Genomic DNA, 57,671 nt, shown 5'->3' on the forward strand with positions numbered 1-57,671 from the left:
CCTTTCCAGCCTCGCAAGAGACAAACACCCATCAGCTACACCCCACCGCTCTGGGCATCCAGGGCACCAACCCCAGACACCTACAAACTTAGGGATCACCCATGACCAGAACGTGGTTCATCACCGGCGCCGGCCGCGGCCTCGGCCGCGCCTTCACCACGGCCGCGCTCGCCGAGGGCGATCGTGTCGTCGCGACCGCGCGCAATCCGCAATCGCTCGCGGATATCGCCGACGACCGCCTGACCGTGCTGCCTTTGGACGTGCGCGACCACGCGAGCGTGAACGCCACCGTGGACAAGGCGTTCGCGCTGATGGGCACGATCGATGTGATCGTGAACAACGCGGGCTACGGCTTGGTCGGCGCCGTGGAAGAACTGACCGAGACGCAGATCCGCGACCAGATGGACACCAATTTCTTCGGGGCCCTATGGGTTTCCCGAGCCGCGCTGCCCCATCTGCGCGAGCAGGGCTGGGGACACATCGTGCAGATCTCCACGGTCGGGGCCGTGGGCAGCCTCCCCCTGTTCGGCCTGTACAACGCGAGCAAATGGGCCCTGGAGGGATTCAGCGCCTCGCTCGCGGACGAAGTGCGCCCCTTCGGCATCCGGGTCACGCTCGCGCAGATGGGCGGCTTCGACACCGACTGGGCCAAGTCGAGCATGCGATTCGCCACCGGCATCCCCGCCTACGCGGAGTTGCGCGACGCCGTCCTCGGTATGCCGGACTACCCCGCCGAGGCGACTTCCACGACCGGAACGGAGTCGACCGAAGCGGAGCCGGGGAACACACCGAACGAGCCCCCCGCCGAGTCCGAGTGGGTCGAAGCACCGCCCGAGGTCGGCGCCGCGGGCCTGATCGAGTTGGTGAACATGCCCGACCCGCCGCTGCGCAAGATCATCGGGCCCGGCGCGCACCAGATGGTCGCCCTCGCGTTGGATCAACGCCGCGGCGACTACGCCAGGGACCCCGAATTCACCTGGCCCGCCTGATCACTCGCACAGCCGCTCGGCCCCGCGCAGGCGGGAAGCCGAGCGGCTCGGCGAGGAAGCGCCGTCAGGTGATGGGACCGCGGGCGGCCTCGTAGGCCGCGCCCACCCGGTAGAGGCGATCGTCGGCGAGGGCGGGAGCCATGATCTGCAGGCCGACGGGCATGCCGTCGTCCTCGCTCAGACCGGACGGGACCGACATGGCGGGGTGACCGGCCAGGTTGGTCGGCAGGGTGCACAGGTCCGACAGGTACATGGCCAGCGGATCGTCGACCTTCTCGCCCAGCTTCCACGGCGTGAACGGGCTCGTCGGCGAGACGAGCACGTCGACCTGCTCGTAGGCGTTGTCGAAGTCGCGGGCGATCAGCGTGCGCACCTTCAGCGCCTGGCCGTAGTAGGCGTCGTAGTAGCCGGCCGACAGCGCGTAGGTGCCGATCATGATGCGCCGCTTGACCTCGGGGCCGAACCCGGCCGCGCGGGTGGCCGCCATGACCTGCTCGGCGCTGTGCTGCCCGTCGTCGGCGACGCGCAGGCCGTAGCGCATGGCGTCGAACCGCGCGAGGTTCGAGGACACCTCCGACGGCATCACCAGGTAGTAGGACGACAGCGCGTATTCGAAGTGCGGGCAGGACACCTCCACCACTTCCGCGCCGAGATCCTTCAGCACCGCCACGGCGGCGTCGAAGGAGGCCAGCACGCCCGGCTGATAGCTGTCGGAGTGCAGTTCCTTCACCACGCCGATCTTGACCCCGCGCAGATCGCCCTGCGCCCCGGCGCGCGCGGCGGCCACCACCGGCGGCACCGGCACGTCGCGGGAGGTGGAGTCGCGCGGGTCGTATCCGGCGATCACCTCGTGCAGCAGCGCGGTGTCCAGCACGGTTCGACCGCATGGACCGCCCTGGTCCAGCGACGACGCGCACGCGACCAGGCCGTAGCGCGACACCGTGCCGTAGGTGGGCTTGGTGCCGACGGTGGCGGTGACGGCCGCCGGCTGGCGGATCGACCCGCCGGTGTCGGTGCCGATGGCCAGCGGGGCCTGATGCGAGGCCAGCGCCGCCGCCGAGCCGCCGCCCGAGCCGCCCGGGATGCGGGTGGTGTCCCACGGGTTGCGGGTGGGGCCGTAGGCGGAGTTCTCGGTGGAGGAGCCCATGGCGAACTCGTCCATGTTGGTCTTGCCGAGGATCGGGATGCCCGCCGCGCGCAACCGCGTGGTGAGCGTCGCGTCGTAGGGCGAGACCCAGCCCTCGAGGATCTTCGACGCACAGGTGGTCGGCATGTCCGTGGTGGTGAAGACGTCCTTGAGCGCCAACGGAACTCCGGCCAGCGGCGAGGCGGGCTCGGCGCCGGAGGCGAGCGCGGCGTCCACCGCTGCCGCGGCGTCCAGCGCCCGCTCGCCCGCGACGTGCAGGAAGGCGTGGTACTCCCCGTCGACCGCGGCGATCCGGTCCAGGTGCGCCTGGGTGACCTCGACCGAGGACAGTTCGCGGCCGTGGATCTTCGCGGCCAGCTCGGCCGCCGACAGCGCGGTCGGATCCGACCCACCCGTCGCCCGGCCGTCGCCATGCGATGCTGCGTTCATTCGCCCTCTCCCAGGATCTGCGGCACCATGAACCGCTGCTCGTCCACCGCGGGCGCGCCCGACAGCGCCTCCCGCGGGGTCAGGCCCGGCACCACCTCGTCGGGACGGGTCACATTGGTCGCCGGGTTCGGCGACGCCGTAGCCGGGACGTCGGCGGCGGCTACCTCGGAAATGGTCCGCACGTGGCTCAGGATCGAATCCAGCTGTCCGGCGAACTGATCCAGTTCCGCGTCGGACAGCGCGAGCCGGGACAGCCGGGCGAGGTGTGCGACCTCGTCGCGGGAGATGGCGGGCACCGCGGGACCCCTTTCGGCTTCGTTATCAACAGTGCTCAACCCACACAGCCTAGCCACCGGCGACCGGGTCACCGCCCGGCACCCGGGCTTCGTCGGCGCGGCGGGGGAACCGTCGCCCAGCAGGCCCCCGGCAACCGCCTCCGGCCCGCGACACGTCCGTGCGAACCAGCCCGACACGCCGGTTTTACGTGAATTCACCGAGTGGCGCGCGTCACTCGCCGGTCTTCGACTCGATAACCGGCCCTGAGGGGTGTAAGTATTGCGTCACCCGGGTATCCGTTCAGAGCCTCGGCCGCCCTAAGAAAGGAAACGCACGTGTCGTATCTGCTCCGCGTGCAACTTCCGGATCGACCGGGAAGCCTCGGTGCGCTCGCCCTCGCACTCGGCTCCGTCGGCGCCGACATCCTCTCGCTGGACGTGGTGGAGCGCGGCGCGGGCTACGCCGTCGACGACCTGGTCGTCGAGGTGCCCTCCGGCGCACTCCCCGACACCCTCATCACCGCCGCCGAATCGATCGGCGACGTGCACGTGGACTCGATCCGCCCGTACTCCGGCGTGCTCGACACCCACCGCGAACTCGAACTCATCGATCAGGTGGCCAGCGCCCGCGACGACCGGATGCAAGTGCTGGTTGACGGCGTGCCCCGGGTGCTGCGGGTCGGCTGGAGCACGATCATCGACATCGGGCCGCACGGGGCCTACCGCGTGGTGGGCAGCCCGAGTGCCCCACAGACACAAGCGGGTTCGGCGCCGTGGATGCCGCTGGAGAAGCCGACGGTGCTCGATCCGGAAGCCGATTGGGTGCCGGAGATCTGGCGCGACATGGACACCAAACTCGCCGCCGCTCCGCTCGGCAACACCGGCAAGGTGCTGCTGCTCGGCAGGCCGGGCGGTCCCGACTTCCGGCCCTCCGAGGTGGCCCGTCTCGGCTACCTCGCCGGAATCGTCGCCACCGTACTCGGCTGATCCCAACGGGCGCTGCGGCTTTTCGCGGCGCGAACGAGGACATCCAGGCGAGATTTCGGCGCGTCGCCGATCGAGCGCCCGGCAGGGTGGTGCCACCGCACCGGGAGCCCCATGGAAACAGGTGCTCGACGCCCTGCCCGGGAGCTTCCGTCTGTGACGGCCGGACGAACCTAGGCGGAATCGCCGGAAGAGCCGAGCGGTAGCCGGAGTACGTGCAGCAACTCCCCCGCGGAGGTACGCCAGTCCCGGCTCGGCACGGGACGGAAGCCGAAGCGGTCGTATATCCGCCGGGCGTCGGCCATGGCGGCCATGGTGGTGAGGGCGACCGCCGCGCAACCTTCCGCGCGGGCGAGGTCGATCACGGTGCGCACCAACGCCGTTCCCGCGCCGAGCCCGCGCGCGGCCTTCGCGACCGCGAGCATCCGGAACTCCAGCTCACCCGGCAGCGCGATCTCCGCGTAGGGACTGCCCGCCGGTGCGACCGTGAGCGAGCCGACGATCCGGTCCCCGTGCGTGGCGACCAGGATCCGGGCCGACGCGGCGCGGCGCGCGGTGTCGGCCAGCTCCCCCGCGTACCAACTGCCCGCCTCCACATAGCCCTCGCCGACGTAGACCTCCACCGTGAGCTCGCCGATCGCCGCGTACTCCTCCGGCCGCGCCGCCCGGACGACGACATTCGCGTCCCGCACATCCATACCCGGCATGATGCCATCCGCCATAACGTGAGCTACGGCACATTGTCCTCGGTGCGGGACGCACTGCCCGGGCACCGCTTCGGCATGTCACCTGCCGACTCGGCGTCTCCCGCGGGCCGCGGCGACCGCTCAGCCGGGACGAGAGATCTGCCAGTGGTCGGGCTTGCCCGCCGGATAGACGACGGTGAGCAGATCGCCGATCGACGGCCAGGAGCGCGTGTCCCAGACGAAACGGCCGTACACGATCTTGCCGGGGACCGAAGGACCGGTCAGTTTCCCGGTGATCGTCACGTACTGCTCGCCGGAGGCGTCCGGACAGGGGCTCACGCCGGTGATGTACAGCGTGCCCTCCTCCGGGTTCGCCGGGCGGTAGCCGCGCTTGCCTCGGATGGCGAACACGATCAGCGACACCAGCGCGGCGGTCAGGGTCACGAGCGCGACGAACTCCAGCATGTCCCCATGCTAGGTGCGCGTCACACCGGGGTGAGTTCGCTGGCGCCCTGCGCGGTGCGGCGGACCTGCCAGACCGACGTGCGGGTGCGCTGCGAGCGCCCGTTGCCCCGGTCGATCAGCGTCCGATTGTTCGTGGTGAAGATCAACTGCGCCCCGCGCGCGTTCGTCTCGGGGTTCTGGAACAGCTGGATCAACCGATCGGTCTCCTCGGCGGGCAGGCACGCGCCGATGTCGTCGACGGCGAGCACCCGGCCCGCGTCCAGCGCGTCGAGCATGGCGGGCAGCACCCGCAGCAACGACAGCGTGGCGGAGGATTCGTCGCCGAGGCCGAACGGGGCGTCGATGCCGTCGTGCACCAGGCTCAGGCCGACGCCGCGCCGGGCCACCATGCGCGTGTACAGCGCGTCGCGCGCGGCCTTCAGATTGGTCAGCTCGCGCTCGAGCAGCACGGCGGTCAGGCCGTTGTCGCGCAGCAACTGGTCGGCATAGGCGGGCGATGAGGCGCACAGGTCGATCTGCTTGCCCAAGCCGGCGATGTCGGCGTCCAGGTCGCGCAGGTAGTCGGCGTACATCGGATCGTGTTCGGCGACGAGCAGGTCGGTAATGCCCAGCTCGGCCGTGCGCAGCAGCGTCAGCAGCCGCGCCGCGTTGTCCGGCGAGCGGGAGATGTGGCTGCCGAGCCGGTGGGCGACGGCGTCGGGTTCCACGGGGCCGCGCTGCACCTCGAGCATGGATTCGAACCAGCGGTAGGCGGGCACCAGCGCGTCGGAGTACATCTGCCCGGCCAGGCTGAGCAGCAGGGAGTTCGGGCGCACCAGCGGAGCCAGCGCGGTGATGCCGTAGCGCGCCGCCTCGAACATCGGACCGATCTTGATCTGTTCGCCGTTGCGCTCGAACACGATTCGCTTGCGCGACCGCGGTTGGGTGTGCAGCCATTCCGCTGTCACGTCGGCGTTGTCCAAGCGGAACCCGTAGGTGTACGGCACGCCCTCGGCGACGAACGCCGCCACGAATTGCGAAGGCCGGTCCGGGAATCCGAGGTGCGGCGCCCTGACAGGACCTGCGTACGGGTCCCACCCGGTCACCGAGTGCAGCACCGCGTCGCGCATCTGCCAGAGCGCATCGATCAGGTTCGTCTTGCCCGCAGCGGCGCCGCCGTGCACCGCGGTCACCGGCACCGCCACCGGCCCGCTCCCCTTGGTGAGCCGCAACTCCTGCTCGTCGGCCAGCGATCTGTGATTGGTCACCTGAAAACAGCGCAGCATGCCGCCATACTTCCGTCTGCGCGACGGCCGGGCGACATCAGGCCGGTGACCTCCGCGATCCGCGCCGGGTCCGGTCCCCGTTCGGGATACCCACCCGGCAGGCTCGCAGATCTGCTCGCCGCGGCGTCGAACATCTTCGTCTTCGGTGCCTGATCAGGACCGCTACCTGGTCGAACAGGTCTGTGACCGATGGATCGGAGGTCGGCGGCACGATACCCTGAGCGCATGACCGAGGCTTCGATCGCCTACCGCTGGACGCGCAGCGAGTTCCTGCACGCGTGGGAGGCGGGCGCGTTCGACCATCGCGTAGAACTGGTCGAGGGGGAGTTATGGCCGGTGGTTATCGGGTCGTAGCACGGCCGAGCGGTGTTTCGCATCGCGCGGGAACTTCCGACCAAGGGCGTCGAGGTGACCAGCGAGACGCTACCCACCGCCCAGTCGCTACCCGATCCCGACTGCTGGGTACTGCGGGCAGACGCGGACCAGGTCGACTCGATCGGCACCGAGATCGCCGTGTGGGACCCCGCCGATGTACTCCTCGTCATCGAAATCTCTGACGAAACGGTGATGCAAGATCTCGGCGTCAAAGCGAAACTGTATGGTCAGGCGGGATATTCGACCTACTGGGTAGTCACGAGAACCGTGATCTATGAGCACACCGAACCGATACCCACGGGTTACCGGACTCGCAAAGAGTACCGGCCTGGCGACCGCATCCCGGTCCACCATGCGGACACCACCATCGCCGTCGACGACTTACTGTTCCCGGAGTAGTCGCAGGTCCGTCGCCAGGACAGCAGCGGTGATAGCGGGTTAGCATGCCTGCACGCCGCGGTCGTGCCGCGGCGTACTGCCGGAGTTGTGCGATGGGATGAGGGTAACGATGGGATCGACGGTTCGTCGTGTGGTGGGCGGAGGCTCCGTCGTCGCGGCGCTCGCGCTGGGCTCGCTGGTCGTGGCGCCGGAAGCGGTGGCGGACGCGCCGTGTCCGGAGGGCACAGCGCGCGTGTTCCTGGCCAACAGCACGAACACCTGCCAGGGCGGTGGAACGGTGAGCTACGACCCGCCCGGCGTGGTGTCGAAGGTCTGCTCGACGGCGAGCGCGGACGTGTCCGCCGAGGCGACGTTCAAGAATCGCCGCGGCAAGATCATCACGCAGAAGCTGGATCTCAGCGACGGCCGCTGCGGGCGGTTCGATATCGCGGGCCAGCTGGGCGCCACGGTCACGGTCAGCTGAGCGGCCCGCTCCCGAACAGCAGCGCGCTGTCGCCGAACTCGTGCCACAGGTAGCCGGTGTCCACGGCCGCGGCATAGGCGGCGGCGACGGTTTCCTCGCCCGCCACCGCTACCAGCAGATCCAGGTGTGACGCGCCGGGCGCGTGCCAACCGGTGATCAGACCGTCCACCACGCGAGCCGGTCGCCGCGCGCCGAGCACCAGGTCTGTCCACCCGTGCGACGCGTGGACCAGCCCGGATGGGTCGGCGGCGGTCTCCAGCGCCCGCGTCACCGTCGTGCCCACCGCCACGACCCGCCCACCGGCGGCTTTCGTGTCGTTCACCAGCCGCGCCGTCGCGGCGGGGACGGCGAACCGCTCCGGGCTCGGCGGCTCTCCGGCCTCCGGCGAGGACACCCCGGTGTGCAGGGTGATCGGCGCGAGAGCGACGCCCGCCGCGATCAGGTCCAGCACCAGACGCTCGGTGAACGGGCGCGCGGCACTCGGCATTTCCGCGCTGCCCGGCACGCGGCCGAAGACCGTCGTGTAGTAGGCGGCCGACCACCGTTGCGGCACATAGGAGTATGTGATCGGCCGTCCGTGGGCGGCGAGCAACAGGGATACGTCGCCGGTGATGTCCGCACTCCAGAGCCTGCGTCCACCGGCGAGCCAGGGCGCGCGCAGTGTCGCCGCCGCACCCGGCGACCGCAGCACGTTCCGGCCGAGAGCCGCTCGGCCGGATAGGGAGTGCGCTCGGTGGTCCGCACCTCCACCACCCAGCGGCCGTCGTCCAGCCAGGTGGCGAAGTGCAGGACGACCGGCTCGCCCGCCGCCGTGGCGTCGACCGCCGCCGGCATGGTCGCCGAGTTGTTCACCACCAGCAGATCACCCGCGCGCAGGCGGTCGGGCAGCTCCCGGAATCGGGAGTGCGTCAGTCCGTCGTCGGCGACGAGCAAACGCACCTCGTCACGCGCCATCCCCCTCGCCTCGGGCGGGACCGTGGCATGGCGTTCCAGGGACAGGTCGAAAGTCGGCAGTTCGGTCGGCACCGTCATGACGCACGCCCGGCCACGAAATCCGCGGCGGCATAACGCCCGTTCTTCGGCTTCTCGGCCAGCAGCCGCAGCAGCGCGGGCACCACCGTCGCAGGCTCCGGCCGGTCGGAGATGTCGACGCCCGGAAACGCCGCCTGATGCATCTCGGTGCGCATGTCGCCGGGATCGAAGGCATAGATGGAAAGGTCCGGATGTTCCGCGCCGAGGATCGCGGTGAGCTGATCGAGCGCGGCCTTGGACGCGCCGTATCCACCCCACGTGGGATACGGCTCCACCGCCGCGTCGGAGCTGATGTTCACCACGGCACCGTCCGGCCGCAGCAGCGGCAGCGCGATCCGGGTAATCGCCAGTGGCGCAACCACATTCGTGCACAGAACGCGCTCGAACTCGTCGAGCGGATAGTCCGCGAGGCCGGGCAGCGGACTGGGCCCGAGACGGCTGGCGTTGTTCACCACCAGGGCCAGCTCCCCCGCACCGCGTGCGGCGTCCGCCAACCGGGCGCGATCCGCCGGATCGGTGACGTCGCCGGGCACCGCCACGAACGACGGCCCCAGTTCAGTGGCCACCCGCGCCAACCGGTCTGCGCGACGCCCCGTCCCCAGCACCCGCCACCCTTGTTCGATCAGTGCTCGCGCGAGCGCCGCGCCGAATCCGGCCGACGCACCGGTGATCAATGCGGTAGGACGAGACATGATGACCTCCTGGTAGTCGCCTACCAGTCGATCCTCATACCTCAACGTATCTTCAGGTCAAGCGCCGATCACTCCTCGGCTTCGGCGTCCTCCGCGGCCGTCTCGGGTGTGACCGCCTCCGGACCGCCGGCCAGCAGCCGCTGAAAGCCTTCCTCGTCGAGAATCGGCACTCCGAGTTCCTCCGCTTTGGCGGCCTTGGATCCGGGCGCGTCACCGACCACCACGAACGCGGTCTTCTTCGAGACCGAACTGGCCGCCTTGCCGCCACGCACCAGGATGGCCTCCTTGGCACCGTCGCGGGTGAAACCCTGCAGCGAACCGGTCACCACGATGGACAGGCCCTCCAGGTTGCGTTCGATGGATTCGTCGCGTTCGTCCTCCATTCGCACACCCGCGGCCCGCCACTTCGCCACAACGGCTCGGTGCCAGTCCACGGTGAACCACTCCTTCACCGCGGCCGCGATGGTGGGGCCGACGCCGTCGGCTGCGGCCAATTCCTCGACCGACGCCGCCTCGATGCGATCCAGACTGCCGAACTCGGCGGCCAGCGCCCGCGCCGCGGTGGGGCCGACGTGCCGGATGGACAGTCCGACCAGCACCCGCCACAGCGGCCGGTTCTTGACCGCGGCCAGGTTCTCCAGCAGCCGCTTGCCGTTGGCGGAGAGACTGCCGTTCTTGTTGGCGTACAGCGATGTGGTCAGCAGCGCCGCCTCGTCCAGGTCGAACAGGTCACCCTCGTCGGTGATGGCGCCGGACTTCAGCAGATCGATCGCGCCTTCGTAACCGAGGGCTTCGATGTCGAACGCGCCGCGGCCTGCCACGTGGTAAACGCGCTCGCGCAACTGGGCCGGGCAGAACTGCTGGTTCGGACAGCGGATGTCGGCGTCGCCCTCCTTCTCCGGCCGCAGTTCGGTGCCGCACTCCGGACAGTGCGTCGGCATGACGAATTCCCGCGCGTCTTCGGGGCGCGCGTCCACCACCGGGCCCAGCACCTCCGGGATCACGTCGCCCGCCTTGCGAATGGTGACCGTGTCGCCGATCAGCACGCCTTTGCGCTTGACCTCGGCCGCGTTGTGCAAGGTGGCCATCGCGACCGTCGACCCGGCGACGGACACCGGCTCCATCACCGCGAACGGCGTCACCCGGCCGGTGCGGCCGACGTTCACCTGGATGTTCAGCAGCTTGGTCGTCGCCTCCTCGGGCGGGTACTTGTAGGCGATCGCCCAGCGCGGCGCGCGCGAGGTGGAGCCGAGACGGCGTTGCAGCGCGGTCTCGTCGACCTTGATCACCTGGCCGTCGATCTCGTGCTCGATGTCGTGCCGGTGCTCGCCCCAATACGCGACCCGCTCGATCACCGCGTCGATGCCCTGCACCCGCCTGGTGTGCTCGGACACCGGCAGGCCCCACGCGGCGAGCGCGCGGTACGCCTCGTACTGCGAGGTCGGCGTGTAGCCCTCGATCCGGCCGAAGCCGTGACAAATCATCCGCAGCCTGCGCCGCGCGGTGACCGACGGGTCCTTCTGCCGCAGCGAACCGGCCGCGGTGTTGCGCGGGTTGGCGTAGGGCGGCTTGCCCTCGGCCACGATGGCGGCGTTGAGCGTCTCGAAATCCTCCAGCCGGAAGTACACCTCGCCGCGGACCTCGAGCAGTTCCGGGACCGGGAACTCCTCGCTGGGGGTGAGCTCGCCGGGGATGTCGTCGATGGTGCGGGCGTTGAGCGTCACGTCTTCGCCGGTGCGTCCGTCGCCTCGGGTGGCGCCGCGGATCAGCCTGCCGTTCTGATAGACCAGGTTCAGCGCGACGCCGTCGATCTTGACCTCGCACAGATAGTGCAGGTCCGGCCCGGTCTCCGCCTCCACCCGGGCGGCCCAGGCGCGCAGTTCGCCGACGTCGAACACATTGTCCAGCGACAGCATCCGCTCGAGGTGGTCGACGGCGGTGAAATCGGTCGCGAATCCCCCGCCGACGAGCTGGGTCGGCGAATCCGGCGTGCGCAGGTCGGGGTGCTCGTCCTCCATGGCCTGCAACCGTCGCAACAGCGCGTCGAACTCCCCGTCGGAGATGATCGGCGCGTCCCGGACGTAGTAGCGGAACTGATGCTCACGCACCTCGTCCGCGAGTTGCTGCCACTCCACCCGCTGCTCTGGCGTCGCCGGGGCCGCCGCGCTCTCGCTGTCACTCACCCATCGCACATTAGCGGAGGCCACCGACAGGCAGCCGCCGTGTTCGCGCACGTCGCCGCCTTGAAGGAAACGGAGTCCGACCGGTCTGTTTCCCGGCGCGAGCACAGGCGTTCCTGCGGTCGGCGGCCTCTCCGCGCGGTCTGCCCCGGGTCTCGACGGCGCGGCACCCCGGCAGATCGAGTCATCCCGGCGAACAGACTTGCCCCGATGGCCCGGACAACAGGATGACGAGTCCGAAACCACACATCATGGCGAGAATCCCGAAGCCGCTCGAGAAGAATCGAACGCGACCGATCCGACGGCGATGAGCCGACAGATCAGCGAGCAGAGCGCACCCGGCGACCAGCATGACGCCCCCGCCGGCGATCTGAAAGCCTTGTGCCGCTCGGAACGCCTCTTCGCGTGCGGCGCTGTCGCAGTAATCCATGAGCCCGTCGGTGAAGAGGAGATATCCACCGAGGTAGATGGCCGGGCCGAGCAGAACCGAGCCGACGGTATAAATCAACGCGAGTACGACCGGACGTTCCAGTGGTTGCACCATGCGCACCGTAGTTCACCCCCAGCGCTGGCGATCCACGAGCGGAACCCCCGACGCCCACAAGCGAGCTGTTTCCGCGACGAAGGCGGTCGGCCCAGGCGGCGATTCGCGTTCCGCGGCGACGTCAGGAGAACGAAAGCTCTTCCGGCTCTTCGGCATACGCGCGTGCGACGTCCACGGCCAGACTCAGCGCTGTTCTGCTCCACTCCAGCGGCGCGCCCGCCAGGCCGCATGCGGGGCTGACCGCGACCCGCTGCGCCAGCGTGCGGCGGCCGAAGCCGAGCCGATCGATCAACCGCACCCCCGGCTCGGCGAAGGTCCGCCAGGTGACCGCCGTGGCAGGCGCCTCGGTGGGGATGACGCCGAGCACCAGCTGCTTGCCCGCCTCCAATGCCTCCCCGACCTCGTCGAGCTGCCCGGTGCCGATGGCGCCCAGATCGAATCCGATCGCCGCGGCGGCGCTGCGGCGCATCGGGCCGAGGGCAGGCGGCTCGGCGCAGCTGTGCAGCAGCACCGGCGCCGATTGGGCGGTGATCACCGTGTCCAGGACGGCCAGCGCCTCGGGCTCGGGGAGGGCGCGCACGGTGTTCAGCACGCTCACCCCGCGCAGCGAACCGTTCAGCACCGCGGTCAGCGACGGTTCGTCCAGCTGCACGACGACCTGCGCGCCGAGCCGCTTGCGCACCTCCGTCACGTGCTGCGCCAACCCTTCGGCCAGGGATTCCGACAGGTCGCGCACCGCGCCGGGATCGGTGAGCACGCGATGCCCTCCGGGCAGCTCGACCTGCGCGGCCAGTGTCAGCGGGCCCGCCGACTGCACCTTCACCGGACGGCCGCGACCGGAGAGACCGGCGTTCTCCCACGCTTCCTCGAGCGCGTCCAGATCGGTCCGCAGCAGGTCATGTGCCCGCCGCGACACCGCGCCCGGACGCGGCGCGAGCCGGTAGCCCCTCGGCGTGGTGTCGAAGCGCAGGTCGACCAGCAGCGCGGAGGACCGGCCGATCAGGTCGGCGCCCGCGCCGCGAGCAGGCAACTCCACCAGGTGCGGCAGCTCGCCGAGTTCACCGACGACGGTCGCGGCGGCCTCGCGCGGGTCGGTGCCGGGCCAGGAGCCGACGCCGGTGGCGATCCCGCCCCGCAGGACAGGTTCGGTCGCCACGTCCACGCCGTCTGGCGCCAGGTCATCTGTGCCGGTCTCGTACACCGCTGCCGTACTCCGTCCGTTCGATTCCGCCATTACGGGATCCCACCGTCCGCAACGGCTGTCCAGGTCTTTCGGTCTGCACACCGCAGTCGGGCTGCGCGGGAAACGGACGAGCCGCACCGCGCGGAGCGGATCACCGCGCCGCCTCGGCCCCCGCTTCGCTCGTGACGGACTCCCGCGCGGTGCCGGAGATGGTGCCGCTGCCGATCACCTCGTCACCCTCGGGATCCGGACGATAGAGCACCACGGCCTGACCACGCGCGACGCCCGTCAGCGGCTCACGCAGCCGCACGGTGAGCCCGTCCCCCATCGCCTCGGCGACCGCGGGCGCGGTGCCGCCGTGCGCGCGCACCTGCGCCACGCAGTCGATCGGGCCCGCCGGCGCGGAGCCGGAGGTCCAGATCGCGCGCTCCGCCTCGACCGTCCAGACCCGCAGGTCCTCGGCCGAACCGACGCGAACCGTGCCGGACTCGGGATCGATGCCGGTGACGTAGCGCGGCTTGCCGTCGGCGGCGGGACCCGGCAGCCCGAGCCCCTTGCGTTGACCGATGGTGAACCCGTGCACGCCCTCGTGCCGCGCGAGTTCCCGCCCGTCGGAGTCGACCACCGCACCGGGGCGGATGCCGATCTTCGCGCCGAGGAAGGCGCGGGTGTCGCCGGAGGGGATGAAGCAGATGTCGTGACTGTCCGGCTTGTTCGCGACGGCGAGGCCGCGCTCGGCGGCCTCGGCGCGGATCTGCGGCTTGGGGGTGTCGCCGACCGGGAACATCGCACGGGAGAGTTGCTGCGCGGTCAGCACCGCCAGCACGTAGGACTGGTCCTTGTCGGCGTCGACGGCACGGCGCAGCACACCATCCTCCAGACGCGCGTAGTGGCCGGTGACCACGGCGTCGAAGCCGAGCGCCACGGCGCGATCGGCCAGCGCGGAGAACTTGATCTTCTCGTTGCAGCGCAGGCACGGATTCGGCGTCTCACCCGCCGCGTAGGCCGCGACGAAGTCGTCGATGACGTCTTCCTTGAAGCGGTCGGCGAAATCCCAGACATAGAAGGGGATGCCGAGCACGTCGGCGGCGCGCCGAGCGTCACCGGCGTCCTCCTTCGAGCAGCAACCGCGCGATCCGGTGCGCAACGTGCCCGGCGTGGCCGACAGCGCCAGATGCACGCCGACCACCTCGTGACCGGCGTCGACGGCACGCGCCGCCGCCACGGCCGAATCCACACCACCGCTCATCGCGGCGAGTACCCGCATCAGACACCTCCTTTCGCACCGGCCAAGCCCGCGGCCTTGGCCCGCTCAACCACCTGTGGCAAGACTGCCAGGACCGCATCGACGTCGGCGCGCGTCGAAGTGTGCCCCAGCGAGAAGCGCAGCGATCCGCGCGCCTGCCACGGCTCGACGCCCATGGCGATCAGCACGTGACTCGGCGTGGCGACGCCCGCGGTGCACGCCGAACCCGTCGAGCATTCGATTCCCGCCGCGTCCAGCAGCATCAGCAGCGAATCTCCTTCGCAGCCGGGAAAGGTGACGTGCACGTTGCCGGGCAGTCGCCCGTCGCCGACGGGACCGTTGAGCAGTGCGTCGGGCGCGGTCGCGCGGATGCCGTCGATCAGCGCGTCGCGCAAAGCCACCAGCTCGGCGGTCCTGGCATGGCGTTCGATCGAGGTCTGGCGCAGCGCGGCGGCGAGCCCGATCGCGGCCGCCGTGTCCGAGGTGCCCGACCGCAGGTCGCGCTCGTGCCCGCCGCCGTGCAGCAGGGGCACGCACGGCACCTGCCTGCCGAGCAGCAGCACCCCGATACCGTGCGGCCCGCCGACCTTGTGCCCGGCGAAGCTGGCCGCGGAAAGGCCGCTCGCGCCGAAATCGATGGGCAGCTGCGCCGCCGCCTGCACCGCGTCGCTGTGCATCGGCACGCCGAATTCCGCGGCGACGGAGGCCAGCTCGCCGATCGGCTGGATCGTGCCGACCTCGTTGTTCGCCCACATGACGGTGACCAGCGCGACGTCGTCGGGATGGGCGGAAAGCGCCGCGCGCAGCGCCGCGGGCGCGACCACGCCGTCGGCGTCCACCGGCAGCCAGGTGACCTGCGCGCCCTCGTGCCGCTCCAGCCACTCCACCGCGTCGATCACCGCGTGATGCTCGACGGAGCTGGCGATGATCCGGCTGCGGCGCGGATCGGCGTCGCGGCGCGCCCAGAAGATGCCCTTCACCGCCAGGTTGTCGCTCTCGGTGCCGCCTGAGGTGAAGATGACCTCCGACGGCCGGGCGCCCAGGTCCGCCGCGATCGACTCGCGCGCTTCCTCCAGCAGCCGCCGGGCGGCGCGCCCCGAGCCGTGCAGCGACGACGCGTTGCCCGTGCTGCGCAGGGCAGCCGTCATCGCCTCGATGGCCGCGGGCAGCATCGGTGTGGTGGCCGCGTGATCGAGGTAGACCGTCTGGGGCGCAGCACCGTTGACCGGACCCGAAAAAGCCGACTTCATGACCAGTTAAGGATAGCCGTCACGCTCAGCCGGTTATTCCCCCCTGCTCGCCCGCCCGCGCGGGGTCCGTTCCGCGGCGCCGCGCCCGGCCGAAGGCCCTCCGACCGGGGAGATCTCAGGGTATTCACCTATTGAATGCGCCGCTGAATAGCGGTACGTTGTTCAGCGTGTTGGTCGCTGGTCCGCTTCGTTCGCGGCGCGGACTCCGGGGCGGGAACCCGGAGCGGTCGACCCACGGACGAATCGATAGTGAGGAAGTTCCGATGAACCCACGCACCCATGGACGTACGCGACGTGCGCTGGCACGCGCCGCCGCCGCGTCCGTTCTCGCCCTGATGCCGGTCGCCGCCGTCGCGGTGCCCGCGCTCGCCGACCCCATCGTGCTCGAGCCCGCCGACCAGCTCGACGCGACCCACGGGCGCCACGGCCACGACGACTGGAATCGCGGCAGGCACAACGACTGGAACCGCGGCCGCCACGACGACTGGTTCCGCGGCCGCGACCGCCACGACGACTGGGACCACGGCAGGTGGGACCACAGGTGGCGTCCGCCGACGGGAAGCGGCTTCTGAGTTCTTCCTTATGTTCCGGGGCGAGCCGACATCGGCTAGCCCCGGACTCATGTGCAGCACCACGCGTTCAACGCGAGTGCTCAACGGCCGGCGGCCCCACCGCGGAACGTCCGTGAGTGGCACATGGCTGTGGCAAATCCCGAGTTGACCTCTCGGTGGTGTGCCACTCGCGGAGCCTGTGCTCGATTCACCGCGCGGCCGCAGTGCTCCGGCGACCGCGCAGAACCGGGCGGCGGCGCGGGCGGCGCACCTCCGGGGCGTCGGTCGCGAGCGACGGATCCTGCACCCGTGTGTGCCCGGCCTCGATCCACTCCGTGCCGTCAAGCGCGTCGTGCGCGGCGCCGCGGACGGCGGCTTCGCAGCGGCGGGCCAGTTCGCGCCGGTCGGCGCCGGGCTCCAGCACCGGCTCCAGCACCACTTCGGCGACCATTCCGCGCGAACGAAGTACGCGCCGGGCGGAGGAGGCGAAGGTGTCGACGCCGACGAAGGCGGGCACCGTGCACGGCACGCCGTGCCGGTCCAGGTACCGCAACCGCACCGGCTGCACGGGGGTGCGGGTGTCCACCGCCGCCTGGAACAACGCGGGTCGTATGGTGCCGTAGGCACGGCCACACCAGGTGGTGCCCTCGGGGAAGACGCCGATCCGTTCACCGGCGGCCAACCGCGCTCCGATCGCGGCCACCACGCCGGGCAGCCCGCGCAGGCTCTCGCGCTCGATCGGGATGACCCGCATCAACTTGGCGAGGTTGCCGATCAGCGGCCAGTCCACCATGTCGGCGCGGGCCACGAAGCCGAGCGGCTGCACCGAAGCCAGCGCGACGATGTCGGTCCAGCTGATGTGCCCGGCGACGACCAGCACACCCCGGTCCGCGGCGCCGAAGCCGGCGGGTGCGAGCGCGGTATCGCCCTCATCGACGACACCGCGCTCGCCTGCCGCCACCCGGTGGTCGACCACGCGCAACCGCAGGCCGAGGCAACCTAGCAGTAAGCGCGCGTAGCCGCGTTGCAACGGCGCACGCTTGCCGCGCGGGGTAACCGTGTGCGCGATCGGATAGCTGAGCAGCAGTCCGGCGATTCCGGCCAGCCGGGCGGCCACCCGTGCGGGGCCGACCTCATCGATCGCATCGATGCACCCGGGACCGCAGGGGCTCGACGGCATCCATGCGTGCGCAGCGGACGTGGCGGGCGGCGCGTCGAAGACCACGGTCCTCACCGTCCCCCGTCGAACGACGCGGCGGCGTCTTGTAGTCGCTCGAGGTAGCGGGTGTTGATGGTGTTCAGCCCCAACAGCGCGACGAAGTCGGCCACCGCGAAAGCGGGATCGTGGGCTGGCTCGCCGCAGATCTCCGCGCCCAGCCGCAGGTAGCCGCGCACCAGCGGGGGCAGCTTCGGCCGCCCCGGCGGCGTCAGTTCGTCCAGCGTCTTCCCGTCGACGATCACCGGGTTGTACGGGTGCACCCGGCGCTCCGGGTCGGAGGCGTGCCTGCCCAGCAGCATGTCGCGCACACCGCGCACGTTCACGCCCGGCGGATCGGCCGGGGTGTCGCGCATCGGCACCGACACGCAGCCCATCACCCACTCGTAGCCGGTGAGCTGGATGTAGTGCAGGATCCCCGCCCACATGAGGGTGAGCACCGAGCCGTTGCGGTGGTCGGGAACCACGCACGCGCGGCCCATCTCGACGATCCGCATGCCTTCCGGATCGAGTTGGGTGAGGTCGAATTCCGTCGCGGTGTAGTACCCGCCCGCCGCGGCGACCTTGTCCGGCGGCAGCATCCGGTAGCAGCCGACGAACTCGCCGCCGGCGTCGTCGCGCACCAGCATGTGGTCGCAGTGCTCGTCGAAACGGTCGGCGTCCAAACCGGTTCCGTCGTCCGGGATCTGAAAGCCCGGCTCGTTGGCGAACACGTTGTAGCGCAGGCGTTGCGCGGCGATACGGTGGTCGAGGTCGGAGGAGACCACCAGCGAGTAGCGCGACCGTCCCTCACCGGAGTCCGTCGGTCGAGCCGGGGCCGTCAGCACGGACGAAATAGTCATATCCACGATGAAGCCAGTCCGACAATGCGTCCCAGCAACCTCGAAGTGTCGCCGCGATGCCGGTTGGGTGAACGAGACGGCTGTCACACCGAGCGTTCACCGAACGGTTCCTCCGCGTTCGCCCCTCCGCATGGAAACCGCTTCCGACATGCGGTTTACCGCCCGAATCGCGCTCGAGGCCGATGGGGTGCGACAGTCGCGCGCCCCGTGAATCGCGCCGCCTTCGATCGTGCGCGGCGCGATTCTCAGGTGCGGGAACCTATTACGCGGCGCGACTGTCCGCGGCGAGTACCTTCGGCGCGGTCGTGTCCTCTTCGGCGAATCCGGGACGCCCGGTGAAGATGAACGCGACCAGCCAGGACGCGACCGCGGCGAAGCGGTTGCGGAAGCCGACCAGGTAGAACAGGTGCACCGCGAGCCACATGAACCAGGCGATCACGCCGCGGAAGGTGATGCGGTCGTTCAGCTTCGTCACGGCGCTGAACCGGCTGATCACCGCCATGCTGCCCTTGTCCCAGTAGGTGAAGGGCGTGCCCGGCTGCTTCTTGCGGCGGATGATGTCGGCGGCGTGCCTGCCCTCCTGCATGGCCACCGGCGACTGGCCGGGGTAGCCGTTGAGCGAGGTCATGTCGCCGATGGCGTAGATGTCGGCGTAGCCGCCGACCGTGAGGTCCGGGTTGATCAGCAGCCGGCCCGCGCGGTCGGTCGCCACGCCCGTGGCCTCGGCCAGGATCTTCGCGAACCCGCCCGCCTGCACGCCCGCCGACCAGACCACGGTCTCCGCCGCGATGGCGTGTTCGACGCCGTCGGCGCTCTTGACGGTGACCTTGCCGTGCTCGATGTCGGTGACGAAGGTGCCGAGAAGCACCTCCACGCCGCTGCTGGTCAGCGACTTCTTCGCGTACTCCGACAGCCCGCCGCCGAACGGAGGGAGCACCTCGCCGGCGCCCTCGACGAGCGTGACCGAGACCTCCTGGTGGAAGTGCCGCTTCGCCAGCTCCTTCAGCTGACCGGCCACCTCGACGCCGGTCGCGCCCGCGCCGACCACGACGAAGCTCAGCAGCCTGCGCCTGGTCTGCTCGTCGGCCTGCGCGGCTTCGGCGAAGACACGCGCGATCTGCGCGCGCAGCCGGCGCGCGTCATCGATGGTCTTGAGGGAATAGGTCTTCTCCGCGAAGTCGTCGCGGCCGAAGTAGGACTGGCTCGCGCCGGTGGCCGCGATCAGCGAGCCGTAGCGGATGCGGTGGGACACGCCCTCGTGTTCGTAGGTGACGATGGCGCGGTCGGGATCGATGCCGACCACGGTGCCGAGGCGCACGTCGGCCTCGCGATGGCGGCGCAGGATGCCCGCGATCGGCGGCGCGATCTCCTCCGATGTGAGCACACCGGTCGCTACCTGGTACAACAGCGGTTGGAACAGATGCTCGGGCGTGCTGGAGATCAGCACATAGTCCACCCCCGACTTGGCCAGTTGCTTGGCGGCGGCGAGCCCGCCGAACCCCGATCCGACAATGACGACACCCGCGGTTTCGATTCCCGCGTCCACGTACTGCATGACAGCCTCCTTCTCTCATTACGAACCGCGATCCGGAGGGCGGATATTTCAGGTGTGTGGGCGCATAATTAAGATGACTCTTATCTCGATTCGTAATTAATCAGGAGGCGCCGTGGAACTTCGGCAGCTCACCTACTTCGTCGCGGTCTGCGAGGAGCTCAGCTTCAGCGGCGCCGCGGCGCGCTGCTTCATCTCCCAGTCGGCGATCAGCCACCAGATCTCCCGGCTCGAACGCGACCTCGGTGTGCAACTGTTCGAGCGCTCGACCCGCTCGGTCGTGCCCACCGACGCCACCGCACGGCTACTTCCCCTCGCGAAACAAATGCTGAGCCTGGAGTCGGCGATCCGAGCCGCCGTACGGACGGTCGGACCGCGCATCCGCCTGGCCGCGAACATGTCCTTCGCCACCCGCTCGCTGTCCGCGATCGCGGGTGCCCGCGCCGCGCATTCGGAGGCGGAGATCGAGTTCGTGATCAAACCCTTCCGCCAGCGCATCACCGCCGTGGCGGACGGCGACTGTGATCTCGCGCTCATCCGCGGCAGCGTCGACCAGCCCGGCCTCGTGGTCGAGCAGCTGTGGGTGGAGGATCTGGTGATCGCCACCTCCAGTGCGCATCCGCTGGCGACGAAGGACGCGGTGACGCTGGCGGATCTGGCCTCCTACCCCCTGCTACTGCCGCCGGAGCAGGAACAGGTCCTCCTGCACACCGTGATTCGCAACGCCTTCGCCGAACTCCCCACCGGACCCACGTTCGGGCCGCCCATCCCACCGGACCACACCGCGACGATGGAACTGATCAACCGCCCGGACGCGTGGACCGTGCTCTACGCCGAAAGCACCACGGAAGGACTCGTCGTCCTGCGATTGGCCGAGAACAAGCTGCGGATTCCGGTGTCGGCGGTGCTGCGCGCCGACGCCAAACGCTCACCCATCCTGGACACTCTGCTCACCGCGCTGCACCGCTGTTGAGCGGGACACGACCTGTTACCCGGCCACCCACGCGCTCACATCCGGCCGTCGACACAGGCGGTGGAAGGTCGATGGCCGGGCAGGAGCTGTGACCAGAAGTCGTGGCGAACCGCGTCCCATAGTCCGGTCAATTCCGGCAGCAGTTCGCGGGCTTGCGCGAGGTCGGGGTAAGAACCGGGGTGATACGAGGCGATCGGCGTCATGTCGGACGCGTCCCGCACGACCAAGATCGCGATGCGGTGGCCTTCCGGTCGCCAGGTAGCCCGAAAGCCCTCGGCTTCGGTGTGATGGATGTCGCGCATTCCACATCAGTCCCGCTCGCTGCGCGCGACTTCGGGCGGACGGGATACCGGCGTTCGGGAATCCGCGACGGAGGCGGCGAGCGCGTCCAGCACATTCAGCAGTGTTTCCAGGCTGGGGCCAGCCGAGAAGGACAGTGGATCGGCGGGTTCGAACGCCAGACCACGAGCCGCGGCGCGTTCGCGTGGGCTCGAAACCGGCGGAACGAGCTTGCCCGCCCGCACCAGGCAGCTGAGCGCCGACGCCTTCCGTGGACAGGTGGCGGCACGACATCCTCTGTGCTGCTGCATGATTCGATGCGACTCGCCGATGGTGAGCGGGTGGTCGGGGTGGGTATGGCCAGGGCCGATCGCACCGGACTGAGCGCGCGCCCAAGTTACCGCAGGGCACACCGTTTCGAGGTCGCATGTCTCGCAGACCCGCGCGGGGGTGTTGTCCACGGTGGTCAGGTCGTGGACGACGAGGGCGGCAGCGTGCACGCCGACCGCGACGGCCAGCGCGTATCCGACCGGATCGACTTCCCCTTCCGGCGGCCGGACGGTGTAGAGGTAGTGGTAGCCCAATCGTTCGGCGTGGCAGCGCATTTCGAGCGCGTGCCGTGGGGCGTGCGGTCCGGATATCTCGGTTCGTAACAGTCCTATGGCATTCGGTGGCTGCCTCCTATGCGTGGCGAGCCGGCCGGTTGTCCCGATCTTTTGGGCGTGCATCATCGCTCCCGGATCATGTTGACAGCGTGCTTGTTTGGATTCGCTTCCCTGAGGCGCAACCCCTTGCGCGGGTTTCCGCCTCGAACGCCGGAAACCAGCACACCACCCGTGACCAGCGAATACGCTCGAAAACGAGCACCCACTCCTGATCGGCTCAATTACCCAGGGCGGTGCTCGGTTCTCGAGCTGACCGAGATCGGTTTGCAATCCCGCACGACTCACTTCTAGGAGACCTGCGTGACCAACCTCGATGAAGAAGGCCCCTCATCGACCCTGCCGCGTCGCCAACTCGGACGCTTCCTGCGCGACCGCCGCGAAGCGACGGGCTTCACCATCGCCGAGGCCGCCGAACTCGTCGATCTGTCCCGGGCGGTACTCCAGCGCATGGAGACCGGACAGATTCAGAAAGTCCGTAAGCAGGACGTCCAGGCGCTATGCGAGCTGTACGCCGTGGAGGCCCCGGATACCGAAGCGGCGGTGGACCTTGCGGTGCAAGCTAGAACGAAGAGCTGGTACCACGCGTATGGCGGTCTGTACAGCGGGGCTTTCAACATGTACGTCGGGCTGGAAGCGGCCGCGCGGCGACTGACGATGTACCACGAGCACATCCCTGGCCTCCTGCAAACCGCAGACTATGCGCGAGCAGTGATCGGGGCATATCCGGAATTCAGTCGCGAAGACATCGAGCGGCGTGTGGAGCACCGGCTGAGGCGGCAGAACATCGTCACCCGTAAGACCAAGCCGATCACTTTGGAAGTCCTGCTGCACGAATCGGCACTCCACCGCATGGTCGGCGGGCCGAAAACCATGTCGGCCCAACACCGTCACTTGGCCGAAGCCTCGAAGCTGCCGAACGTCACACTGCGTATACATCCCTTCAGCGCTGGACTGACCTGGGGGATGCCGCACAGCCTGTTCATCATCATGGAGTTCGCCTCGAATGCCAAAGGCGTGCCGGTCGAACCGCCGATCGTCTACTTGGAGGGAGGGCCTGCGCAGGATGTATATCTGGAGAAAGCCGGGGAAATTCGGCTCTATAGTGAACTCGCCTCGGCCATCCGGGACAAGTGCCTGGGTGAAGTGGAATCGCGAGACCTGCTCCGGCGGGTGGCAAGGAGTTACGAGCGGTGAACGGTGACCTATCCGGGGCGAACTGGTTCAAGAGCAGCCACAGCGAGAGCGGTTCGCAGTGCGTCGAAGTGGCATGGCTCCACGGCGGCATGATCGGCGTCAGGGACAGCAAGAACCCGACCGGCCCGGCGTTGGTGTTCGCACCAGGCGAGTGGGACGCCTTCACCACAGGCATGCAGAGCGGCGAATTCGGCCCCGCCTGAACCCTACTCGCACGCCGACGGAAACCATCGGCCCCGCACCGCTCATCACACGGGCGGAGCGGGGCCGCTCCACATGCGTCTATCGAATTCCACTAGGGCTCGATGATCCTGCTGCGCATCTGCGCTGAGCCATCGGGTAACCGCAGTCCGACTTCTCGCCGGACGACACCGGCCCGGTCCACCCGGGGCTGGTCGTCCGAGTCGCTACAGGTCAGATGCGCAATTCCGTCGACGCCAGCGCCGTGCCCTCGATGCGCGCGCGGATCTTGGCGAACGCGGTCTCTCGCGAGGTGGAGGTGTCGTCGGCGAACGGTGAGAAGCCGCAGTCGTCGCAGGTGCCCAAACGGTCGACGGGCAGGAAGCGCGCGGCGAGCAGTACCCGGTCGCGAACCTGTTCGGGTGTCTCGACCTGCGGGTCGATCGGGTCGGTGACGCCGATGAACACCCGCGCCTCGGCGGGCAGGTGTTCCGCGACTACGGCGAGAACCTTCTCCGGGTCCGGTTCGCTGGCGAGCTGGAGGTAGAACGCGCCGACCCGCAGTTGCAGCAACTTCGGCAGCAATTGGACATAGTCCACGTCCAGACTGTGCGTGGAGTCCTGGTCGCCGCCGGGACAGGTGTGCACGCCGATCCTGGCTCGATCCTCGTCCGAGAACCGCTCGAGCACCGTGTTGTTCAGTTCGATGAACTGGTCGAGCACACCGCCGCTGGGATCCAGCTTGAGCGACAGCCGCCCCTCGGTGAAATCGAGCTGAACCAGGTGCGCGCCCGCGTCCAGGCAGCCACGGATGTCGGCCTCGGCCGCGTCCGCGAGATCGGCGAGGAACTGCTCGCGCGGATAACCCTCGATCCCGTCGGCCGGATACAGCAGGCTCAGCGCCGACGGCGCGATGACGGCCTGCTTCACCGGAACGGTGGCGTGCTGCTGCGCGGCGCGCAGATAGTCCGCCGCGTGGGCGGCATAGCGGAACGGGCCCGAGGTCAGCCGTGGCAGCTGTCTCTGATGCCCGTCGGCGAACGGGATGACCGCCCCGTCCGGGGCCAGATTGTCCAGCCCCGCGATCGGATAGGTGGCGAAACTCGGCTTGGACTGCTCGCCGTCGGTAACAACGGGAGAGCCGAGTTCCTCCAAGCGGCGGATCGTCTCGGCGACCGCGCGCTGCTGGAGTTCGGCGAGCGCGGCTGCGTCGCCGGCTTCGTCGGCCATGGCGGCCAACAGGTCGTGAGGTCGAGGGATGCTACCGATCGGTTCCGTTGGGATGCTCACCGGCCGAGTGTACGTCCGCTACCTGCACCTTCGACGCGAAATCGCCTGCGCCGTAATTTCATTCGCCTCGGTCACGAATTCCGCGCGAGTGGCCTCGAGAGTTTGCACGAATTTCGCGCCGAAAGTTTCCGACCAGTCACAACAAACCGAGCGCTCGAAGATCAGCGCCTCTACGTCCCAGTCGACCGAAACGGTACGAACCGACCATCACCTCGGCGGAGTCGCTCGCACCCGCGTCGGTTCGCCAGTTCCCTGGCCGAGACGCACTGGGATCACGTGTTCGGCGGTGAAAAACGAAAAAGTGACCCCGACCGTCTCGGTCGGGGCCACTTTTCGATCGCTGCGAGCGTGTCAGCCCTTGTGCGCCTTGACCGCTTCGGTCAGCTGCGGCGCGACGTTGAACAGGTCGCCCACGATGCCGTAGTCGGCGATCTCGAAGATCGGCGCCTCTTCGTCCTTGTTGACCGCGACGATGGTCTTCGAGGTCTGCATGCCCGCGCGGTGCTGGATCGCGCCGGAGATGCCGAGGGCGATGTACAACTGCGGGGAGACCGTCTTACCGGTCTGGCCGACCTGGAACTGGCCCGGGTAGTAGCCCGAGTCGACGGCGGCGCGGGAGGCGCCGACGGCCGCGCCGAGCGAGTCGGCCAGGGCCTCGACCACCGAGAAGTTGTCGGCGGAGCCGACGCCACGGCCACCGGAGACCACGATGCTCGCCTCGGTGAGTTCCGGACGGTCACCGGCCACGACCGGCTCGCGCGAGGTCACCTTGACCACGCCCTCTTCCTGGGCGGGCACCTCGACGGTCACCTTCTCGCCGGCGCCGGCCTGCGCGGAGGCCTCGACGGCGCCAGGGCGGACCGAGATCACCGGGACATCGCCGGTGACCTTGGCGTCGACGGTGAACGCGCCACCGAAGATGGAGTGCACCCCGGTGCCGTCCGGCTTCACCTCGATGACGTCCACCAGCAGGCCGGAGCCGATGCGGGCGGCCAGGCGACCCGACACCTCCTTGCCCTCGGCGGAGGCGGCGACGATGACGGCGGCGGGCGAGACCGACTCGGTCAGCGCGGCCAGCACGTCGACCTTCGGGGTCACCAAGTAGTTCTCCACATCGTCGGACTCGGCGATGTAGATCTTCTCGGCGCCAGCGGCGGCCAGCGCGTCGGCCAGCTTCTCGCCGGTGCCCGCGGTGCCGAGCACGACGGCGGCGGGCTCGCCAAGGGCGCGAGCGGCGGTGAGCAGTTCGGTGCTGACCTTCTTGATCGCACCCTCGGCGTGCTCGACGAGCACGAGTACTTCAGCCATGTGTGTTCTCTCCTAGGAAGTCTGCGCTACCGAGATCAGATGATCTTCTGGCCGATCAGGTACTGGGCGATCTTGGTGCCGCCGTCGCCCTCGTCGGCGATCTTCTCGCCCGCGGTGCGCGGAGGCTTCGGCGTGGCCGCGGTGACGGTGGAGCCCGCGTTGGCGACGCCGACGGTCGAGGGGTCGACGCCCAGGTCGGCCAGCGTGAAGGTCTGCACTTCCTTCTTCTTCGCGGCCATGATGCCCTTGAAGGACGGGAAGCGCGGCTCGTTGATCTTCTCGGTGACGCTGACGATGGCGGGCAGCGACGCCTCCAGCTTGAACACGCCTTCGTCGGTCTCGCGCTCGCCGGTGATCTTGTCCCCGTCGACGGTCAGCTTGCGCAGGTGGGTCAGCTGCGGCAGGCCGAGGTACTCGGCGATGATCGCGGGCACCGCGCCCGCGCGCCCGTCGGTGGCCTCGTTGCCCGCGATGACCAGCTCGACACCCTCGACCTGGCCGAGCGCGCTCGCCAGCACCCACGCCGTCTGCACGGCGTCGGAGCCGTGGATGGCCGGGTCGTTGATGTGGATGGCCTTGTCGGCGCCCATGGACAGCGCCTTGCGGATGGCCTCGGTGGCGCGGTCGGGACCGGCGGCCAGCACGGTGACCTCACCGCCCTGGGCCTCCTTGATCAGCAGCGCCTCTTCGACGGCGCGCTCGTTGATCTCGTCGAGGACGGCGTCGGCGGCCTCGCGATCGAGCGTGAAGTCACCATCGGTGAGCTTGCGCTCCGACCAGGTGTCGGGAACCTGCTTGATGAGTACGACGATGTTCGGCATCGGTCTTCGTCGACCTCCTGTTCTGGTTACACGTATGTGGTGGTCGCACGAACTGCGCCGTACGCCCCGGTGGGTGGCTCAGGCCGTGACATTACCCTACGTTAAGTTACCCGTGGGTAACTTAGTGGCTTCTCTCTCACAATTGGTTACCACGCACTACAGTGCGCGGTTTCGGCGACCCCTTTCCCGGCGAGCGAAGCCGCGCTCCGGGGCGGCCGGGTGGGGTATGCCCCGCGGATGCCGTGCCAGTAACGTCGGAGTGATGAGCGAGGCTGTGATCCCTGCCGCAGTGGGCGACCCGACCGGCATTACCGAGACGACCGTCGGCTCCGTCGAACCCCTGCCGCTGACCGGTGAGCGCACCGTTCCTGGCATCGCCGAGGAGAACTACTGGTTCCGCAGGCACGAGATCGCCTACGCCCGCCTGCTGGACCGCTGCGCCGGAAAGACCGTGCTCGAGGCCGGTTCCGGCGAGGGCTACGGCGCCGACATGATCGCCGACGTGGCCACCAAGGTGATCGGCGTGGACTACGACACCGGCGCCGTCGAGCACGTGCGCTCGCGCTACCCCCGCGTCGAGATGATCCAGGGCAACCTCGCCGAGTTGCCGCTGGAGGACGCCTCGGTCGACGTCGTGGTGAATTTCCAAGTGATCGAGCACCTTTGGGACCAGTCCCAGTTCCTGCGCGAGTGCCTGCGGGTGCTGCGTCCCGGCGGTGAGCTGCTGATCAGCACACCCAACCGGATCACCTTCTCCCCCGGTCGCGACACTCCGCTCAACCCGTTCCACACCAGGGAACTCAACGCGGCCGAGCTGACCGAACTGCTGGTCGAGGCCGGGTTCGAGGTCTCGCAAATGATCGGCGTGCACCACGGACCGGGTCTGAAAGCGTTGGACGCCAAGCACGGCGGGTCGTTCATCGACGCGCAGATCGAACGCGCGCTGGCGGGGGAACCCTGGCCCGCGGAACTGACCGCCGACGTCGCGAGCGTCACGGTGGACGATTTCGAACTGCTCGCCGCCGACATCGACGCGAGCCTGGATCTGATCGCCATCGCGGTGAAGCCTTGAGCGAACGCAGTACCCACGCAGCGAGCCCCGTGCCGGGCCAGTTCACCCTGGTCCTGCACTCGCACCTGCCCTGGCTGGCCCATCACGGGCGCTGGCCGGTCGGCGAGGAATGGCTCTACCAGTCCTGGGCCGCGTCCTATCTACCCGTGGTCGAGGTGCTGCGCGCCCTCGCCGCCGAAGGCCGTTCGCATCTGCTCAGCCTCGGCATCACACCGGTGCTCGCGGCGCAGCTGGACGACCCGCACTGCCTGGCGGGCATGCACCACTGGCTGGGCAACTGGCAGCTGCGCGCCGACGAAGCCGCCATGGCGGGCAACGTCGCGCTGGGCAGGCACGAACACCGTCTGGCCGCCGCCGCCTCGGCCGAATTCGAGCAGCACTGGCGGCACGGGGCCGCGCCGGTCTGGCGGGCGCTCATCGACGCGGAGGCCATCGAACTGCTCGGCGGCCCGCTGGCCCACCCGTTCCAGCCGCTGCTGGACTCGCGGCTGCGGCAGTTCCAGCTCACCGAGGGCCTGGCCGACGCACGGCACCGCTGGGGCCACACGCCCACCGGCATCTGGGCGCCGGAATGCGGATACACCCCCGGCATGGAGGTCGGCTACGCCGCCGCGGGTGTGACGCATTTCATGGTCGACGGACCCGCGCTGCGCGGCGATACGACGCTCGGCCGCCCGGTTCACGACTCCGACGTGGTGGCGTTCGGACGTGATCTGCAGGTGAGCTATCGCGTGTGGTCGCCGAAATCCGGCTATCCCGGCCACGGCGCCTACCGTGACTTTCATCACTACGACCACGCCACGGGTCTGAAACCCGCGCGGGTCACCGGTAAGACCGTCGCGGGTCCGGACAAGGCTCCCTACGATCCGGAACTGGCCGCCGCGGCCGTCGTCAGGGACGTGGACGACTTCGTCCGGACGGTGCGCGAGCGGTTGATCTCCGAGTCCGAGCGGATCGGCAGGCCCGCCCTGGTCGTCGCCGCGTTCGACACCGAACTGTTCGGCCACTGGTGGCACGAGGGCCCGCAATGGCTGGCGCAGGTGCTGCGCGCGCTGCCGGAGGCGGGCGTCACCGTGGGCACCCTCTCCGACGCCAGAGCGCGCGGCTACCTGGGCGAACCGGTCCCGCTGGCCGACTCGTCGTGGGGTTCGGGCAAGGACTGGCGGGTGTGGGCGGGCGAGCAGGTGCGCGACCTCGTCGAACTCAACGACGACATCGTGCGGCTGACCCTGGACACCGTCGACAAGATGCGCGCCGCGCAGGGCGGCGCGCCGGGACTTCGCGATCACGTCGCCGATCAGCTGCTGCGCGAGGCGATCCTGACCGTCTCCAGCGACTGGGCGTTCATGGTCAGCAAGGATTCCGCCGCGGGGTACGCGCGCGACCGCGCGCACCGCCACGCCCACGCGGTCCGGGAAATCGCCGCGGCCGTCGGGGCGGGCCAACTCGCGAAAGCACGGCAGTTGGCGGCAGGATGGGGGGAAGCTGACGGACTCTTCCCCGGCGTGGACGCGCGACGACTCACCTCCGCGGGGTCCGTACCCAGCGCCACCGGGGCAGTTTCCGCCGCCGCCCCAGGCCATGGCCCCGCCACCGCGGGCCACGGACCGGTTCCGGCGGACCCGGGCTCGGCCGCAGAAGGACTTGCATGAAGATTTTGATGGTGTCGTGGGAGTACCCACCGGTCGTGGTCGGCGGGCTCGGCAGGCACGTGCATCACCTCGCCGTCGAACTGGCCGCGGCGGGTCACGAGGTGGTCGTGCTGTCCCGGCGGCCCTCCGGCACCGACGCCTCGACCCATCCCACCCACTCCTACATCGCCGAGGGCGTGCTGGTGGTCGCGGTCGCCGAGGACCCGCCGGTCTTCGACTTCGGCGAGGACATGCTCGCCTGGACGCTGGCCATGGGGCACGCCATGGTGCGCGCGGGCGTCGCGCTCGGCAAGCCGGGCATCGGTGACGGCTGGACCCCCGACGTGGTGCACGCGCACGACTGGCTGGTCGCCCACCCCGGCATCGCCCTGGCCGAGTACTACGACGTGCCGCTGGTATCGACCATCCACGCCACCGAGGCCGGGCGGCACAGCGGCTGGGTCGCGGGCAAGGTCAACAAGCAGGTGCACTCGGTGGAGTGGTGGCTCGCCAACGAATCCGACGCGCTGATCACCTGTTCGGCGTCCATGCAGGACGAAGTCGAGCGGCTCTACGGTCCGGAGCGGATCCCGATGACGGTGATCCGCAACGGCATCGACGTGGGCTCGTGGACCTTCCGCCCGCGCGCGCCGCGCAGCGGTCCGCCGCGACTGCTGTACGTGGGCAGGCTGGAGTACGAGAAGGGCGTGCAGGACGCGATCGCCGCGCTGCCGCGCATCCGCCGCGCCCACCCCGGAACCACCCTGACCGTCGCGGGCGTCGGCACCCAGTTCGAGTGGTTGCGCGAGCGCGCCCGGGTGCATCGCGTCGCGCGCGCGGTGAACTTCGCCGGTCAGCTCGACCACGCCGAACTGCTCGGTTGGCTGCACGGCGCCGACGCGATCGTGCTGCCGAGCCGGTACGAACCGTTCGGCATCGTCGCGCTGGAGGCGGCCGCGGCGGGCACTCCGCTGATCACCTCCACGGCGGGCGGCCTCGGTGAGGCGGTGATCGACGGCGTCACCGGCGCCTCGTTCGCGCCGGCGGACATCGACGGCCTGGTCGAGGCGGTCCGCGCCACCCTCGACGATCCCGCCGCCGCGCAGCAGCGCGCCTACGCCGCCAGGGAACGGCTCACCGCCGATTTCTCCTGGGACGTGGTGGCCGCGGAGACGGCGCAGGTGTACCAGTCGGCCAAACGGCGCGTGCGCAACCCGCTGGGCCGCCCGTCCATCGTGGAACGCCCGCTGCCGGAACGCGATCCGAAGTAGCCGCCTACTGCGCCGGGGACAGGGATGAGGACCTGTCTCTCGTCGCCAGGGGTGGCGGAGAGGGCCGGTCTGGAATACTCGATGGTCTGTCAGGGCTCATCGAGCCTGGCGCCGAGAGCTTTTCGCGAAAGACGAGGTTAGACGGACAGTGCGTGAGATCACCACATCCATCGATATCAACGCCACTCCCGAGCAGGTGTGGGCGGTGCTCAGCGATCTGCCGACCTATGGGCAGTGGAATCCGTTCATCCAGCAAGCGGCCGGTGAGCTGCGTACGGGTGCGAAGCTGACGTTGCGGATGGTGCCGAAGCAGGGGCGGGCGATGACGTTCAAGCCGAGGGTGCTGGCCGCGGAGCCGGGGCGGGAGCTGCGGTGGATCGGGCGACTGCTGATGCCCGGCATCTTCGACGGCGAGCATCGATTCGTGCTCACTGCGATCGATGGCGGAACACAGTTGGTGCAGAGCGAGAAGTTCTCCGGGGCGCTCGTCGCGTTCACCGGCGCGATGATCGAAAACACTCGCGACAATTTCGTCGCCCTCAACGAGGCGTTGAAGAAACGCGTCGAAGGCGCCTAGGCCGCCAGTTTCTTGACGATGCGCTCGATGGTGAGCCAGGTGCGGGTGGTGATGTCCTTGCCGTACGTCTTCTCCAGCCAGGACATGAAGTCCGGCGTCTTGCCCGGCTGACTGTTGTCGATGATCGCGAGGATGGCGCGCGCCGCCGCGTCGTAGCCGACGACCTTGGTGAGCGGGTCGGGCCGCTCGGGCAGGGTTGCCGGAGGCTCGGCCGTGTCCTTGAGGAACGTGGCGATCAAGTATGTGCCGCGGCCGTGGGTCAGGCCGTGGAACGGGTCGGTGTCCAGCAGCGCGCGCAGTTCGTCATGGCTGCGGATGATGGTGCCGCCGCCGATGCCCAAGTCACGGATCAGCGCCTCCTGGATGCGCTCCTCGAGCGCGGGCACGTCGGTCTCCGGGCTGCGGAACACGATGTTCCCGCTGGTCAGCACCGAACCGACGCCCTCGAACCCGAGCGATTCGAACACCCCGCGCAACTTCGCGTTGCTCATGTTCGGATTGCTCGGCATGATCCCGCGCAACAGGGCGGCGTAGGCAGTCATGGCGCCGAACCTACTCGCCCGCACCGACGAATTCGCGCGCCCGCCGCGCTAGGCGGTCTGCGTGGCCCCGTTCTTCTTGCGCGCGATGTCCTCCAACGCGGCAAGGTATTCGGCGCGCTGCTCCGCGCCCGCCTCCCAGGCCGCCTTGCGGTTCTTGACCACCTTGGCCGGTGCACCCACGGCGATGCTGTAATCCGGGATCTCGCCCTTGACCACGGCATGCGCGCCGAGCACGCAGCCGCGGCCGACGCGGGTATCGCGCAGCACGGTCACCTTGGCCGCGATCCAGGTGTCGGGGCCGATGCGCACCGGGCTCTTCACGATGCCCTGATCCTTGATCGGGACGTTGATGTCGTCCATCTTGTGGTCGAAGTCGCAGATGTAGCACCAGTCGGCGACCAGGGTCGATTCGCCGATCTCGATATCGAGGTAGGTGTTGACCACGTTGTCCTTGCCGAACACCACCTTGTCGCCGATGCGCAGCGAGCCCTCGTGGCAGCGGATGGCGTTGCCGTCGCCGATGTGCACCCAGCGGCCGATCTCCATGCGGCTCAGCTCCGGGGTGGCGTGGATCTCCACGCGGCGGCCGAGGAAGACCATGCCGCGCAGCACGATGTGCGGGTTGGCCAGGCGGAACTTGAACAGCCGGTAGTAACGCACCAGATACCAGGGCGTGTACGCCCGGTTCGCGAGCACCCAGCGCAGCGACGCCAGCGTCAGAAAACGCGCCTGCTGCGGATCCCGGCGGCGCGATCCCCGCCAGCGCGAGCGCAACGGTGCGCCCCACATGCTCGTCACGAACGGTTCTCCTGTCGTGGTCCTACCGGCCGTCGACCGCCTCGGCGGCGACGGATAGAGCCTATCGCCCGTGGCGAGCGTCGCGACGAGCACCCGCTACGACAACGCCGGGACTCGTTCACCCGCGCAAAGGGCTCCCGTACAGTGACTCCTGCGCCGGAAAGGGCGCGGATGCGAGCCAAACGACGACAGGAGTACGGCAGGTGCGAAGCGGCGGCGTACTGGCTACTTCCATGTGGCGACCGTCCCGGAAACGCGCCGTGGTCGTGCTTGCCGCGGTCGGCGCGCTGACGCTGGCCGGTTGCGGCACCGATTACGACGACATCACCGTCGGCACCGGCAAGGGCTGGACCGCCGCCTACCACGACGGACGCAACAGCGGCACCACTCCGGTCACCGGATCGCGCAAGATCGGGCTGAGCTGGCAGCGGCCGGTCGGCGGGCCGATCGCCCAGCCGGTCACGCTGGGGCCGGACAGTCAACTGTTCGTCACCACGCGCCTGCCGAACTGCTCGATCTTCTCCTTCCAGATGGCCACGGGCCGCAAACGGTTCTGCAACGCCCTTGGCCCGAGCGCCATCTCCGCGCCGTCCGCGGTGGACGGGATGACCAACGTCTACGTCGGCGACGACAGCAGGGTGATCTCCTTCAACTACCTCGGGCAGCCGCGGTGGGCGACGCCGGTGGCCGGTACGCCGGTGTCGGTGCAGTTCACCGGGGACGGCAAACTGCTGACGATCAGCCAGTCCGGTCAGGTCGACGTGCTGTCCAGGCAGACCGGCGATCGGGCCGTTCCCACCGTGCAGTTGCTCGGCGAACCCGATTTCCTCGCGCACGCCGGCCTCGGTTGGCCGGACGCGGGCCAGGGATTGGACGACTGCGCTACCGGAGGGCCGCACTGCCCCGTCGCGAACATCTCCCCGATCGACGCCGGCGGCCGTTTCTACGTGACGTTGTGGCAGCCGGGGCGGCCTGCCGCGGCCCTGGTCGCGCTGCGCTACACCGGCGCCAAGGTCGCCCGGGAGTGGAGCGCCGAACTGCTGCTCGGCGGCAGCGCGACCAGCCCGGCGCTGTCCGCCGACGGCGCCACCGTCTACGTCGGCGACAACAACAACCGCCTGATCGCCATCGACACCGCCGACGGGCGGACCAAGTGGGTCCACCGGCTGGATTGGACACCGCGCGGCGGCATCTCGGTGTCCGACGACGGCCTGGTCGTCCCGTCGGGCGAGGAGGGCTACCTGCTCGCGCTGCGGGACAACGGCGACACCGCCGAAACGGCGTGGGAGCGCAAGGATCTGGCGCTGCGCGGCCCGGCCGCGCAGACGGCGGGCGAGACCGGTTACGTCACCGCGGCGATCGGTGACGGGCTGAACCTCGTCACCTTCGACACGCGTACCGGAGCCACCATCGATTCCGACGTCCTGCCGGGCGCGAAGGGCACCACCACCGGAACATCGGTCGGCGCGAAAGGCGAGGTCGTGGTCGCCACCCGTATCGGCGAGATCTTCGCGTTCGAGCCGGAGTAGACCCGGCCCGCGCGGACACCGGTCCCGGGGACCCGCCGAGTACGGGCTCGCAGTGCAGCGACACGCATCGGCGGACCCGTTCGAGGTAGCGCGCGCTCACCGCACCAACGAAAGACAACAGCGCGCGGCAACGGCGTACCCTCCGGCAGCTTCCCGCGAGCAAGCATGACCGGTCGGCCGGGGCAGCGCGAACGCGGGTGAATCGACGCTGGAACGCGGATTGTCGGTGCGGCCGGGTAGAGTCGCCTCGATCTTGTCATTGTGGTCGAGGGGGAATCATGTGGGGGAACAGTGTCTTCGCGCGGCTCGGTGAAGCGACGGCTGCCGTGATCGTCCTGCTGACGTCTGTCGTCGCCTGCGCGGCAACGGTCGACGGACATCCAATCGGAGCATCGCAAAGCCCCTCCGCGGCAACCACATCGGCGAAGGCTCCCGCCGAGCCGTTCACCGAACACGCCGTCGACGACGAATGCGTTCTCAGCGGTGCGGAGATCAGCGCGCTCGCCGGTGTGAGCCTGCGCGACGGACAGGACACCAACACCAAGCGCAATGACGGTACCTACGGGCGAAGCTGCACCTACTACCTCACGGCCGGTGGCATCTTGTCCTTCACCGCGTCGATCAAAGTGATGCGGCCGCGCCAGGGACCGGTCACCGATGCGACCATTGCGCGGCTGAGGGAACCGAACACGCGCGAACTCCCCGGGATCGGGCGAGCGGTGCTGCTCGAAGCGAAGACCGACTACCCGCGGGCATGGATTCTCACCGACCGGTTCGTCGTCACCGTCTTCCTGGTCGGCGGCAATCTACCCGCGCCGCCGTCGGATCAACGGTGGGCCGACGCCGCACGGCTGGTCATCGCCAGACTTCCCGTATAGCGGCCCACCCGGATGGTCACGGGGTCGCACAGAGGAAGACCGTCGCGGTACGCCCTATGCGAGTGATCACCAGCGTATGCGGTCGGCTGCCACGTGGTTTGAGACGCGAACGGAGGGCATCGGGGTCGACGTCGACACCACGGGCGAGGATTTCGAGTGGGCCGCAGTCGCGGCGATGCAGCTCGGCGCGCAGGGCCTTCTCGCGGAGGTCCATGCGGTCGAGCACGCGGAATCCGCGTACTCCCTCGGGCACGGCGTCGCCGGTGAGATAGGCGATGCGCGGATCGAGCTGCCACAAGCCGTGTTTCGCGGCGTAGTGGCGGACGAGTCCGGAGCGCACGACGGCGCCGTCCGGGTCGATGATCCACTGCCCAGGCGGGCGCTCGTCGATGACGTCGGAGTCGGCATCGGTGATGGTCCACGCGGCGGCTCCGGCGGAGAGCACCGTGGCGCGGCGGGTGACACCGGCCTCGGCGAGTCCCGGCGACCACAGGCACGCCTCGCGCACCGAGCCGTCGAGCGACACCACCTCCACCTCGCCGGGCCAGGCGAGCCGGTCGAAATCCAAACCGGGAGCGCATTTCACGGCGAGATCGCGCCCTCGATAGGTGTCGAGCAGATCCGGCAGCGGCGGTTGCAGTTTTGCCGGGTCATGGGTGCGGCGGCCGTCGGCGCGCCGGGCCGGATCGGCGATCACGACGGTGCCTGCGCTGCACGGCCTCAGCGCGTCCGCCTTGGCCAGCAGGACATTTCGACGGCCGGACAGATTGCGGGCCGACATGGCCAGCCGTACGTCGTCCAGATCGCTGCCGAGCACGGCAGGACAGTGCGGCGCCAGTGCGGCCAGCTCGGCGCCGATCGAGCAGGTCACGTCGTGCACCGCCCGCCCGGCCAGGCGCGCGGCCCGGTGTTCCGCGACGGCCGTCGGGGTCGCCTGCTGCAAGGCGTCGTCGGTGAACAGCCACTCCCCCGCACCGGCGAGTTTGGCCGTGGCGCGGCGGCGCAGCCGGACCGTCTCGACCAGCGCAGCGGCCCGGTCGCCGTGGGCGCGGCGCACCAGCTCGAGGTCCTTCAGCAGGGATGCCGAGGTGAGCGCCAGTCCGTCCACCTCGGTCAACGCGGCCCGCCCGGTCGCGCTGTCCAGATACCCGACATCATCGCGGGTGAAGCGATACGCCACTATCGGTTCCGTCCCGGCGGGCGCGCCGAGCCGACCCGCCCGACTCCGACGATCGCGCCGGTGGTGATCCCTGCGCGGTTACGGCGTTCCCACACCCGCGGCGGCATGGGCTCGCCTCCGCCCACCGCAGCAGCACCGACCGTGCTGCCGGGGCGGGCGATGCGGTCGCGCGGCACTACTTCCCGGCGGAAGTGGGCTTCACGCCGGTGATCATGGCGTTGTAGAAGAACTGGCGCGGGACCACCCGGCGCATGACGTTCTCGTCCACCCAGCTCAGCCCGAGCCAGGCGCGGTACATCGCCATCCGGTAGCGCCAGGTGAGCTTCTCGGCGGGCACGGCCGCTTCGAAGGTGCGCACCGGCCAGCCCCACAGCGCCGCCGCGAACTCCTCCGTCTTGGCCGACACCTCCACCGCGCCCGCCGAGCGGGCCATGGCCTCCAGCTGGCGCGGATCGAAGGTGTGCAGGTCGACGACCGCCTCCAGGGCCGCCGCGCGCGAGGACTCGTCCAGCTCCTCCTGCGGACGCCGCCAGTCGCTGAGGATCGGCAGCTTGGTGACCGTGGTGGTGGCCTTCCAGGTGATGCGGCCGAGCCAGCGGGCGTAGAAGTTGCCGACCGTGGTCGGCTCACCGGCGAACACGAAGCGGCCGCCCGGCTTCAGCACGCGCAGGCACTCCTTGAGCGCCAGCTCGACGTCGGGGATGTGGTGCAGCACCGCGTGGCCGACCACGAGGTCGAAGGTGTCGTCCTCGTAGGGGATGGTCTCCGCGTCGGCGACCCGGCCGTCCACGTCCAGTCCCAGGTTCTGCGCGTTGCGCAGCGCGACCTTCACCATGCCCGGCGACAGGTCGGTGACCGAGCCCGATTTCGCCACGCCCGCCTGCATCAGGTTCAGCAGGAAGAAGCCGGTACCGCAGCCCAGTTCGAGCGCCTTGCCGTAGGGCAGCGGCGCGGGGCCGACGGCCAAGTCGAACCGGCCACGCGCGTATTCGATACAGCGCTCGTCATAGGAGATGGACCATTTGTCGTCATAGGTCTCGGCTTCCCAGTCGTGGTAGAGCACCTGGGCCAGCTTCGTATCCTTGAGCGCTGCTTCGACCTCTGCCTCGGTGGCGTGCGGGTTCGGCGCGGGGTCGTCGGGACGTACCGTCATGGTCGGCAAGCCTACCCAAATCCGCAGTTGACGCCTGCTATCGGCCCACGAATTCGGCCGATCCCGGACCGTTGGCCAGATAAGAACCTGTTCCTATCAGGCGATCTTCCGTCGTGAACAGGGCCGACCACTCGCCGCGGGCGCGATCGAGGCCGTGCGGACCGGCTTCGAAGACCGCTTTCGCCGCCGCCAGCGCGCGGGCGGGTCCGTCGGCGAACTGGCGCGCCCACCGCATCGCGGCGGTGTACACGTCGTCGGGCGCGACGACTTCGTCGACGAGGCGCAGCGCCTTCGCCTCGCCGGGTTCGACGAAACGACCGGTGTAGACGAGGTCCTTCGCCGCGCCGGGCCCGACCAGCAAGCACAGGCGCCGGATACCTGCGAGCGGGATCAGGCCCGTCTCGATCTGCGGTAAACCCAGTTTGACGTTGTCGCCGATGATGCGGCGGTCCGCTCCCAGCGCCAGCTCCAAGCCGCCGCCGAGGCAGTAACCACTGATCGCCGCGACGGTGGGCTGCGGGATCCGGGCCAGGCAGCCGAGGGCGTGCTGCAGATCGGCCGCCATGGCGGCGGCCTGAGCGCTGCCGAGCCCGAACAGTTCGGCCACGTCGTCGCCCGCGCAGAACACACGCTCGTCGCCGTACACGACCACCGCGGCGACACCCGGATCAGCCGCGACGGCGTCGGCCGCCTCGGCCAGCTCGCGCGCCAGCTGCAGGTTCAGCAGGTTCATCGGCGGGCGGGCGATCCGGAGGACGGCCACGCGCCGCGCGGCAGAACCTTCGGTCAGCTCCAGGGTCACGAATTCGGCCATGGGACGCACGCTACCGGGTGTCCACCGTCACCAGCGGTGAGCCCCGAAAACGGCGACGCCGGGTCGCCGGCGCCGGTCCCGCTCGGCACGACGAGCCGGCACGAGCAGGCGGCGGCGATCAATTCAGGTTTTACGGCACACGGTTACGGATGGCCGGCTCCTTGCGGCGCGCGGCGTGGTGCGAGGTCGATCCGGACATCGTCGGAGGTGGTGATGACGAAGACGCGGTCGCCGCGTTCCTTGTCCCAGTCGGCCGGGATGAGGAAGTAGCGGTCCTCGGCGCGGGCCAGGAGCAGCAGTCCGCTGTACTGGTAGCGGTATTTCGTGTCCGGCCCGGTGATCGCGTCGAGTCGCGACTTCCCGCCCGCGATGGCGAGTCGGTCGACACTGAACACCACCACCGCTGGTTCATGCGCGAGACCATGGTCTTCTTCCGCCCTCGCGCTCCGGCTGCCCTCGACGCCGGCGTAGTACCCGATCGCCCAGAATCCGCCGAGGAAGGCGAGGCCCAGTAGCGTGACCAGAAGCGGGACAGACCGCCCGACCGGTGGGCGGCCGAATGGTCGGTGGAGCAACCGATGGTAGGTCGCGGACAGTTCCAGGGCGTACCAGATCAATGCGACGCCGGCGATGAGCGTCAGCGGCAGACCGAGACTCGTCCAGGTGGGCAACTGCTTACGCAGCATGACCCCTATCGCGGCCCCGGCGCACAGCGCCACCCCGACAACGGTGACTGTCCGGACCCACCACCGCAGCGCCCACCGGGGCCGTCGAGTGCGCATCACCACCACGAGCGGCGCCTGCCGCAGCGCGAACACCGCCGCGGCGATCAACAACGCCAACAGGACGAGGAAGAACGCACCGTCGAGGCTCTTGACGAGATAGTCCGAGACGCTGAAGTCCAGCAGTCGGGCGTCGATTCCGAAGTGCCCGTACCAGGCGCGGGTGTACACCGATCCGACGTAGTAGAGCACCGCCACGGTCAGGGCCGCCTCCGACGTCGCCACCGCGACCGCGACCGCCCGTCGGGGCGGTGACGTCTCAGCGGTCCGCGCACTCATCGTTACGATGTCGGGGCCGGGGCACTGGTGATGGGGGAAGTCGGGGGCGTAGTGAGCCGAGCGCCCTTGTCGGGAGTGGTCACCCTGACTTCCACTGTTGTCGGCAAGCTTTCGGTCAAGGGGACGGTTGTCTCCGGTACCTGGATCGAGGGCGCGTTCGTCGGTGAAGCGGGGGGCTGGGTCGGCTCGGACCGAAGCACCGTCACCGTCGGTTGGTCCGTCGACGGAACGGGTTCGGCGGTCGGCATGGATGACACCGATGATGCCGGCGGAGTCGTAGTCGTCGAGCCGGGTGCGGGGTCGCGTCCGCCGCAGGCGAGCAGGAACAGGCACATCGAGATCAACAGCGGCACCGAACGCATCAGCCCCCCTCGGACCTGGAGAATGCAGCGATTGTCCCACAGACGGATTGCGCCAGGGCGATTTCGGAAGCGCTGGGCGCTGTGCACCGTCCGGGCGGGGTGGCCGTGATCCGGCGGCTCGCTGACGCGACAACCTTGCGGTCGTCCTGGAAGATCCGCGTTCCCAGAACGGACGCGGGCGAGCCCCCCGCAGGTCACCGGCGCCGGTGCCGTTCAGGGCCGTGCGGACCCTTTGAGTCGCCCGGCGTCGGGCAGGTCGGCGAAGTAGCGGTGGTTGTCGGGGAAGGACAGCAGCTGTTTGCCGTCCAGATCGGCCAGCACCGGCATGATCGGATCGATCCGGCGCCGCGCGGCCAAGATGTCGGCGGTCGAGCCGAATTCACCGAGCGCGACCAACTGCGACCAGGTCGGCGGAAGCAGCACGTCGACGCCGGAGCGCCAGCGTGCCAGCGCCTCGGCCGGGGTGCTCCATCGCACCTCGGCGGCCTCGGAGGTGGCGCCGTCGGCGCGCTGGCCCTCCGGCAGCACCGCGACGAAGAAGCGGGTGTCGTAGCGACGCGGCTCGATCACGGGCGTGATCCAGTTCGCCCAGGGCCGTAGCAGATCGGCGCGCAGCACCAGCTTCTCCTCGGCGAGGAACGACGCCAGCGTCAGTTCCCTGCGCTCCAGCCTGCCGCGCGCGTCCCGGTAGCCGGTGGTGTCGGAGACGACGCTGTCGGCGGTGGGCCCGGCCAGCAGCACGCCGCACTCCTCGAACGTCTCCCGGACCGCCGCGCAGACCAGCGCCTTGGCCCTGGTTTCGCTGGTCGCGAACCGTTCGGCCCACCACGTGGGTTCGGGACCGGCCCAGGCGATGTCGGCGGTTCCGTCGGACGCGTCGACGCCGCCGCCGGGGAACACGGTCATGCCCGCCGCGAACGCCATCGCGCCGACCCTGCGCTGCAGGAAGATCTCGGGCCCGTCGGCCCCGTCGCGCACCAGCATCACCGTGGACGCGTCCTTCAGCGGCGGTGCCGGTTGCTGAGAGTCTGCCTGCGCTTCTGTCTCACTCACCCTTGCACCATAACGGGCGCAGTCGGACGCAGTCCGCGCACGGCCGCAGCGAAGACGAAGGCACGCCTGACGCGCACGCACGGTGGGCGACCGCGCACCGTCCGGGTCAGCGGGTGCGGTGGCTGCCCGCCCGGCGGGAGCGGCGGGCGAAGTAGCGGCCGTCGACGCGGTCGAGCGCGATCGATTGGCTGAAGGCGTCGCTGAGGTTCTCCGCGGTGAGCACGTCGGAGAGCAGGCCCTGCGCGACCACTTCGCCCTCGTTGAGCAGCAGGCCGTGGGTGAACCCGGGCGGGATCTCCTCCACGTGATGGGTGACCAGCACGATCGCGGGGGCGTCGGGGTCGGCGGCGAGATCGCCGAGCCGCTCCACCAGTTCCTCACGGCCGCCCAGATCCAAGCCGGCGGCGGGCTCGTCGAGCAGCAGCAGTTCGGGATCGGTCATCAGCGCACGGGCGATGAGCACGCGTTTGCGCTCGCCCTCCGACAGCGTGCCGTAGGTGCGGTCGGACAGATGTTCGGCTCCGAGGCTTTCCAGCATGTCGATGGCGCGATCGGTGTCTACGTCGTCGTAGCGCTCGCGCCAGCGGCCGAGCACCGCGTAGCCCGCCGACACCACCAGATCGCTGACCTTCTCGTCCACCGGGACGCGGCTGGCCACCGCGGCCGACGACAGGCCGATCCGCGGACGCAGCTCGCTGAGGTCCACCTTCCCGAGCCGCTCCCCGAGCAGATGGGCGACGCCCGCAGTGGGATGCAGCTCGGCGGCGGCCATCCGCAGCAGCGAGGTCTTGCCCGCGCCGTTGGGGCCGAGGACCACCCAGCGTTCGTCGAGCTCGACCTGCCAGGTGACCGGGCCGACGAGGGTATGGCCGGAGCGGCGGACGGTCACGTCGGTGAAATCGATGAGCAGATCGGGATCCGGTTGCGGCACGCGCTCCATCTTGGCCCACCCGAGGGGGCACTTGCCAACGCAGGGAGGGAAAACCGACCCGGTCGGTCGGATCTATGCTGGAAAGCCGCCGTCCCGGCCGCATCCGCCGCACCGTCCGACACGCCCGCGCCGCCGTAGCGGAGGGTTCACCAGGACGCGGCGGGCACCGCGATCACCGTCATGGAGCCCGGCGCCACCTCGGTGTATCCCGCGTCGCGCACGGCGATCGCAGCGCCGTCGGCCACCTGTCCGGCCAGCGAGGCCCACTGCTGCTCGTCGGCCTCACGCACCGCGCAGCGGAAGCCGTGTTCCGCCCAGCGCAGCGCGTGCTCCACCGGCAGCGCGCCGGCCAGGAGCATGCTCGCGTGACCGACCTGCGCGGCGGCCTTGCCCAACGTCATCCCGAGCCCGGCGTTCACCCACAGCACCGGCAGCGCCGGATCGGGCGGGCCCGGCTCGTCGTGCTCGAGGTCGGTGCCGCCGATCTGCAGACGCTTGATCCGCGGATCGACTCGGCCCACCGGTCCCGGGACCAGCGCCCGCGCCTGCGCGCCGTCGATCTCCACTGTGACGCCCGCGACGTCGCAAGTCGCTTGCCACTGCGCGCCGCGCGCGCGCCGAGCCACCTTGCGAATCCGGGAACGCTTCCACGCCAGATAGCGCTCCTCCCACTCGCCGCCCGGCCCGACCCGCTCGTCCAGGCATAGGGCCACCGCAGCCGACGCGGCGGCGGCGAGCAGCGCACTGCGCGGCGGCGGATCGATCTTGGGCAAGTGCAGGACCATCTGCATCGCCTGCACCATGGCCGGGTCGTCCGGATCTCCGCCGCCGCCGTAGCCTCCGGCCAGTTCCGCGTGCCGGGCCCGGAATCCTTCGATGCCCGATGGCGTTGCCGCGCCGATGGTCTCGTCGTCCGCGCGGACTTCGGCGCCGCATTCCGGAATGCTCGTCATCGCTTCACCTCGATCATCGACGAAAACGTCTGGGCCGGTAGCGAACCCCGTTCCCACGGACGCGTGTACTCCCTCGTCGGAAGCGGCGCATCACACGCCACGCCCACAAAACTCCGCAGCGGCATCCCACCGGCGGCCGGCGCGACGGGCGCGGCCCGGACGGGTCCGGAATCCGTCGCTCGGTCCTGCTTCGCCCCGCCCGCATCACCTTTCGCGAAACCGCCGCAGTGGCCGGTGGACGGGTGCGCCGAGAAAACGACCCGCCGCCCGACGTGCGGTCGCCGCTGTTGTCCGGTGTCGGGGCCATGGCGCCGCACCCCACCGCCGACCCGGCGGGCAGCTGGCAAGGACTTGCGCACCAGTCCTCCGATCGACGCATGATCAACAGCAGCGAGCCTACCGATGGGAGCGGCGCGAACCATGCGCGCCGGTGTACGCAGCGCGGAGTCGAGCGCCGCCCGGCGGCCGGACGCCGCTGCGAGCCGAGCCGGCTCGTTCAGCCCAGTGGGACGCGGCGCAGCAAACCGTCCCTGGCGTCGGCGGCCTCCACCTCGTGCCGGGTGACCCCGAGGATGAACAGGACGGCGTCCAGATAGGGGTGCGACAGCGCGGCGTCGGCGACCTCGCGCAGCGCCGGTTTGGCGTTGAAGGCGACGCCGAGTCCGGCGGCGTTGAGCATGTCGATGTCGTTGGCGCCGTCGCCCACCGCGACGGTCTGCTCCATCGGCACCCCGGCGTCGGCGGCGAACTTGCGCAGGGCGGTCGCCTTGGCCGCGCGGTCGACGATCTCGCCGACGACGCGGCCGGTCAGCTTGCCGTCCACCACCTCCAGCGTGTTCGCCTGCACGAAGTCCAGTTCGAGTTCGTGCGCCAAGGGCTCGATCACCTGGCGGAATCCGCCCGACACCACGCCGCAGCGGAAACCGATCCTGCGCAGCGTGCGGATGGTGGTGCGCGCGCCGGGGGTCAGCTCGATCCGGTCGGCGACCTCCTCGATCACCGACTCGTCCAGCCCGGCCAGCGTCGCGACCCGCTGCCGCAACGATTCGGCGAAGTCGATCTCCCCGCGCATGGCGGCCTCGGTCACCTTGCGGACCTCGTCCTCCACGCCCGCGTGCGCGGCGAGCATCTCGATGACCTCGCCCTGGATCAGGGTGGAGTCGACGTCGAACACGATCAGCCGCTTGCCCCGGCGGGCCAGCCCGGCCCGCTCCACCGCGACGTCGACCTGCTCGGCCACCGCGACCTCGGCCAGGGCCGTGCGCAGCCGGGAATCGGTGTCCGGGCCGGAGTCGGTGGCGGTGACCATCAACTCCATGCCGGTCACCGGGTAGTCGGCGATGCCGCGGATGGTGTCGATATTGGCTCCCAGCGCGGCCAGTTGCCGCGACACCGCGCTGAACGCGCGCGCGGTGACCGGGCTGCCGAGGATGACCACCGCGTGGGTGGACATCGGCTGTCTGCCGATCGCCGCGTCCACCTCGACGTCGACGTGCATGCCGACGGTGTTCATGGCCTCTTCGAGCTCGTCCTGCAACGCCTCGGCATCGGTCGGGCAGGTGACCAGGACGCCGAGGGTCAGCCTGCCCCTGATCACGACCTGCTCCACGTCCAGCAGGCTCACCCCGTGCCGGGACATGGCCGCGAGCAGCACGGACGTCACACCGGGGCGGTCGGGCCCGGTGACGGTGACGAGGACGGTGGTGTCGGCCAACTGATGCGCTCCATGTTCGATGTTCGCCGTCGCTGTGCTGGACGTCGTTGTCGCAACGCACGGTGCGTACTGATCTCCACAAACGAGTGTGCACCCGCTGGTGACCAGCGGGTGCACACTCGTCGCGCTGAATCCTACGGCGCGGCCGGACCTCGCTCGTTCGGCCCCGCCGCGGCAGCGCCCTACTTCGCCAGGGCGTTGGGCTCGTGCAGGTCGGTGGCGTGCTTGCCCGCGCCCCAGCCGACGTGCGCCTCGGCCCGCATGCGCTCGATCATGTGCGGGTAGTGCAGCTCGAACGCGGGACGCTCGGAGCGGATGCGCGGCAGCTCGTAGAAGTTGTGCCGCGGCGGCGGGCAGGTGGTGGCCCACTCCAGCGAGTTGCCGTAGCCCCACGGGTCGTCCACGGTGACCACCTCGCCGTAGCGGTAGCTCTTGAAGACGTTCCACAGGAACGGCAGCATCGACGCGCCGAGCACGAAGGCGCCGATCGTGGAGATCGTGTTCAGCGTGGTGAAACCGTCGCTGGGCAGGTAGTCGGCGTAGCGGCGCGGCATGCCCTCGGCGCCCAGCCAGTGCTGGACCAGGAAGGTGGTGTGGAAGCCGATGAACGTGGTCCAGAAGTGCCACTTGGCCAGGCGCTCGTCGAGCATCCGCCCGGTCATCTTCGGGAACCAGAAGTAGATGCCCGCGTAGGTGGCGAACACGATGGTGCCGAAGAGCACGTAGTGGAAGTGCGCCACGACGAAGTACGAGTCGGTGACGTGGAAGTCCAGCGGCGGGCTGGCCAGGATGACGCCGGACAGACCACCGAAGAGGAAGGTGACGATGAAGCCGATGGAGAACAGCATCGGCGATTCGAAGGTCAGCTGACCGCGCCACATGGTGCCGATCCAGTTGAAGAACTTCACACCGGTCGGGACCGCGATGAGGAAGGTCATGAACGAGAAGTACGGCAGCAGCACGGCGCCGGTGGCGTACATGTGGTGGGCCCACACGGCGATCGACAGCGCGGCGATGCCCAGGGTGGCGTAGACCAGCGTGGTGTAACCGAAGATCGGCTTACGCGAGAAGACCGGGAAGATCTCCGAGACGATGCCGAAGAACGGCAGCGCGATGATGTACACCTCGGGGTGGCCGAAGAACCAGAACAGGTGCTGGTAGAGCAGGATGCCGCCGGTCGCGGGGTCGTAGATGTGGCCGCCCAGGTGACGGTCGTAGGCCAGGCCGAACAGCGCGGCGGTCAGCAGGGGGAAGGCCAGCAGCACCAGGACGCTGGTCACGGCGATGTTCCAGGTGAAGATCGGCATCCGGAACATGGTCATACCGGGAGCGCGCAGGCAGACCACGGTGGTCAGCATGTTCACGCCACCGAGGATGGTGCCGAGACCGGACACCGCCAGGCCCAGGATCCACAGGTCGGTGCCGACGCCGGGCGAGTGCAGGATGTCGGTCAGCGGCACGTACGCCGTCCAGCCGAAGTCCGCGGCGCCGCCGGGGGTGATGAAGCCGGCGGTCGCCATGCTGGCGCCGAACGCGTACAGCCAGTAGCTGAAGGCGTTCAGGCGTGGGAAGGCGACGTCGGGAGCGCCGATCTGCAGCGGGAGGATGATGTTCGCGAAGCCGAACACGATCGCGGTGGCGTAGAACAGCAGCATGATCGTGCCGTGCATGGTGAACAGCTGGTTGAACTGCTCGGGCGACAGGAACTGCAGGCCCGGCCTGGCCAGCTCACCGCGCATCAGCAGGGCCATCAGGCCACCGATGAGGAAGAAGCCCATCGACGTGGTCAGGTACATGACACCCAGGACCTTCGGGTCCGTGGTGGTGACCATCTTGTAGATGAACGAGCCCTTCGGCCCGGTCCGAGCCGGATAAGGCCGAGTCGCTTCCAACTGAGGGACTGGCTGGGGCTCTACGGCAGTCACTGATCCTCCTGAAAGGTGCCTTTAGGTCGCTCCGCAGGCTCCGCTGATCGCATCCGTTCCGATGTCGGAACAGACGACAGTTCGCTTGCGCTCTCCGAATCGTAAACCCGTCGGGATGGAGCGAGCCGAACGGGTCCTACTCTCTGTCGTAGCTGTGTTGTTTGGCCGCGCCTTCGCCGCGGCGTGTTCGCGGCCCCTTTGTGGCTCGTGTGTGCGCGACCGCCGCTTGCTCCTTCGTCGCGTACGCGGCGGCCGCGCACACGCGAGCCGGGCCGCGAACGGCGGATGCTCGGTCTCGCTTCGCTCGAAAGACGTGGTTGCGGTGGGTGGTCGCGTAGGCAGCAACCTATGGGGTTGAGTGCTTGCGGTGTCGGTGCTGCTTGCTAGGGGCGGCAGGTGTCAGCGACGGCGAAATAGGCCGCTTTGGGGATGATCTCTGCTGCGAACGAGTGCCCAGTGCCGGGCCAGTAGCGGATGTGCACGCCTGATACTGCGTGATCAGGTCGGCCCACAGCAGGGGCGCGAACTACGACGAATCAGCGCCCAGCGACACCGTTTGTTCCATTCGCACCCGGGAAGCAAGGCCGGTGGCGCTCGCAGGCCCAGCCCAGGCGGTGGTCGCCGCCGCCTCGCTGGGTCGGTCCTGACCTTCCTCCGGCGCTCGAGCTCCTCGTGCCGGGAGCGATTAGTTCTGCGCGCGGGGGGCGTCTGTAGAGGTGACACGAGTTTCACCACAGGCCAGGAGGGCGGCGATGACCACACCGAAGCGCACGAAGATCGGCGATCCCTGTTGGGTCGACTTGTACAGCTCCGATCTCGATCGGAGTATCGCGTTCTACCGCGAACTGTTCGACTGGACCGCGGAGAGCGCGGGTGAGGAGTTCGGCGGGTACGTCACCTTCCGCAAGGACGGGCGCGCGGTGGCGGGGGCGATGGCGAGGATGCCCGGCGACACCGACAGTCCCGAACAGTGGACGGTGTATCTGGCCAGTTCCGGGGCACAAGCCACCGCCGACGCGGCGACCGCGGCGGGGGCGTCGCTGATCGTGCCGCCGATGGCGGTGGGTGAGCTGGGCACGATGGCCGTGCTCGGCGATGTCGGTGGCGCGGGCGTCGGCATCTGGGAGGCCGGCACGTTCCCTGGCTTCGAGACCATGGGTTTCGTCTCCGGCGGTGAGTGGCGCGATCACGCGGGCGCGCCGTCCTGGTTCGAACTGCACACCCGCGACTACGAGGCCTCACTGACCTTCTACCGGGACGTGTTCGGCTGGGCGGACGTCTTCACCGTCTCCGACGCCCCGCAGTTCCGCTACTCGACCATCCACGCCGAGAGCCCGATGCTCGGCGGCGTCATGGACGCCTCGGCTTTCCTGCCGGAGGGCGCGCCCGCGGGCTGGATCGTCTACTTCGGCGCCGACGACGTGGACAAGACCGTCGGCCGGCTCACCGAACTGGGCGGCACGGTGCTCTCGCCGCCCCAGGACACCCCCTACGGCCGGATGGCCGCCGTCACCGACGCCACCGGCGCCCGTTTCAGCATCGGCGGCAATCGAGCCTGACCGCTGCGGCCCGCACGAAGATCCGCCGCCCACCCGCGCGCTGAGACCGGAACGATGTCTCCTGACCGCGACCGATTCGCTCCGGCGGATTCTTCGAATCGGGTGGTCGATTCCTCGACCGCGAAGCGCAGCGCACCGCCTCGACCTCACCAACGGCTCGACACCCGCCGACATGTACCCTCACTCGCATGCCGGTGAGCGACGTGATGCAGGTACGCACCCGAATTCGCACGGTTGGTCAGCGCGGCGGCGCGGCCGGTCACCGGTTCCGGGCGGTCGTGGCCGGGTGCGCCGCGCTCCTGCTCGCGGGCTGCGGCGGCGCCACCGACGACTCCCCCTCCATCGTGCGCACCACCACCAACATCGCGGGCGCGGGCGTGGTGGGGCTGGAGCGCGACACCACCCGGGCGTGCGCGCTGCCGAGCGCACCGGATCCGGCGGCCGGGGAGACCCGCAGCGTCACCCATGCGGCGGGGGTTTCCGAGGTGCCCGCCGACCCGCAGCGCATCGTCGTGCTCAGCACCTCCGCGCTGGACGCGGTGTGCGCGCTCGGTCTGTGGGAGCGGGTCGTGGGGACGGTGACCATCGACGGACCCAGCCCGCAACCGGCATACCTGGGCACCGGCGTGCTGAAGATCCCCGGCGTCGGCACCGTCGCGCAGCCGGACCCGGCCCGGATCGCGGCCATGCACCCGGATCTGATTCTCGGCGAGAACCCCACCGGCGCAGCCACTTTCAGCGCGCTGCAGGCCATCGCCCCGACCGTGCTGGTCGGTTCGAACAACAGCTGGCAGGCCGAATTCGCGGCGTTCGCGGCCGGTATGGGACGCAGCGACGCGGCGGAGACCGCATTGCAGAACTACCGCACCGAGGCGCGCGACACCGGCGCCACGCTGGCGGCGGGCCAGACCCAGGCGTCGGTCATCAGGTTCACGGCCGACGCCCAGCGGGTGCAGGGCGGCGACAGCTTCTCCGGCCAGGTGCTCGCCGACGCCGGCGTGCAGCGTCCCGCCGCGCAGCGCGGCTCCTCGTTCGACGTGCGCGAGGACGAGTTCGCCACCAAGGCGGAGGGCGACGTGATCTACGTGATCCTCGCCGGCCAGGAGGGCAAGGAACACGGCGAGCAGATGCTGCGCGGCGACGCGTGGAAGGAACTCGGCGCCGCCACCGATCGCCGCGTGTTCGCCGTGGAGGACACCGTCTGGCACGGCGACGGCCTCACCGCCGCCCGCGCCCTGCTCACCGACCTGCGCAACACGCTCAACGGCTACGTGACCGACTGACCGCCCACCCCCTTGGGTGAGGTTTCCCCCACCCTGGGAGTGCGCGGACCAGCGCTGGGGTTGCTGTCGAAAAGCCCTTTCGAGGACGAGATTCAGAGGTACGCGAACAACCTCTCCATCGACCTCGAGGACACGACATGCACACGCTGACCGATTCGCTCGCCGACAACCTGTACTCCCTGCCGGTGGCACAGCCCGTCGCCGAGGTCGATCCGCAGGCGGTCGTGGCGTCCGCCGCCGATTGCGACCTGACCTACGCCGAGTTGGATCGCTGGTCCAACCGCATGGCCCGGCTGCTGCTCCGCCTCGGCGCCGGACCCGGCACCCGGATCGCGGTGGCGATCGACCAGCCGATCGAGTCCGTCGTGGCCGAGCGCGCCGCCACCAAGCTCGGCGCCGTCACCGTCCCGGTGACCGACGACGGCTCCTACATCCTCGGCACCGCGGTGGGCATCACCACCAAGGACCAGCGACCCGAGTCGGCGGACGAGATCACCTGGCTGGTGCTGGACGAGCGCTCCACCCTGCAGCGCTACCTGACCAGCTCCTCGGCCCCGTTGCGCGCGGCGGACCTGGATCTTCTCCCGAAAGCCGCCTGACCGGACCCCAACCCCTCCCCCGCGACCCGAACAGCGATGTTCGGGTCGCGCAGTGTGCCCAATACCCCGCAGCGCCGACCGCGCCGGTTCAGAATTGAGTTGCCGCGTGCTGTGCGGCGGCACGTACTACCGGTACCGCGGTGGCTGCGGGCGGTCACTGCCGATCGGCCCGATCGCGGTCAGAACGTAGGACACGTCATGCAACAGCCTTCCCTTTCGGCGAGAGATTCGGACACAGTTCTTCCCGACGGGGCCTTCGCCCTCTCGGCGGCACAGCGCGGCATCTGGTTCGCCCAGCACGTCGCGGGCGCGACGCCGATCTCGATCGCCCAGTACGTCGAACTGAACGGTCCGGTCGACCTCGACCTGCTCGCGCGTTCGGCCCGGCAGGCCGGGCGCGAATTCGGCACCGGCTACCTGCGCCTGGTCGAGGTGGAGGGGCATCCGTTCCAATTCGTCGATCCGACCCTCGACGACAGTCTGGAAACGCTCGATTTCCGTTCCCACCCCGATCCGGAGGCGGCCGCGCAGGCGTGGATGCGCGCGGAATACGAGACGCCGCTGGAGCTGACCCGCGACCGGCTGGTGCGCATCGCCATGCTGCGCGTCGGCGCGGACCGCTGGTTCTGGTACTCGCGGATCCACCACATCGTGCTCGACGGCATGGGCGCGCTGACCATGGTGCAGCGCACCGGTGAGCTGTACAACGCCGCCGTCGAGGGTCGCGAGGCTCCGCCCGCGAAGGCGGAGGACCTGCGCAAGATCGTCGAGGCGGATCTGGCCTACCGCACCTCCGAGCGGTTCGGCTCGGACCGGGAGCACTGGCTGGCGCACCTGGACGGCATGGCCGATCCGGTGAGCCTGGCCGGCCGCACCGCGCCCGTGGACGGGCACCCGAGGCGGGTCACCGGCGCGCTGTCCCCCGAGACCGGGCGCCTGCTGGACGCCGTCGCCGAGCAGGTGTCCTCCGGCGTCGCGCCGACCGTGGTCGCCGCCTTCGGCGCGTATCTGTCCGCGATGACCGGCGCGCCGGAAGTCGTGCTGAGCCTGCCGGTGTCCGCGCGCACCACCGCGACGCTGCGGCGTTCGGGCGGCATGATCGCCAACGTGGTCCCGCTGCGGCTGCGGCTGACGCCCGCCACCACCGTCGGCGACGTGATCCGCGCGGCCCAGGGCGAGCTGACCGGGGCGCTGCGGCGCCAGCGTTACCGGCAGGAGGACATCTTCCGCGATCTGGGCTGGTCGATGGACGAGGCCGGGTCGTTCGGCCCCTCGGTGAACCTGATGATGGTCGACACCAGAATTCAGCTCGGCCGGGTCACCGGGCGGCTGCACGTGCTGACCTCGGGGTTGATCGACGACCTGTTCGTCAATCTGTATCCGGGCGTCGGCGGGGAGAGCACCCACATCGACTTCCAGGCCAACGGCAACCTTTACACCGACGCCGAGCTGACCGGGCAGCACCGCCGGTTCCTGTCGTTCCTGCATCGTTTCCTGGCCGCCGGGCCGGACGCGCCGCTGGCGAGCGTGCCGGTGCTGTCGGACGAGGAGCGCACCGGCTTCGCGCCCGCTCGCGGGCCCGAGGGCGTCGCGGCGCGGACGCTGCCGGGCATCCTCGCCGACGGCGCGGCCCGCGATCCGCTGGCGACCGCGCTGGTGGCGGGCGAGACCGCACTGACCTACCGCGAGGTCGACGATTACACCAACCGGCTGGCCCGGGTGCTCATCGCGGCGGGCGCCGGACCCGAGCGCACGGTGGCGATCTCCATTCCGCGGTCGATCCGGTCGGTGCTGGCGACGATCGCGGTGGCCAAGACCGGCGCGGCGTTCGTGCCGATCGACCCGACCTATCCGGCCGACCGGATCGAGCACATGGTCGGCGACAGCGGGGTGGTCGCGGGGATCACGACGGCGGCCGCGCGACAGTCGTTGCCGGGCCGGGTCTCCTGGCTGATCCTGGACGACGAGGGCACCGAGCAGGCGCTGACCGAGCAGGACGCCGCGCCCGTGACCGACGCCGACCGCCTGGCCCCGGTGCACCCGGACCAGGCCGCTTACATCATCTACACCTCCGGCTCCACCGGGCTTCCGAAGGGCGTGCTCGTCCCGCATCGAGGGCTGGCCGACCTGGTGGCGAGCTCCGGCGCCGGATTCGGCGTCGACGCCGAGTCCGTCGTCGCCCATGCCGTGTCGCCGAGTTTCGACATCTCGGTGGAGGAGATCCTCGTCGCCCTCGCGGCGGGCGCGACGCTGGCCGTGGTGCCGCCGTCGGCGTACGCGGGCGAGGAGCTGGCCGAGGTGCTGCGCGCCCACCGCGTCACCCACCTCAACGTGACCCCGGCCGTCGTGGGGTCGCTGGACCCGGCGAGCCTGCCCGACCTGCGCACCGTGATCGTCGGCGGCGACGCCTGCCCGCCCGAGCTGGTGACGAAATGGTCGGGCCGAACCCTGCTCAACGGCTACGGGCCCACCGAGACCACCATCACCGTCACCCTCAGCGCGCCGCTGACGCCGGACGGTCCGGTCACCATCGGCCGCCTGGCCCGCGGCGTGTCGGCCGTGGTCCTCGATCCGTGGCTGCGGCCGCTGCCGCCCGGCACCGTCGGGGAGCTGTACCTCGCCGGTCCCGGCGTCGCGCGCGGCTACCACCGGCGCAACGGGCTCACCGCCGACCGCTTCGTCGCCGACCCGTACGGCGACGGCGAGCGTATGTACCGCACCGGCGACCTGGTGCGCTGGGTGCACAACGACGGACGCGTCGAACTGGAGTATCAGGGACGCAGCGACTTCCAGGTGAAGGTGCGCGGCTTCCGCATCGAACTCGGCGAGATCGACGCCGCCTTGCAGCGGCAACCCGGCGTCGACTTCGCGCTCACCCTCGGCGTCGAAACCGGTTCGGGCGCCACCGCGCTCGTGTCGTACGTGCTGCCGGAGCCGGGTGCGGAAGTCCACCCGGAGGCGCTGAAAGCCGCTGCGGAAGAGACGCTTCCGGCCTACATGGTGCCCGCGGTGATCATGGTGCTGGACCGTCTTCCGCTCACGCCGCTCGGCAAGGTGGACCGCAAAGCCCTGCCTGCACCGGAATTCGGCGCGCGCACCACCGTGAGCAGGCCACCGTCCACGCCGCGCGAGGAGAAGCTCGCCGCGCTGTTCGCTGAGGTGCTCGGCCTGGAATCGGTGGGGGTGGACGAGAGCTTCTTCGCGCTCGGCGGCGACAGCATCGTCTCGATCCAGTTGGTGTCACGAGCGAAGGCGGCCGGTCTCGGATTCGGCGCGCGAGATGTCTTCGAGCGCAAGACCGTCGCCGCGCTGGCCGCGGTGGCCACCGACGTGCCGACCGGAGAAGTGCGCGAGCTGCCCGGCGGCGGGGTCGGCGAGGTGGAACTCACGCCGATCGTGCACGCGATGCTCGATGCCGGTGACACCTGGCGGCGGTTCGCCCAAGCGGTGCTGATCGAGCTGCCCGCGGGCACGGAGCGCGCGGACCTCGTCACCGCCCTCGCGGCGCTGCTGGACCGGCACGACCTGCTGCGCTCGACGCTGCGCCGCACCGGCGACGGCTGGAGCTGGGTGGTCGCCGAACCCGGCGCGGTGAACGCGGGCGCCCTGCTGGAAATCGTGACCGCGGACGCCGATCTCGACGCGACCTGCGAGCGCGCCTTGCAGCGCGCCGCCGACCTGCTCGACCCGGAGGCGGGCGTGGTCGCGCGTTTCGCGTGGATCGAGCGCGCCGACGCCGCGCCGCTGCTGTGGCTGGTGCTGCACCATCTCGTCACCGACGGCGTCTCCTGGCGGATCCTGCTGCCGGATCTGGCCACCGCCACGCTGGGCGCCGAGCTCGCACCGGTCGGCACGTCCTTCCGCCGTTGGGCGTACGGCCAACGCGAGCACGCGGCCACGCGCGTCGGCGAACTGCCGCTGTGGCAACGCATCCTGGCCACACCCGACCCCGCGCTCGGCTCGGCGCCGATGGACCCGGCCGTCGACGTGGTCGGCTCCATGGCGCACCTGACGACCGTCGTACCGCCGGACATCGCCAGGTCCGTGCTCACCACCGCGCCGGATCGCTTCCACTGCGGCGCCGACGACGTGCTGCTGACCGGGCTCGCGCTCGCGGTGGCCCGGTGGCGCGGGCGCACCTCCACGCTGTTCACCCTGGAGGGTCACGGCCGCGCGGAGTCCGTCCTGCCCGGCGCCGACGTGGCGCGCACGGTGGGCTGGTTCACCAGCGTCTATCCCGTCGCGGTCGATCTGGCCTGCATCGACGTGGCGGACGCGTTCGCGGGCGGCGCCGCGGCGGGCGCGGCGATCAAGGCGACCAAGGAACAGCTGCGCGCCCTGCCGGACAAGGGCATCGGTTTCGGGATGCTGCGCTACCTGGTCCCGAGCACCGCGGCGGCGCTGGCGGACGCGCCCACCCCGCAGATCAGCTTCAACTATCTCGGGCGCGCGTCCACCGGCGGCGACGCGGAACCGTGGCTGCCGCGCCGGTTCGCCGCGACCCAGGACGACCGCGCGCCGCTGGCCGCGGCGGTGGATATCAACGCCGTGCTCACCGACGCCGGACTCGAGGTCACCTGGGCCTACGCCGGACGGCTTTTCGACGAGGCGGATCTCGGCGAACTCACCGCGCTGTGGGAGCAGGCACTCGCCGCGCTGGCCCGGCACGCGGCGTCCGCGAACGCGGGCGGACGCACACCGTCGGACTTCGACCTGGTCACCGTCTCGCAGGCGCAGATCGACGCCTGGGAGCGCGCCTACCCGAACCTGGCCGACGTCTGGCCGCTCTCGCCACTGCAATACGGCCTGCTCTTCCACGCGCTCTACGACTCCGACACCGCCGACGGCTACACGGTGCAGTCGCTGCTCACCCTCGCGGGCACCGTGGACGCGCCCCGATTGCGCCGCGCGGCGCAGGCTTTGGTGACCCGGCACGAGAACCTGCGCGTCGCTTTCGTCGAGACCGAGGACGGGCCGCGCCAACTGGTGCTGGCCGATGCCCAGATCGACTGGCGGGAGGCCGATGTCACCGGCATCGCCGACAGCGCCGAGCGCACCAGGGAGGTCGACCGGTTGATCGCGGTGGACGCACGCACCCGCTTCGAACTCACCCGCCCCCCGCTGCTGCGCTGCACGCTCATCCGGACCGCCTCGGACACCTACCGATTCGTGCTCACCAACCACCACCTGGTGCTGGACGGCTGGTCGACGCCGCTGCTGGTGCGCGAACTGCTCACCCTCTACGTCACCGACGGCGACGACGCGGCCCTGCCGCCCGCGCACTCCTACCGCGAATTCCTCACCTGGCTGGAGACCAGGGACGACGCGGAATCCCTCGCCGCGTGGACCGAGTCGCTGGCGGGTATCGACACGCCGACCCGCGCGGTGCCCACCCTCGCCGGGATCGAATCGACCGAAACCGGCATGATCTCCGTCGACCTGTCCCGCGACACCGTGGCCGGGCTGGAGACCACGGGCCGGGAAGCGGGCGCGACGGTGAACACCTTGGTGCAGGCCGCGTGGGCGATGTTGCTGACCATGCTCACCGGTCGCACCGACGTGGTGTTCGGCGGCACCGTCTCGGGACGGCCGCCGGAGCTGGCCGGGGTCGAGGAGATGGTCGGCCTGTTCATCAACACGCTGCCGGTGCGGGTACGCCTCGATCCGGCGGAGAAGGTCACCGACCTGCTCGCCCGCGTGCAATCCGAGCAGGCGCGGCTGATGGACCATCAGCACGTCGGGCTCGCCGCCATCCACCAGGCGGTCGGCCTCGCCGAGCTTTTCGACACGCTCACCGTGTTCGAGTCCTACCCCATCGATCGCGAAGCGCTGTCGCAGGCGCTGGACATCGCGGGCATGCGGGTGCTCGACGTGGAAGGCACCGATGCGACGCCGTATCCGCTGAACCTCATGGTGATCCCGCTGCGCGGCGAGGACGGCCGTGACACGCTGCGGATCACGCTGAAGTACATGGCCGACCAGCTGCCGATGCGGGAGGCGCGGCCGCTGCTGGACCGTTTCGTCCGGCTGCTGACCCAGCTCGCGGACAACCCGCACGCCCTGGTCTCCCAGGTGCAGTACTGCGACGCCGCCGAGCGCGCCGCGCTGGCTCCGGTGCGCGGCCCGGAGCCGGTGCCGCCCGCCACGCTGCCCGAGCTGCTCACCGCGGGCGCGCGGATCGATCCGGACGCGATCGCGATCACCGCGGGCGAGCTCACCATGTCCTATGCCGAGCTCGACGCCTGGTCCAACCGCTTCGCCCGGGTGCTGCTGCGCCGCGGCGTCGGGCGCGAGGTGTTCGTCGTGCTCGCGCTCACCCGCTCCCTGGAATCGGTGGTCGCGGTGTGGGCGCTGGCCAAGACCGGCGCCGCGTTCGCTCCGCTGGACCCGAACTACCCGGTGGAGCGCATCGAGCACATGCTCAGCGACTCCAAGGCCCCGATCGGCGTGACGGTCACCGCGACCGGCGAGACGCTGCCGGGCACGATCGACTGGCTGCTGCTCGACGACCTGAACACCATCCGGCGGGTGATGACGGTCTCCGAGGCCCCGATCACCGACGCCGAGCGCGGCGGGCCGATCGACCTGGACCAGACCGCGTACCTGATCTACACCTCCGGCTCCACCGGCAAGCCGAAGGCCGTGCTGCTCAGCCACCGCGGCATCGCGAATCTCGTTGCGGCGCAGCGGGAAACCCTTGCCCTCGACCCCACCGCGAGCGCGCTGCAGGTGGCCTCGCCCAGCTTCGACGCCTCGGTGTTCGAACTGCTCACCGCGCACGGCGCCGGCGGCAGGCTGGTGGTGTCGCCGCCGGACGTCTACGGCGGGACGGAACTGGAGACGCTGCTGCGCACCCAGCGCGTCACCCACGCCGTGATCACGCCATCGGCGCTGGCCACCATGGAGCCCGCCGGGCTCGAGCACCTGCGCGTGCTCGCGGTCGCGGGCGAGGCGGCGACGCCGGAGCTGATCGAGCGATGGGCGCCGGGCAGGCGGATGGTGAACCTGTACGGCCCCACCGAGTTCAGCATCTGGGCGACCGGGCCGGGCGAACTCGTCACCGGCGAGCCGATCACGATCGGCGGGCCCATCCGTGGCGCGTCCACCGTGGTGCTGGACGCTTGGCTGCGTCCGGTGCCGATGGGGGTGCCCGGCGAGCTGTACCTCGCGGGTCCCGCGCTCGCGCGCGGCTATTTCAATCGGTTCGAAATGACCGCGGGCAGGTTCGTCGCCGACCCCTTCGGCGCGCCCGGCGGGCGGATGTACCGCACCGGCGACATGGTGCGCTGGGTCGATCACGGCGGCGGTCCCGAGCTGGAGTACCTGGGCCGCAGCGACTTCCAGGTCAAGATCCGCGGCCTGCGCATCGAGCTGGGCGAGATCGACGCCGTGCTCTCTCGCGACGACGAGGTCGAGTACGCGGTGACCATCGGGCGCACCGGCCCCGCCGGGACCACCGTGCTGGTCTCCTACGTGCTGCCCGCCGAAGGCGCGCGACTGGACGTCGAGCGGCTGCGCGCGCAGGTGGCCGCGGAACTGCCCGGATATATGGTGCCCGGCTACCTCGTGGTGCTCGACTCGATTCCGCTCACGCCCGTCGGCAAGCTGGATCGCAAAGCCCTTCCGGTGCCGGACTTCTCCGAAAGTCAGCGGCCCTATCTCGCGCCGCGCGGCCCCGTCGAGGAGGCGGTGGCCGCCGTGTTCGGCGAGGTGCTCGAACGCGATCGCGTCGGCGTCGACCAGTCGTTCTTCGAGCTGGGCGGCAACTCGCTGAGCGCGACCAAGGTGGTGGCGCGGGTGAACGCGGCGCTCGGCTCGCGGATCGCGCTGCGTGATCTGTTCGACGCGCCGACCGTGGCCCAGCTGTCGGCCCGGGTGGTGCCCGCCACCGGCGCGCAGCCGGGCGGGTTCGGTCTCGCGCCGCGGATCCGGCCGGATCGGGTCCCGCTGTCGCCCGCGCAACAGCGCATGTGGGTGCTCAACCGGATGGATCCGGCTTCGGCCGCCTACAACATCGCCGTGGCGCTGCGGCTCACCGGGAACCTGGACGTCGAGGCGCTGCGCGCGGCGCTCGTCGACGTGGTGGACCGGCACGAGAGCCTGCGCACGCTCTACCCCGCCGACGCGGAAGGGCCGCGTCAGGTCGTGATCGACGCCGACGTGGCCGTGCCCGCGATGCCGGTGGCCGATACCGAGGACGGCGCGCGGCTGCGTGAGCGGATCACCGAACTGACGGGCACCGGCTTCGACCTCGCCACCCAGCCGCCGCTGCGGGTGGGCCTGTTCCGTATCCACGGCGGCGTCGAGCCTT

General features: G+C 69.9%; 49 protein-coding genes and 1 pseudogene (1 of these 50 running past the window's edge). 19 read left to right on the forward strand and 31 right to left on the reverse strand.

Annotation, left to right across the window (positions count from 1 at the left end; translation table 11 throughout):
- Positions 1-101 precede the first annotated feature (101 nt).
- A complete protein-coding gene (locus ACWDMM_RS11460) occupies positions 102-989 on the forward strand; it encodes an SDR family NAD(P)-dependent oxidoreductase (RefSeq protein ID WP_449937185.1) in 888 nt (295 codons plus the stop codon).
- 64 nt (positions 990-1,053) lie between these two features.
- On the opposite strand, the gene gatA is transcribed toward ACWDMM_RS11460, so the two are convergent.
- Both gatA and gatC read right to left on the reverse strand, forming a co-directional pair.
- Positions 1,054-2,565: an Asp-tRNA(Asn)/Glu-tRNA(Gln) amidotransferase subunit GatA gene (gene gatA, locus ACWDMM_RS11465; RefSeq protein ID WP_449937188.1), complete on the reverse strand. Its 1,512-nt coding sequence runs from the start codon at positions 2,563-2,565 to the stop codon at positions 1,054-1,056.
- Positions 2,562-2,861 (reverse strand): Asp-tRNA(Asn)/Glu-tRNA(Gln) amidotransferase subunit GatC, encoded by a 300-nt coding sequence (gene gatC, locus ACWDMM_RS11470; protein WP_067797657.1) that lies wholly within the window; start codon positions 2,859-2,861, stop codon positions 2,562-2,564. The genes gatA and gatC overlap by 4 nt, the downstream gene beginning before the upstream one ends.
- Positions 2,862-3,176: 315 nt before the next feature.
- Here gatC and ACWDMM_RS11475 point away from each other — a divergent pair, with 315 nt between their 5' ends.
- Positions 3,177-3,827, forward strand: coding sequence for an ACT domain-containing protein (locus ACWDMM_RS11475; RefSeq protein ID WP_195078610.1), 651 nt, complete (start codon positions 3,177-3,179; stop codon positions 3,825-3,827).
- Between the two features lie 170 nt (positions 3,828-3,997).
- Here ACWDMM_RS11475 and ACWDMM_RS11480 read toward each other — a convergent pair whose 3' ends face one another.
- From ACWDMM_RS11480 to ACWDMM_RS11490, 3 genes are all read right to left on the reverse strand, one after another.
- Complete coding sequence (locus ACWDMM_RS11480) at positions 3,998-4,522, reverse strand: GNAT family N-acetyltransferase (RefSeq protein WP_397068954.1); 525 nt, start codon at positions 4,520-4,522, stop codon at positions 3,998-4,000.
- A 129-nt stretch (positions 4,523-4,651) separates the two neighbouring features.
- Positions 4,652-4,975: a hypothetical protein gene (locus ACWDMM_RS11485; protein WP_195078608.1), complete on the reverse strand. Its 324-nt coding sequence runs from the start codon at positions 4,973-4,975 to the stop codon at positions 4,652-4,654.
- A 20-nt stretch (positions 4,976-4,995) separates the two neighbouring features.
- Positions 4,996-6,240 carry an ATP/GTP-binding protein gene (locus ACWDMM_RS11490; RefSeq protein ID WP_397068957.1) on the reverse strand — a complete coding sequence of 415 codons (1,245 nt, stop codon included), beginning with the start codon at positions 6,238-6,240 and terminating at the stop codon, positions 4,996-4,998.
- A 225-nt stretch (positions 6,241-6,465) separates the two neighbouring features.
- Between ACWDMM_RS11490 and ACWDMM_RS11495 the strand changes: the two genes are divergently transcribed.
- From ACWDMM_RS11495 to ACWDMM_RS11505, 3 genes are all read left to right on the forward strand, one after another.
- Positions 6,466-6,594: a hypothetical protein gene (locus tag ACWDMM_RS11495; protein WP_357112397.1), complete on the forward strand. Its 129-nt coding sequence runs from the start codon at positions 6,466-6,468 to the stop codon at positions 6,592-6,594.
- A 12-nt stretch (positions 6,595-6,606) separates the two neighbouring features.
- On the forward strand, positions 6,607-7,014 hold the full coding sequence (locus ACWDMM_RS11500; RefSeq protein ID WP_449937194.1) for a Uma2 family endonuclease: 408 nt from the start codon (positions 6,607-6,609) through the stop codon (positions 7,012-7,014).
- Between the two features lie 109 nt (positions 7,015-7,123).
- A complete protein-coding gene (locus tag ACWDMM_RS11505; protein WP_195042240.1) occupies positions 7,124-7,477 on the forward strand; it encodes a hypothetical protein in 354 nt (117 codons plus the stop codon).
- Here the strand turns inward: ACWDMM_RS11505 and ACWDMM_RS11510 are convergent.
- The 7 genes and pseudogenes from ACWDMM_RS11510 to ACWDMM_RS11540 all read right to left on the reverse strand — a co-directional run bounded on the left by ACWDMM_RS11510 (position 7,470) and on the right by ACWDMM_RS11540 (position 15,604).
- Positions 7,470-8,509, reverse strand: a pseudogene (locus ACWDMM_RS11510) (S-adenosylmethionine:tRNA ribosyltransferase-isomerase). The gene ACWDMM_RS11505 and the pseudogene ACWDMM_RS11510 sit on opposite strands and share 8 nt — an antisense overlap.
- The gene (locus ACWDMM_RS11515) at positions 8,506-9,201 is read right to left on the reverse strand and encodes an SDR family NAD(P)-dependent oxidoreductase (protein WP_195078604.1); all 696 of its coding nucleotides are present in this window, start codon (positions 9,199-9,201) and stop codon (positions 8,506-8,508) included. The pseudogene ACWDMM_RS11510 and the gene ACWDMM_RS11515 overlap by 4 nt, the downstream one beginning before the upstream one ends.
- A 68-nt stretch (positions 9,202-9,269) precedes the next feature.
- Positions 9,270-11,384: an NAD-dependent DNA ligase LigA gene (gene ligA, locus ACWDMM_RS11520; protein ID WP_195078603.1), complete on the reverse strand. Its 2,115-nt coding sequence runs from the start codon at positions 11,382-11,384 to the stop codon at positions 9,270-9,272.
- A 181-nt stretch (positions 11,385-11,565) separates the two neighbouring features.
- Positions 11,566-11,922 (reverse strand): hypothetical protein, encoded by a 357-nt coding sequence (locus ACWDMM_RS11525; RefSeq protein WP_449937198.1) that lies wholly within the window; start codon positions 11,920-11,922, stop codon positions 11,566-11,568.
- Between the two features lie 124 nt (positions 11,923-12,046).
- On the reverse strand, positions 12,047-13,081 hold the full coding sequence (locus tag ACWDMM_RS11530) for a methionine synthase (RefSeq protein WP_449937201.1): 1,035 nt from the start codon (positions 13,079-13,081) through the stop codon (positions 12,047-12,049).
- Positions 13,082-13,259: 178 nt separating this feature from the next.
- On the reverse strand, positions 13,260-14,375 hold the full coding sequence (mnmA, locus tag ACWDMM_RS11535; RefSeq protein WP_195078600.1) for a tRNA 2-thiouridine(34) synthase MnmA: 1,116 nt from the start codon (positions 14,373-14,375) through the stop codon (positions 13,260-13,262).
- On the reverse strand, positions 14,375-15,604 hold the full coding sequence (locus ACWDMM_RS11540; protein WP_195078599.1) for a cysteine desulfurase family protein: 1,230 nt from the start codon (positions 15,602-15,604) through the stop codon (positions 14,375-14,377). Before ACWDMM_RS11540 ends, mnmA begins: the two co-directional genes overlap by 1 nt.
- 263 nt (positions 15,605-15,867) lie before the next feature.
- On the opposite strand from ACWDMM_RS11540, the gene ACWDMM_RS11545 reads away from it, so the two are divergent.
- On the forward strand, positions 15,868-16,176 hold the full coding sequence (locus tag ACWDMM_RS11545; RefSeq protein ID WP_195078598.1) for a hypothetical protein: 309 nt from the start codon (positions 15,868-15,870) through the stop codon (positions 16,174-16,176).
- Between the two features lie 187 nt (positions 16,177-16,363).
- Here ACWDMM_RS11545 and ACWDMM_RS11550 read toward each other — a convergent pair whose 3' ends face one another.
- The 3 genes from ACWDMM_RS11550 to ACWDMM_RS11560 all read right to left on the reverse strand — a co-directional run bounded on the left by ACWDMM_RS11550 (position 16,364) and on the right by ACWDMM_RS11560 (position 19,768).
- The gene (locus tag ACWDMM_RS11550) at positions 16,364-17,389 is read right to left on the reverse strand and encodes a lysophospholipid acyltransferase family protein (RefSeq protein WP_323124189.1); all 1,026 of its coding nucleotides are present in this window, start codon (positions 17,387-17,389) and stop codon (positions 16,364-16,366) included.
- A complete protein-coding gene (locus ACWDMM_RS11555; protein ID WP_357112374.1) occupies positions 17,386-18,213 on the reverse strand; it encodes a GNAT family N-acetyltransferase in 828 nt (275 codons plus the stop codon). The genes ACWDMM_RS11550 and ACWDMM_RS11555 overlap by 4 nt, the downstream gene beginning before the upstream one ends.
- Positions 18,214-18,475: 262 nt before the next feature.
- The gene (locus ACWDMM_RS11560; protein ID WP_357112371.1) at positions 18,476-19,768 is read right to left on the reverse strand and encodes an NAD(P)/FAD-dependent oxidoreductase; all 1,293 of its coding nucleotides are present in this window, start codon (positions 19,766-19,768) and stop codon (positions 18,476-18,478) included.
- Positions 19,769-19,880: 112 nt separating this feature from the next.
- Between ACWDMM_RS11560 and ACWDMM_RS11565 the strand changes: the two genes are divergently transcribed.
- The gene (locus ACWDMM_RS11565) at positions 19,881-20,738 is read left to right on the forward strand and encodes a LysR family transcriptional regulator (RefSeq protein WP_195078595.1); all 858 of its coding nucleotides are present in this window, start codon (positions 19,881-19,883) and stop codon (positions 20,736-20,738) included.
- A 35-nt stretch (positions 20,739-20,773) separates the two neighbouring features.
- Here ACWDMM_RS11565 and ACWDMM_RS11570 read toward each other — a convergent pair whose 3' ends face one another.
- Positions 20,774-21,040 carry a hypothetical protein gene (locus ACWDMM_RS11570; protein ID WP_195078594.1) on the reverse strand — a complete coding sequence of 89 codons (267 nt, stop codon included), beginning with the start codon at positions 21,038-21,040 and terminating at the stop codon, positions 20,774-20,776.
- Between the two features lie 6 nt (positions 21,041-21,046).
- A complete protein-coding gene (locus ACWDMM_RS11575) occupies positions 21,047-21,622 on the reverse strand; it encodes a hypothetical protein (protein ID WP_357112368.1) in 576 nt (191 codons plus the stop codon).
- A gap of 360 nt (positions 21,623-21,982) precedes the next feature.
- Here ACWDMM_RS11575 and ACWDMM_RS11580 point away from each other — a divergent pair, with 360 nt between their 5' ends.
- Entirely contained in the window at positions 21,983-22,876 is an 894-nt protein-coding gene (locus tag ACWDMM_RS11580; protein WP_195078592.1) for a helix-turn-helix domain-containing protein, read from the forward strand.
- Positions 22,873-23,079 carry a DUF397 domain-containing protein gene (locus tag ACWDMM_RS11585; RefSeq protein ID WP_195078591.1) on the forward strand — a complete coding sequence of 69 codons (207 nt, stop codon included), beginning with the start codon at positions 22,873-22,875 and terminating at the stop codon, positions 23,077-23,079. Before ACWDMM_RS11580 ends, ACWDMM_RS11585 begins: the two co-directional genes overlap by 4 nt.
- Positions 23,080-23,290: 211 nt before the next feature.
- Here ACWDMM_RS11585 and ACWDMM_RS11590 read toward each other — a convergent pair whose 3' ends face one another.
- The 3 genes from ACWDMM_RS11590 to ACWDMM_RS11600 form a co-directional block, all read right to left on the reverse strand.
- Positions 23,291-24,346, reverse strand: a complete 1,056-nt coding sequence (locus ACWDMM_RS11590) for a cobalamin-independent methionine synthase II family protein (protein ID WP_195078590.1) — start codon at positions 24,344-24,346, stop codon at positions 23,291-23,293.
- A 351-nt stretch (positions 24,347-24,697) separates the two neighbouring features.
- On the reverse strand, positions 24,698-25,654 hold the full coding sequence (locus ACWDMM_RS11595) for an electron transfer flavoprotein subunit alpha/FixB family protein (RefSeq protein ID WP_195078589.1): 957 nt from the start codon (positions 25,652-25,654) through the stop codon (positions 24,698-24,700).
- 35 nt (positions 25,655-25,689) lie between these two features.
- A complete protein-coding gene (locus ACWDMM_RS11600; RefSeq protein ID WP_195078588.1) occupies positions 25,690-26,475 on the reverse strand; it encodes an electron transfer flavoprotein subunit beta/FixA family protein in 786 nt (261 codons plus the stop codon).
- Between the two features lie 262 nt (positions 26,476-26,737).
- On the opposite strand from ACWDMM_RS11600, the gene ACWDMM_RS11605 reads away from it, so the two are divergent.
- From ACWDMM_RS11605 to ACWDMM_RS11620, 4 genes are all read left to right on the forward strand, one after another.
- Positions 26,738-27,547, forward strand: coding sequence for a class I SAM-dependent methyltransferase (locus ACWDMM_RS11605; protein ID WP_195078587.1), 810 nt, complete (start codon positions 26,738-26,740; stop codon positions 27,545-27,547).
- Positions 27,544-29,199: a 1,4-alpha-glucan branching protein domain-containing protein gene (locus tag ACWDMM_RS11610; RefSeq protein WP_449937211.1), complete on the forward strand. Its 1,656-nt coding sequence runs from the start codon at positions 27,544-27,546 to the stop codon at positions 29,197-29,199. The genes ACWDMM_RS11605 and ACWDMM_RS11610 overlap by 4 nt, the downstream gene beginning before the upstream one ends.
- Complete coding sequence (locus ACWDMM_RS11615; protein ID WP_195078586.1) at positions 29,196-30,449, forward strand: glycosyltransferase family 4 protein; 1,254 nt, start codon at positions 29,196-29,198, stop codon at positions 30,447-30,449. The genes ACWDMM_RS11610 and ACWDMM_RS11615 overlap by 4 nt, the downstream gene beginning before the upstream one ends.
- 148 nt (positions 30,450-30,597) lie before the next feature.
- Positions 30,598-31,026 (forward strand): SRPBCC family protein, encoded by a 429-nt coding sequence (locus ACWDMM_RS11620; RefSeq protein ID WP_195078585.1) that lies wholly within the window; start codon positions 30,598-30,600, stop codon positions 31,024-31,026.
- Here the strand turns inward: ACWDMM_RS11620 and ACWDMM_RS11625 are convergent.
- Both ACWDMM_RS11625 and ACWDMM_RS11630 read right to left on the reverse strand, forming a co-directional pair.
- On the reverse strand, positions 31,023-31,568 hold the full coding sequence (locus ACWDMM_RS11625; protein WP_357112355.1) for a DUF1697 domain-containing protein: 546 nt from the start codon (positions 31,566-31,568) through the stop codon (positions 31,023-31,025). The genes ACWDMM_RS11620 and ACWDMM_RS11625 overlap by 4 nt on opposite strands.
- A 48-nt stretch (positions 31,569-31,616) precedes the next feature.
- The gene (locus tag ACWDMM_RS11630; RefSeq protein ID WP_039795317.1) at positions 31,617-32,366 is read right to left on the reverse strand and encodes an acyltransferase; all 750 of its coding nucleotides are present in this window, start codon (positions 32,364-32,366) and stop codon (positions 31,617-31,619) included.
- A gap of 233 nt (positions 32,367-32,599) precedes the next feature.
- Here ACWDMM_RS11630 and ACWDMM_RS11635 point away from each other — a divergent pair, with 233 nt between their 5' ends.
- On the forward strand, positions 32,600-33,895 hold the full coding sequence (locus tag ACWDMM_RS11635; RefSeq protein ID WP_357112352.1) for an outer membrane protein assembly factor BamB family protein: 1,296 nt from the start codon (positions 32,600-32,602) through the stop codon (positions 33,893-33,895).
- 278 nt (positions 33,896-34,173) lie between these two features.
- Positions 34,174-34,773: a DUF3558 family protein gene (locus ACWDMM_RS11640; RefSeq protein WP_195078582.1), complete on the forward strand. Its 600-nt coding sequence runs from the start codon at positions 34,174-34,176 to the stop codon at positions 34,771-34,773.
- Between the two features lie 16 nt (positions 34,774-34,789).
- Here ACWDMM_RS11640 and ACWDMM_RS11645 read toward each other — a convergent pair whose 3' ends face one another.
- The 9 genes from ACWDMM_RS11645 to ctaD form a co-directional block, all read right to left on the reverse strand.
- A complete protein-coding gene (locus tag ACWDMM_RS11645) occupies positions 34,790-35,953 on the reverse strand; it encodes a THUMP-like domain-containing protein (RefSeq protein ID WP_195078581.1) in 1,164 nt (387 codons plus the stop codon).
- Positions 35,954-36,128: 175 nt separating this feature from the next.
- On the reverse strand, positions 36,129-37,106 hold the full coding sequence (locus ACWDMM_RS11650; RefSeq protein ID WP_195078580.1) for a methyltransferase domain-containing protein: 978 nt from the start codon (positions 37,104-37,106) through the stop codon (positions 36,129-36,131).
- Positions 37,107-37,143: 37 nt separating this feature from the next.
- Complete coding sequence (locus tag ACWDMM_RS11655) at positions 37,144-37,920, reverse strand: enoyl-CoA hydratase-related protein (RefSeq protein WP_449937219.1); 777 nt, start codon at positions 37,918-37,920, stop codon at positions 37,144-37,146.
- A gap of 143 nt (positions 37,921-38,063) precedes the next feature.
- Complete coding sequence (locus tag ACWDMM_RS11660) at positions 38,064-38,981, reverse strand: hypothetical protein (protein ID WP_449937222.1); 918 nt, start codon at positions 38,979-38,981, stop codon at positions 38,064-38,066.
- A gap of 575 nt (positions 38,982-39,556) precedes the next feature.
- Positions 39,557-40,327 carry an NUDIX hydrolase gene (locus ACWDMM_RS11665; RefSeq protein WP_323124230.1) on the reverse strand — a complete coding sequence of 257 codons (771 nt, stop codon included), beginning with the start codon at positions 40,325-40,327 and terminating at the stop codon, positions 39,557-39,559.
- Positions 40,328-40,502: 175 nt separating this feature from the next.
- Complete coding sequence (locus ACWDMM_RS11670; RefSeq protein ID WP_195078576.1) at positions 40,503-41,336, reverse strand: ABC transporter ATP-binding protein; 834 nt, start codon at positions 41,334-41,336, stop codon at positions 40,503-40,505.
- A gap of 137 nt (positions 41,337-41,473) precedes the next feature.
- Entirely contained in the window at positions 41,474-42,280 is an 807-nt protein-coding gene (locus tag ACWDMM_RS11675) for an aminoacyl-tRNA hydrolase (protein ID WP_195078575.1), read from the reverse strand.
- A 496-nt stretch (positions 42,281-42,776) separates the two neighbouring features.
- On the reverse strand, positions 42,777-43,994 hold the full coding sequence (serB, locus tag ACWDMM_RS11680) for a phosphoserine phosphatase SerB (protein ID WP_357112336.1): 1,218 nt from the start codon (positions 43,992-43,994) through the stop codon (positions 42,777-42,779).
- A 182-nt stretch (positions 43,995-44,176) separates the two neighbouring features.
- Positions 44,177-45,919, reverse strand: a complete 1,743-nt coding sequence (gene ctaD / locus ACWDMM_RS11685) for an aa3-type cytochrome oxidase subunit I (RefSeq protein WP_195078573.1) — start codon at positions 45,917-45,919, stop codon at positions 44,177-44,179.
- Positions 45,920-46,671: 752 nt separating this feature from the next.
- Between ctaD and ACWDMM_RS11690 the strand changes: the two genes are divergently transcribed.
- The 4 genes from ACWDMM_RS11690 to ACWDMM_RS11705 all read left to right on the forward strand — a co-directional run.
- Positions 46,672-47,478, forward strand: coding sequence for a VOC family protein (locus tag ACWDMM_RS11690; protein WP_195078572.1), 807 nt, complete (start codon positions 46,672-46,674; stop codon positions 47,476-47,478).
- A 188-nt stretch (positions 47,479-47,666) separates the two neighbouring features.
- On the forward strand, positions 47,667-48,761 hold the full coding sequence (locus ACWDMM_RS11695) for an ABC transporter substrate-binding protein (protein ID WP_357112970.1): 1,095 nt from the start codon (positions 47,667-47,669) through the stop codon (positions 48,759-48,761).
- Between the two features lie 137 nt (positions 48,762-48,898).
- Complete coding sequence (locus ACWDMM_RS11700) at positions 48,899-49,360, forward strand: AMP-binding protein (RefSeq protein WP_195078570.1); 462 nt, start codon at positions 48,899-48,901, stop codon at positions 49,358-49,360.
- A 198-nt stretch (positions 49,361-49,558) separates the two neighbouring features.
- Positions 49,559-57,671, forward strand: the 5' portion of a protein-coding gene (locus ACWDMM_RS11705; protein WP_449937227.1) for an amino acid adenylation domain-containing protein. Its footprint extends 5,189 nt past the window's final position; only the first 8,113 of its 13,302 coding nucleotides appear in the window; it begins with the start codon at positions 49,559-49,561; its stop codon lies beyond the right edge, outside the window.

The organism is Nocardia sp. NPDC003726 (assembly GCF_053586955.1).

Excerpts from the sequence above, each read along its gene's own strand:
- ACWDMM_RS11650 (WP_195078580.1), bottom strand. The coding sequence starts at position 37,106 with ATGACGGTACGTCCCGACGACCCCGCGCCGAACCCGCACGCCACCGAG.
- ACWDMM_RS11615 (WP_195078586.1), top strand. The coding sequence starts at position 29,196 with ATGAAGATTTTGATGGTGTCGTGGGAGTACCCACCGGTCGTGGTCGGC.
- ACWDMM_RS11575 (WP_357112368.1), bottom strand. The coding sequence starts at position 21,622 with ATGCGCTGCCACGCCGAACGATTGGGCTACCACTACCTCTACACCGTC.
- ACWDMM_RS11700 (WP_195078570.1), top strand. The coding sequence starts at position 48,899 with ATGCACACGCTGACCGATTCGCTCGCCGACAACCTGTACTCCCTGCCG.
- ACWDMM_RS11460 (WP_449937185.1), top strand. The coding sequence starts at position 102 with ATGACCAGAACGTGGTTCATCACCGGCGCCGGCCGCGGCCTCGGCCGC.
- ACWDMM_RS11695 (WP_357112970.1), top strand. The coding sequence starts at position 47,667 with ATGCCGGTGAGCGACGTGATGCAGGTACGCACCCGAATTCGCACGGTT.
- ACWDMM_RS11505 (WP_195042240.1), top strand. The coding sequence starts at position 7,124 with ATGGGATCGACGGTTCGTCGTGTGGTGGGCGGAGGCTCCGTCGTCGCG.
- ACWDMM_RS11560 (WP_357112371.1), bottom strand. The coding sequence starts at position 19,768 with ATGCAGTACGTGGACGCGGGAATCGAAACCGCGGGTGTCGTCATTGTC.
- ACWDMM_RS11485 (WP_195078608.1), bottom strand. The coding sequence starts at position 4,975 with ATGCTGGAGTTCGTCGCGCTCGTGACCCTGACCGCCGCGCTGGTGTCG.
- ACWDMM_RS11670 (WP_195078576.1), bottom strand. The coding sequence starts at position 41,336 with ATGGAGCGCGTGCCGCAACCGGATCCCGATCTGCTCATCGATTTCACC.
- ACWDMM_RS11545 (WP_195078598.1), top strand. The coding sequence starts at position 15,868 with ATGAACCCACGCACCCATGGACGTACGCGACGTGCGCTGGCACGCGCC.
- ACWDMM_RS11660 (WP_449937222.1), bottom strand. The coding sequence starts at position 38,981 with ATGAGTGCGCGGACCGCTGAGACGTCACCGCCCCGACGGGCGGTCGCG.
- ACWDMM_RS11495 (WP_357112397.1), top strand. The coding sequence starts at position 6,466 with ATGACCGAGGCTTCGATCGCCTACCGCTGGACGCGCAGCGAGTTCCTG.
- ACWDMM_RS11570 (WP_195078594.1), bottom strand. The coding sequence starts at position 21,040 with ATGCGCGACATCCATCACACCGAAGCCGAGGGCTTTCGGGCTACCTGG.
- ACWDMM_RS11595 (WP_195078589.1), bottom strand. The coding sequence starts at position 25,654 with ATGGCTGAAGTACTCGTGCTCGTCGAGCACGCCGAGGGTGCGATCAAG.
- ACWDMM_RS11675 (WP_195078575.1), bottom strand. The coding sequence starts at position 42,280 with ATGACGAGCATTCCGGAATGCGGCGCCGAAGTCCGCGCGGACGACGAG.
- mnmA (WP_195078600.1), bottom strand. The coding sequence starts at position 14,375 with ATGCGGGTACTCGCCGCGATGAGCGGTGGTGTGGATTCGGCCGTGGCG.
- ACWDMM_RS11655 (WP_449937219.1), bottom strand. The coding sequence starts at position 37,920 with ATGGCCGAATTCGTGACCCTGGAGCTGACCGAAGGTTCTGCCGCGCGG.
- ACWDMM_RS11605 (WP_195078587.1), top strand. The coding sequence starts at position 26,738 with ATGAGCGAGGCTGTGATCCCTGCCGCAGTGGGCGACCCGACCGGCATT.
- ACWDMM_RS11480 (WP_397068954.1), bottom strand. The coding sequence starts at position 4,522 with ATGGATGTGCGGGACGCGAATGTCGTCGTCCGGGCGGCGCGGCCGGAG.
- ACWDMM_RS11490 (WP_397068957.1), bottom strand. The coding sequence starts at position 6,240 with ATGCTGCGCTGTTTTCAGGTGACCAATCACAGATCGCTGGCCGACGAG.
- ACWDMM_RS11555 (WP_357112374.1), bottom strand. The coding sequence starts at position 18,213 with ATGACTATTTCGTCCGTGCTGACGGCCCCGGCTCGACCGACGGACTCC.
- ACWDMM_RS11600 (WP_195078588.1), bottom strand. The coding sequence starts at position 26,475 with ATGCCGAACATCGTCGTACTCATCAAGCAGGTTCCCGACACCTGGTCG.
- ACWDMM_RS11640 (WP_195078582.1), top strand. The coding sequence starts at position 34,174 with ATGTGGGGGAACAGTGTCTTCGCGCGGCTCGGTGAAGCGACGGCTGCC.
- ACWDMM_RS11515 (WP_195078604.1), bottom strand. The coding sequence starts at position 9,201 with ATGTCTCGTCCTACCGCATTGATCACCGGTGCGTCGGCCGGATTCGGC.
- ACWDMM_RS11540 (WP_195078599.1), bottom strand. The coding sequence starts at position 15,604 with ATGAAGTCGGCTTTTTCGGGTCCGGTCAACGGTGCTGCGCCCCAGACG.
- ACWDMM_RS11690 (WP_195078572.1), top strand. The coding sequence starts at position 46,672 with ATGACCACACCGAAGCGCACGAAGATCGGCGATCCCTGTTGGGTCGAC.
- ACWDMM_RS11625 (WP_357112355.1), bottom strand. The coding sequence starts at position 31,568 with ATGACTGCCTACGCCGCCCTGTTGCGCGGGATCATGCCGAGCAATCCG.
- ACWDMM_RS11665 (WP_323124230.1), bottom strand. The coding sequence starts at position 40,327 with ATGCTGGTGCGCGACGGGGCCGACGGGCCCGAGATCTTCCTGCAGCGC.
- gatA (WP_449937188.1), bottom strand. The coding sequence starts at position 2,565 with ATGAACGCAGCATCGCATGGCGACGGCCGGGCGACGGGTGGGTCGGAT.
- ACWDMM_RS11635 (WP_357112352.1), top strand. The coding sequence starts at position 32,600 with ATGTGGCGACCGTCCCGGAAACGCGCCGTGGTCGTGCTTGCCGCGGTC.